The sequence below is a fragment of the Pseudomonas sp. lyk4-TYG-107 genome (assembly GCF_030209055.1).
GTDB lineage: Bacteria > Pseudomonadota > Gammaproteobacteria > Pseudomonadales > Pseudomonadaceae > Aquipseudomonas > Aquipseudomonas putida_A.
On the sequence record NZ_JARVST010000019.1, the window covers coordinates 229,994 to 286,383 of the forward strand.

Here is a 56,390-nt window from a genome sequence, read left to right on the forward strand (position 1 = left end):
CTGCCGCGAAAAAGCCTCCATTGCGGAAAAGACGCAAGGCCACTAAAGCGAAGGCAATTGTGCTTGATCAGGTCGTGTGGATGGTCGGGCATGCCATGCTTTTCTATGTAAGCGGGCGAAGCGCCGAGGATCCGGCGGTGGTCACTTAACCGTTTGGCGATCAGTCGGTTGTCTTCCAGTTCTCCGATTCGGATCGCAGCGTCGAATCCTTCGTCGATGATGTCCACCAGGCGTTCGCTATAGTCTGCGAGGATCGAAACGTGCGGATGTTCCTTGAGAAACTCCGGCAACATCGGACCAAGCCAGCGCCGTCCCATGGCTGCCGGCAGTGCAAGCCGCAACGTTCCTCGAACTTCGCTGGCACCTTGCGTCGCCTGCTGTTGCGCTTCATTCATCAGGTTGATGGCCGAGCGCAGATGCTGCTCAAGCTTGGCACCTACTGGCGTAATTCGAACCTGACGGGTTGAACGCTCGACGAGACGCACACCGAGGCGCTTTTCCATGGCGGCCAGTCGTTTCGATACGACGGTTGGGTGTCGCTGCAGGAGCCGACCTGCAGCGACAAACGAGCCTTGGGAGGCAACGGCCAGAAACGCAGCGATTTCGTCACTGTGCTGACTATTCAGAACATCAAGATTCATGGTTTTAGAATGATCGCCCCCGATGACTGCCCCGACTCCAATGCCGTATGCGCCTGCGATGCATCTTTCAGAGCGTAGCTGGCCCAAATCCTGGGCTTGATAATACCTGCGCCTATGGCGGCCAGCACATCCTGCGCCCGTACCTGGTACTCACAGGCACTGGCGGTGTGTGCTGCCAGTGAAGGACGTGTGAGGAACAGCGAGCCTTTAGCATTGAGCGTCGACAGTTCTACAGCCGAGGGCGCACCTGACGAGGCCCCGAACGAAACCATCAGCCCGCGTGGCCGGAGACTATCCAAAGACGCCTGGAAAGACGCACGGCCAATAGGGTCGTAGACCACGTCAACCTTTCTGCCCTGGGTCAGACGGCTGACCTCAGACGCCAGGTTGTCGGCATTGAATACCAACACCTCATCACAACCGGATCTCAGCGCTTTTTCGACGCTGGCCAGTTTTGAAACCACACCAATCACTGTCGCCCCCAAGTGCTTGGCCCATGGCACCATGATTTCCCCCAATCCTCCAGCCACGCCATAGATGAGAACTGTGGTGCCCTGTGCCACTGGATAGGTGGTTTTTAACAGGTACTGCGCAGTGATGCCTTTGAACATGACAGCTGCGGCATCATCGAACGACAAGGCGTCGGGTATCTTCACCAGTCGCTCGGCTGGATAAAGTCGGGCCGAAGCATATGAGCCAATGGGCCCAGTAGCATAAGCGACCCTATCACCAACGTGCACATTGCTGACGCCCTCACCCACGGTGACGACTCGCCCGGCCCCCTCCAATCCGAGTCCGGATGGCAGCGCAACAGGCACCGCACCCTTGCGTTGAGTCACATCGAGGAAGTTGACCCCGATGGCGTCCTGTTCAATCCAGACCTCACCTGGCCCGGGCAATTGTTCGCTCAACGTTTCCAGACTCAACACATCAGGCGCGCCGAACTGATTAAAGCGGATAGCGGATACCATGGTCGTTTCCTCTAAGGTCAGAAGTCTTCCAAACAGATGCCGCTAGTGTGAGAACTGACTTGCCGACGAACAAGACGGGCTGACTGCACGACATTAATGCATGATTTGCAGCAATAACATCATGGAATGGAGCGCTGCATCAGTTGCGGCGCTGTAAATACCAACGGTTCAAAACTGTCAATAGCACAGTTGTGCGACTGTTCCGCAGATAGCGCAGTGATAGGCTTTTCTGGCGTGACATTACGCGAATGCCCGATCTGTTCAGAAGGCAGGTCGGGGCCAATGTTTAAGCCCGCTGTCAGCTAACTGAAAGGATTCGAACATGAAAAAGTCCATGACTACCCTGGCCATCGCCGCGACACTCGCTCTCGCCGCAACGGTCACAAACGCTGCCGTTCATCCAACGACCATCAGTGCTCCACAGACGGTCAAGCAGGCGACCGCCTCGATTGACACGCCTTTCGCAACCCAGCGAAAAGCCGGAGAAATCCAGACGGCCAGCCTGGCCAGAAGCTGCTCTGATGAGCGCTATTCCTGGTGGGAATTCAGTGGCTGGGAAATAATCGCCTGCCTCGGAAGCGGTCAGTGGTAATTATTCAAACGAGTCTGGTGCGTGACTTATGTGCTGAGCACGCACCAGCGCCTGTTGTAGCCAAACGACAGTCCTTACTCTCGGCGATTGAGCCAATGCCGCAACCGCGACTCCGCCCTGCCCCACGCTCCCTCCGCTCTGATACCCCCGCATGCACCCCCGGCTTGGGGTAATCTTCAAAACATAAAGGTAGGTATGACCGGAATGAACGACAGCCGGAAATTCCAGCGGCTGCTGATCAGGTCATCCGGATGAATCGCCGAGTACTGAATCTCCCCGGAAACCCTCACCGGCAACTTGCCGAAATTGAAGATTCGCCCAGCGCCGATCCCGATGGGAAACGTGACTTTGTTGCCGCCCTCGGCCTTCCAGTTGACCGTGACGTTGGGGGTCATGCCGATGCGCCACTGTTCCGGCCCTGGAATCGCCCGCTGAATGAAATACTGCACATTGGTCAGGCTGACGTCCTTGCGCTTGCTATCACCGCCAACCGACCACCAGTGCTGCGGGAACACGCCAAGGGTCCAGTCCGGGCCGAGGTACGCGGCGACGAACGCCGGGCCCAGCGAATATTTGCCCGTACCGAGCACGTCTTCTTCAGCAGTCGGAAACATCGCGGTCGGGCCGAACCCCCAGACCATCTTGCCACCCCCGTCAAAGCGGATCGGCTCCTTGGGCGAAAACACACCGACGTAGGCCAGGTCGCCGAAACCGCTGGTGCGGTCGAACGGGTCCTGCACGACCGAGGTGAAGTCACCGCGATCGTGCAGAATCTCGTTGGGACCCATGCCAATCAGGTTACCGGCCTTGCGGTTGACCGGGGCGCTGACGTAGCTGATCGGCAGGCGGTTGATCAGGTTCCAGTCTTCGCCAAGAGAGATCGGAAAGGTCGGCATGAAACTGTATTTACCGAGCATCCGTGTGCCGTTGCTGTGCGGACCTTTGAGCGCGGTGTAATCGTACTGGTTGAAAAGCAGAACAAGGTTGCCCACCGGGTTGTCCATCAGTCTGGATATCTGTTCGGTGGACGGTTCGCAGCCGGCCTTGACCACTTCTTTCAGGTCAATGTCGAAGTCCTGTTGTAGCTGTTGGCATTTTTCCGGATCGACCCTGGCCCCTGCAACTGACGGGGAACCCAGTTTCGGCAGAGGGCTGGCGGCACAGGCCAAGCCACTGAGCACCGCCCCGCAGAGTGTCAGACTTGATCGAATCCTTATCGATTGCATCGATTTGCCCTCCATTTCACCAGGCGTACTGAAGGCGCAGGGTCCAATTGTTCACGTCTGGGGAGCTTCTATTGTTTGATCAGATCACTTGGCTTCCAGCTCTGGTCAAAAAACGCCTGCTTCGGCCCATACAACCGCACGATCACCAGGAAGCCTTTCTCCGGTACGGTCTTGATCCAGTTCTTGCCCTCGCCCGGCGATGTCGGCCCGAAGTAAATGTCGGTGGAGCCGTCGCTGTTTTGCGCCGGTTTATCCATTTGATTGAGGGACGGGAACGGCTGGCCGTTGTCCAGGCCCGATGCCGTGAGGTTGTCGTAGGCGGTGACCGACCAGAACAACGCCGCCGGGACATTGGCCGGGAGGTTGAGCTTGTAGGTCTGGGCGCCGTCGAGGAACTTGCCCTCGGCGTCGCGGGTGGTGGCGGGATACTTGGCGCCGGCGCCGACCATGTTCATGACCATGCCCGGGCTGTCGGAATAGGCCGAGGTGAAGAACGCCACGCGCTGCTCAAGATTGGTGAAACTGCCGCTGGATTGAAACTCGGTGTTCTCCCCGGCAAAGGTGTTCACGTATTGGCGATCCTTGTAGTACAGCCCCCCCGGCTCTTTGTACAGCAGGTGACTGGTCACCACCTTGCTCATCTTGAACGCGGTACGCGCGGCGTCATCCAGCAGCTTGCGTCGTTCGGCATCCGGGGCAAAGGGCTTGCCCTTCTCGATGCCTAGGGTGTGCAGGAAGCCGCGCATGTCCATGTCCGCCGGATCGACGGCTTCGGCGTCGATGAAACGCGAGAGCATGTCGAAGTAGCGACCGTCTTCGGGGAACAGCATGTTGATCGGTGCGCCGGTGGCGTCGGGGAATTGCATCGGCAGGGCCGAGTCCTTCTTGCCCAGCGGATAAATCTTCGTACGCTCGACTTCGGCTACCGGCACGCTGAGGTCTTTCGGATCCTTGAAAAAGGTCCGCCAGAACAGGAACACGTTGTTGGTGCGCGAGCGATAGACGAATCCCTCGGTCGGCTCCGGCCCTGTGTAATCAGGTGGGAGCAGCACATAGGTGCCGCCCTTGCCTTTGTCGGGACCCGCCAGGCCAACGTCACCGCGCCAGGTTCTGCCGTCGATGGTCGGCCCGACAATCGGGCGCTGGAAGAAGTCATCGAACATGCCCTGCACACCGGGCGGTGCTTCAACCACCAACGGGCCGTACTTCGCCAGATCCAGATAGCTCATGGCGTAGACCAGGTCGGAATTTGGTGTGGTTACCAGAGTCTTGGCGTTGATGCGTTTTTTCCAGGTCGGCAGGATGTTGTAGCCCGCGCCGAACTGCTTCTCCGACGCTTCCTTCATCGACCAGATATTGATCGCCGGCAGAGCCCACAGATACGACTGCACGGCGCGCTGGAACACCAGTTCGTCAATGAGGCTGCGTGCGGTCGCTTCGGTCGGGAAGCCTTTTTCAAAAGGCTGATTGGCCAGTTCTTCATAGCGCGTCGCGGCATCGGCGAGGCCGCTTAGGGAGAGGCTTACGGCCAGGGCCGTCAGTGAGGTGCGCAAACGGTTCATGGGCTGTCCTTATGAACGCAGTTGGAAATCGGTTCAGTTGACCTTGACCACCGCCGGTGGCGTCCACTGGCCATTCATCGCGGCCGCTTCCGGCCAGTAGGCGCGAACATAGAGCGAGAAGTCCGCGCCCTTCGGCGCCGGGAGCCAGTTACTTTCCTTGTTCGCCCCTGGTGAGTCACTCTGCACGTAGAGTGTCAGCGAGCCATCGGCGTTGGTCTTGAGCGACTTGTTCTTGGTGCCGAGGGAATAACGCCCCAACGAGTTTTCGGCGAAGAAATGCTGCTGGTTGTACAGCGTCAGCGACCAGAAACCCTTGACCGGTGGCAGCGCGCCTTTGGGGAAGGTCACGCTGTAGCGCTGCGCGCCGTTGAGTCGGACGCCGGACTCGTCCAGATCCTGATAGAAGTACTTGGTCTCGATCTGTTTGTTGACGAAGATGTTTGACCGGGCAACCGCCGTGCGCAGGAAGTAGTCGGTGCCAAACGCTGCGCCGTTATCGATGGTGCTCCAGTGATTGGGCAATTGCTTCCCGTAGTTGCGGAACTGCAACAACGGCTTGACCACGTCTGCATCAGACTTTTGCGCCTCGTCGATCATGGCTTTTTTCAGCTCGGGATCGCGCTGGGCGATTTGTGCCAGCACCGCCAATTGCGCATAGCGCGCCTCTTCTCCCGGCAGCGGTTTGGCGTCCTTGAGAATCGCCGGCAGCTCATCGAAGAACTTTTCCGGGAGCACCCAACGCGTTTCCTCGTCACCCGCCGCCTCGGCGGGGAATTTCGGCGACTGGCTCCAGTCACGCTGCTTGAGTTTGCCGTCGTATTTGGACAGCGGGTACATGTCGATGCCCGACAGATAGTGCTGAATAGCCTTGCGATCTTCGGCCGTATCGTCCTGGAAGACCCGCGGAATCACGAAACCGGTGTTGGTCTTTGCACGAAAGACCTGGGTGATGCCCTCAGGCACCTTGCCGTTCCAGTCCGGCCCCACCAACAGATAGAAGCCCGGTTTGGTGGCGTACATCTTTCCTAGCTCGGCGAAGCTGTCGGAGCGCAGGTCCACCACCTGATAAACCCAAAACCGGTCGCCAAAGTTCGGGACCTGAATCACCACCGGTTCGATATCCAGCGCAATGCTGCCCGCACCGTAGACCACATCCTGGTTCGGACAAGCCACCAGGCGTTCCCCCGGTGAAATGTAGTCGGTGAGCATCGACAGATGGTTGATCGGCGCCACGGGCACGATGCCCCCCATCAACCCGGCCTGCGGCAGATCCTTGAACTTCAGGCGGCGATTATAAATATTGGCCATCGGCCAACCCCAGAAATAAGCCTCCCGCGCCATCATCCGTACGTAGGTTTCGGTCACCTTCACATCGGCTTCGGGGCCGGATACCGGTACTACTGGCGAGGTCTGTGCCTGCACGGCAACCGCGCCGAGCAATACCGCGGTAGCGAACAGACCGCTGGCGAATAAAGGTGTTTTGTTCATACGGAAGGCATCCTTGCTTGGGACGGTTTCTCGGTGAATCAATCTTCCAGCGACAGATTGAACATTAGAAAAACCTAGCAGAGGAAATGAGATCGGCCAGAAAAGGTATGAAAAATTAAGATCCTATTTCCATTTCTGATAACTGCTCCTCAGCTCTTGGCCGACATTCCAGGCTGAGGGCAAGAACTCTGATAAGGATCGCGACGGAAGAAAGGCATCACAGTGCTCGTGCAGCTGTAATGGCCCAGAGCAAGCGTTTTTTGACCAGCGCTGGAGGACGCATGATTTGATTCGATCAATAGAGATGAAGTGTGCTGCCCCCTTATCCAAGGGGCAACGTACAAGCGTTGGTGAGTATTGTTAAGCCACCATCTTGCTTCTTTACCCGAGTGCGCTGGCAAACGCCTGGGGCGTCGGGCTCTCCTCCCATTGTGCAACGCCTTGCGGCAGAACCAGCCAGGGTTGCTTGCGTCGCGTCCAGATATGCGCCACCGGCGTGAAGTGTTCCGTACCTTCCAATACTCCCGCCCGCACCACACGCATGCCGGGCGCGGCGGTTGTCTCGTTGAACAGTCGGGTATGGCACTCGCCGCAGACATGTTGCGTGGAGGTCTGCCCTTGGTATTCGCGTACAAAGGTCGCCGTTTCGCCCTTCACCTGCACTGCCGAAGCCGGGCATAGCACGTGCAGACCGAACGCGCTGCCGCTCCAACGCTGACAGTTCAGACAATGACAGGCATACAGCGGTGGCAGTTGCTGCGCCTCGATTTCGATGCTGACGCGCCCACACAGACATTGACCGGTGAATCTCATGCGTTGACTCCTTACAATGACGCCCGGATAAGTTCGGCGCGCATGATCCCTTTTCACACGCTCGAGCAGAAGAGCAAAAAAGGAGCAGCTGTTGGTCAAGAATGTATGAGCGGTCTTGAATGGGAAAGCCAGCAGGTGTTCCTTGCGGTGCTGCGCTCGGGCAGCCTGAGCGGTGCCTCGAAGTTGTTGGGGATTGCGCAGGCCACGGCCCGCCGACGCCTCGATCATCTTGAGCAGACACTCGGCTTGAGCCTGTTCACCCGCACGCCCTCAGGCCTGACGCCTACGAGTGGGGCGCAGCGCCTCATCGATCATGTCGAAGCCATGGACCTCGCCGCGCAAGCCTTCAGCCGGGCGGCCAGCGCTGAAACGTCGGTGGACCACGGCACGGTGCGGCTGACCTGTGGCGAATTGCTGGGAGTGGAGGTATTGCCCGCTTTACTGCGGAACTTCCATTACGACCATCCTGGACTGAAGCTCGAATTGAGCATCGGCGACGCACTGGAAGACATCGCCAGGCTGCAATCGGATATAGCCGTACGCCTGATGCGTCCGATGGAGGCCGATATCGTGGTGCGGCGGGTCGGCAGCTTGCGGATCGGCGTCCATTCCAGTGCCGAGTGCCTGGAGCGTTATGGTGAGCCCGTCAGCCTGACGTCGCTGCGCCAGCGGCCGCTGATCGGGCCAGACCGTCGCTCAGCTGACTTGCGTCGCTTGGTCGACGCCGGGCTGTGTGAAGCCGATCAGCATTTCGCGATTGCCACGGATCACCACCTTGCGCAACTGGCTGCATTGAAAGCGGGATTGGGCTTCGGTCTTTGCCCGATACCTATCGCCAGAAATCATGGGCTGATTCACGTATTGCCAGACAGCTTCGGCTTCGAGGTCGAAGTGTGGATCGCGATGCACAGTGACTTGCGCAAAATCAAACGGATCGCCAAGGCGTTCGAAGTGGTAGGTGAGGAACTGCATCATTATCTGCGCTCGAACGCCCACTGAGGGAAGTGATCCATGCCAGCACCAGTCCCTGCCCGCCATACCGGGATAATCGCGATTTATTGGTCTCGCTCTGAATCAACCGGCGCGAACGCTTTGGCAGCGGCCACGGTATCCAGAGATTCGCGCAGCAGCTGAATCTTGCCGTCTTTGGCCACCAGGCGGCCGGCGTACATTTGCCGGTAGATGCGCCCAGTGGCAGGCACCAAGGCCTCTACGCTGTATTCGGCAAACGCCTGGTCGGGTGTGTCGATCAGAAAGTGAACGTTGCGAAATTTGAAGTCCGGCACTTTACCGAGCAATGAGCCGATGAAACTCTCAATGGCGGCGGGGCCTTGCACACGGTGGGGAATGCCCAGCGACTCCAGGTAGGGCAACTCCAGCACACCATCCTCCGCGAAAAGTACTGCCGCCAGGTGCGGCGTCTGGATGGCATCCAGGTAGTTTTGAAGTAATTCCACGGCATTTTTCATGACGACTTTCTCCGAAACGCATAAGGGATGGGCACGCTGCAGGTGCTGACCTGATCACGTTAGGAGATCCCTTTGATTTCAAAAATAGACGTTAATGAAAATCATCGTTTCATAATTGAAAGCCAACGCCTCATGACGGCCATCGCCATTCAGGCTGGCTTAGATGCTCGGCAAAGAAGTCCGACAGCGCTTTGATTTTTACCGGCCGGGTACGTGCCGAAGGGGTGACGAAATACAAACCGCCACGGGCCATGCTCCATTGCGGTAACACCACCACCAAGCGCCCGTCTTTCAAGTACTCGCTGGCGATAAATTCCGGGAGTTCGGCGATAGCCAAGCCCTCAAGCAACACCGGCAATAGCGCATCCGAGTTGGTCACTCTTAACGGGCCGCTGGGCACCACGTCTTCTTCGCTGCCGTCTTTATGGGTGAACCGCCACACTTGGCTGCGGGCCCGGTAGGCATAACTCAGGCACGTGCGGGACGCGAGTTCGCGGGGGTGGCCAGGATGGCCATAAGCGTCCAGATAAGCCGGCGAGGCGACCAGGTATTGAGTGACGGCACACAGGCGCCGTGCAACCAGCGAGGAATCCGGTAATACGGCAATGCGTAACGCCGCATCAAAGCCATCGGCGATCAGGTCAACCGAGGCATCCGAAAGGTGCAGGTCAATCGACAGCTCGGGATACTGGCGCAGCAACTGCGGCATCAGTGGTGCCACCCAACGCAAGCCAAACGACATAGGTATCGCCAAGCGTACTTGGCCGCGGGGCTGGACCGATAAATCCTGAGCCTCGCTTTCCACCTCTTCAGCCTGCCGATAAATCTCACCCGCCTTGGCCGCCATGCTCGCGCCGAATTCGGTGAGTGCCAGTTGCCGCGAGGTGCGGTTGAACAAGCGCCCGCCCAGACGCTCCTCCAACCGTGCGACAGCTCGCGATACCGTCGGCACCGACACGCTCATGACCCGTGCCGCGCCGGCGAACGAGCCCTCTTCGGCTACCTTGGCAAACATCGCCAACCCTTCAAAATCCGGAAGTCTGCTCATTTCATTTCTGCAACGATAGGTTTCAGACAATTCTATTTTGAAAGTTTTTTCCCGTCGATAAGCTTCCCCCACACCGCAACTCACTCAATCGAAATACGGGAGAAACACCATGACTGACAAACTCGAAGGCAAAATTGCATTGGTTACCGGCGGCACCTCAGGCATCGGTCTGGCCACTGCCAAACGCTTCGCTCAGGAAGGCGCTCACGTCTATATCACGGGCCGTCGTCAAGCCGAACTGGACGCTGCTGTCGCCGCGGTTGGCAACGCCACCGGCGTTCAGGTGGATTCCGCCAACCTTGATCAGTTGGACGCGTTGTATCGCCAGATTGGCGCAACCCACGGCCGAATCGATGTGCTGTTCGCCAATGCGGGTGGCGGATCGATGCTGCCACTGGGTGACATCACTGAACAGCAGTACGACGACACCTTCAATCGCAACGTAAAAGGCGTGCTGTTCACTGTGCAAAAGGCACTGCCACTGCTGGCCCAAAAAGCCTCGGTGATTCTCACCGGCTCTACGGCGGGCAGCTCGGGCACCGCCGCATTCAGTGTGTACGCCGCGTCCAAAGCCGCCGTGCGTTCATTTGCCCGCAACTGGATTCTGGACTTGAAAGACCGCCAGGTGCGCATCAACACCATCAGCCCCGGCGCCACCCGCACGCCTGGCCTGGTTGAATTGGCCGGCCCCGATGCCGCTCAGCAGCAGGGCTTGCTCGACTACATGGCCTCGCTGATCCCCATGGGGCGTGTCGGTGAAGCTGACGAAATTGCCAGCGCCGCGTTGTTCCTGGCCTCCGATGACGCCAGTTTCGTCAACGGTATCGAGCTGTTTGTTGACGGTGGCCAGGCGCAAATCTGAGCAGCCAGCGGGCGACTGTCGCGGTCGCCCGCCACCCCACGCCTGAGTGTGTGCATTACCAACCCGGACTGCGTTCGCTGGTGCTATTGTCAGGCGCAGATTGAGCGGGTGTCACTGCCGCACAATCTTTTTACAGGGTTCTGCCAAGGGCTTGCTCATAGCTCGAAAGGAAATGCCGCCACTGCGACTCATCCCAGAAAGAATGCCGTCTGAGTTGAGGAATGTCGTGACGCGCCGCGCCCATTGCCGTAGCACGACCGCGAGATTTCTCCAGGTCAAGCAGCGCCAGTTCGAAATCGAAGTCTGTGTCGGTAATCGACGCCTTGATAAAGATGTGTTTGGAACGCATGCAACCGTGCTGCCATTTGCCCGAATGCATCCGCGCCAGCATTTGCGCCAAACGTTCAAGAAGTCGCAGATGTTGCTCTGTGGTCAACAGGCTTGCAGCGCCCTGGCTATACCAGGTATCCAGATCGATGAAGCCGCCCAGGTCTTTGGTAACCAAGACACCCTGCCATACGCCGTCGACTTTTCTCGCGCCATAAAATACCGGTCTTGGCGCATTCACGCCCAGCTCTTCGAGTCTTGAAAGGGCAACGCCTTCACGCAATGCGGTGGGTCGGCCAGTGGGGTAACGGAGACTGCGGAACAAATGGCCGGTCTGGCGCTTTACGAAAAACGTCTTGTCACCTTGAACAATCAGTTGGACACCACTGGTGCCGCTGCGGCGCACATTCGGCGGTTCCACCCACGACCCGGACGTACCCCACCAGAAATCAAATTCATCGCCTGCCCTGCCCATTGTGCGCTCCATTTATTGTAGAAATTGTTTCGTGCGACGTTTGCATGAGGGTCGCAACAGCAGCTCAGTCTGTTGGTGGACGTTAATAGTTCCCTCGGTTTTCGAGGATTTTAGGGCCAGCTTGGGGCTTTTACGCAACCACGTGACGAAAATTGGCTATTGAGGGGTGTTTATCCCTTCAGGCGTGTCCTTTTCGCCGATAGCCGATGACATCAAACACAGATGCCAACCGCGTCGCGAGGGTCCGCCCGACTGTTTTTTTCGATTAACTTGAAAGCCGTTAAATTGACCCAGGTCATGATTCAATTCGATTGAGGGAAATAACGAACAACCTTCTTGATCGGCGTTTTCTTTGTGCTAAAAGTATTGCCGCCAGTGGCTCCTTACAGGGATGAGTAAGGGTTTGCTCATCCGCAGCCATTGCCCACGGATGCATACTTTCAACAAGGAAGTCATATGAAAATAGTTGGGCTGTCCGGGATTCTCCCGTCACGCATTATCAGCAATCAAGACGTTATAAACCTGGTCGAGGAACACTCTAAAGATACGTTCCAGGAAGACTTGCCAAAAACCTTGAAGACCATCAGCAAGTTGCTTGAAAAAAGCGGCAGCGGCACGCGTCACTGGCTGGGCGCCGACGAAACGCCGATGGAACTGATGGAGACTGCATTCAACTCGGCGCTCGCTCAGGCCAATATCGACAAGACCGACCTGGATCTGTTGATCTATCCGAACGTCACGCGAGGCTTCATCGAGCCGGCCAACAGTACGTTCATCGCCAAGGCGCTGGGGCTGAGTTGCAGAAACTTCGATGTGGTGGACGCCTGTAACGGCTGGGTGACCGCCATGGATGTCATCAACAGTAAAATGCAGGCCGGCGAGATCCGCTACGCGGCAATCGTCAACATGGAATTTGGCATGTCTGCTGGCGGGCCGGTGATGCCCAAGAACTTCTCTTTGCAGTCGTCGGCGGAACTGGCTTACAAGTTTCCGAGTTTTACCATTGGCGAAGCAGTCACCGTCACCATCCTCAGTCAAGAGGCCCCGGGCAACTTCAAGTTCTCGTACATCAACCGGCCGGACTTGAGTGACTTGTCGACCATCTCCCTACCGGACTGGAAACTGTTCTGCAATGAGGAGGATATTCCCCGTATTGCACCGACCGGCGGGCAATATCAATTCAACTCCTACGCGGCAGCCTTGCATGAAGATGGTCGCAATGAAGCGATCAAAGTCTTCAATCTGCAAAACATCTCTGCAGCAGATGTTCATAAAGTGTTTATTCATACCGGTTCGCCAAAGATGTGGGAGCACATTGGGCAACTGATCGGTATTGATCACAAGCTGCACCACGTCGGGCATAAGACCGGCAACATCATTACCGCGTCCATCCCCTACGGGATCTTCGATGCGATCAGTCGGGGCGAAGCCGAGAACGGGCAGTTTTGCATGGGCTGGGCGGGCAGTGGCGGGATGGTCTTCTCTGCGTTGTCATTTACTCTGTAAGGCCTGAAGCAACTTGCCGTCCTGAGGCGGCAAGTTGCTCGTCCATGATCAAACTGTTGGTCGGTACCAAAACGAAAATCGCGCTTCGATCTCTAGGCCAGCGGCGGGTAGTCGGTGTAGCCCTCTTCCGAACCACTGTAAAAAGTGGAGGCATCCGCAGTAGCCAGCGGCGCATCAAGGAAGAAGCGTTCCGGCAGATCAGGGTTGCTGATGAACAGTGTGCCAAATGTGACTGCATCGGCCAGGCCGGTTTGCAGGGCCTGTTCCGCGGACTTCCGATCATAACCAACATTCAACACGAAAATTCCTGAGAACCGCTGGCGAGCCCCGGGCGCCAAGGGTTTCGCGCCTTCCGGTAGAGTCCCGGGTTCCATGAAATGCAGAATTCCAACGTTTCTACTTTCCAGCGCTTCTACCGCGTACATGTAGGTCTGCTCGAGATTGGAGTCGCCCATGTCATTGTACGGAATGCGCGGCGACAGCCTGACCGAGATACGGGCCGGTCCGAAGACTCTGATCGCGGCGTCCGTGGCTTCAAGCAAGAACCTCGCCCGCTTCTCAATGGTACCGCCATATTCGTCGGTGCGTTTGTTTGAGCCGTCCTCCAGAAACTGCGCGGGCAGATAACCATTGGCACCGTGTATCTCTACACCATCAAAGCCCGCATCTTTCGCGGCCTGTGCAGCTTTTTCGTAGTCCGCAATGGTGGACTTGATTTCATCAATGGTCAGTTCGCGTGGGGTCACCGAGGGTTTGATGCCTTCTGGCGTGAACGCCTGGCTATTGAAGGGGACTGACGATGGCGCGACCGGGAGTTCTCCACCATGAAAATCAGGATGAGATGCTCTACCGGTGTGCCAAAGCTGGGCGAAAATGAGGCCGCCGGCTTCATGAACTGCCTGAGTTACCTTCTTCCAGCCCGCAATCTGTTCAGGCGTATAGATCCCTGGGGTATTCGTCCAGCCGACGGCCTGGGCGCTGATCTGGCTGCCTTCGGTAAAAATAAGGCCCGCCGAGGCACGCTGTGCGTAATAGGTCGCAGTCAATTCGTTGGCCACCTGATCCTTGGATCGACCTCTTGTCATCGGCGCCATGAACACCCGATTTCTGAAAGTGAGCTCTTCGTTGTTCAAGGGGGTTAGAAGCTTAAAATTTCCCATACTTTCCTCAGAATAAATTTATTGAATGTCTGCCCGTGCCTAACGATTTCTCAAGTGCGGCTCGACCAAAGAAATGCTTCTGTCGGATGCTCGATTGGCTGGCTGCAAGCCGCCGGCAAGAGTGGCGAACGAAGGGTCCGGTTCGGACCGCTTCCCTCAAATGAGGACAGTCGACAAGGTATCAATAATAAACCTGGCGTCAATTAGGCACCGTTCGTACACCTGGTAGGTCTGAGGATACCTACCGTCAGGAAATGGTCGGCGGCGTATGGGCTGGCGAGCCGTATACAGTGGCCTCGGGCGCAAGAGCAGGACGCTCTGCGTTCATGATCGAACGGCCTGAGCAATCGATGTGAAGGTTCGGTTGAAGCAGGTATCGAGATTGATTGCCCGCGGTTGAAAGGCAAAAACCAGCGCACTGCCAACAACAAAAAGTGTTAGCAGAGTTTCATGCTTACCAGATCGCGCTGGTTCGATTGAGATCTTCGATGTTTTTCAAGCCATCGGATGACAAGTCCCGAAGCGCAGCATGGGCGGCCGACAACGCGTTCACGTAATCCAGTGAAGCAACCTTCCCTACGTACTGGTTGGTCCGATTGCAGCGGCGTCGAACTTCTGCCGGGCAGCATCAACCTCCGGCAACTTGGCGAGCGTCCATTCATGCAGTGCTCGAAAAGGTTGTTGCAGCGTGCGGCCCAGCGGCGTGATTTGGTACTGCACCGCGACTGGCGAAAGCGAAATCACCTCGCGCGATACCAGGCCGTTGCGCTCCAGCCGGCGCAGACATTGCGTGAGCGCTTTTTGGGTGACGCCTTGCAGGCGACGACGGATCGCGTTGAAACGTTGCGGACCGTCATCAAGCACGGCTAATACCATCATCGACCATTTATCAGCGATCTGCTCGAATAAAGCCCGGCTAGGGCAGTCGGACGAGAAGCACAGCGGTTCGAGTTCAAGCATGGCGGTTTCCTTCTGTATACCCTGGCGCTCTAAGGCGCGAGATTGACGCCAAGTTTACTGGATATACCGAGCCTGAGAACGCTTTCTACCATTGTTTCGCCGGAACACTCTGACGCACATAATAATTGTCGAATTCACTGCTTTCCGTGAATTGGAAGCCATGGCGGGTATAAAAGCGATTCGAAGCACTTTCTTTGAGAGCGCCAACTTTAACAGGGAGCGCAGCCGCATCCGCCTCTTTGAAAATCTGAGTGAGAACAGCAGCCCCTACACCTGATCCTTGCGCGCTCGGTCTCACATACAAGTGGTCGAGCAAGAGTTCATTGAGGTGATGCTTGACCACTACAAAACCAACCCTCTCTCCAGATACCTCGATATAGCGTGTGTTGCGAGCGTCAAAACCGCCAAGAAACCGCTCTCGCGCACGCACCGGATCAAATCGCCCGACACGCTCCAGACTTTCGCGCATGGCCTCAATTCGAATGGCTACAAGATTTTCCAGGTCGCTTGTTTGAGCCGGGACCAAAATGACTGGGAAATTTTGATTGGGTGCGACGGGCATAGGTTGTGCTCTATTTACCATCCTGGAAGGCCAGTATAGAGAGCCTGACTTGTGGGGCCCAGTTTGGCTTCACCGTCGAATTCAGGCACCCATCTCAAAAACGAACATGACTTGGTCAATCTGGATTTTGATTGCCAGAGCCATGCGTGACCGAAAGGTCTCCAATACGACCTCATGGTATTCACATGTCGATATCAGACACGATCATGGCGCAATCAGGCTATTGAATCGGCTGCAAGGCCGGCTAAGGTGCCGTGTCTTCCTATCAAAACAATCCCGGTCAGATCATGGGGTTGATAAGAACTGCGGCGGTTGGACGGGCTTCTCTCGGGAGTTCAGCAGGCAACGATGGTGACCGATCGTGTGCCCGTTCAATGGCTTAAATGTCGATCAGCAGAGAATAAAAATACCGATGATCAGCCCGAACTCCATGGATTCGAGTAGCCAATTGGCGCAGGGCTTCAAGCCTCGTCACGTCACAATGCTGTCCATCGCCGGGATTATCGGCGCCGGTTTGTTCGTCGGTTCAGGACACGCGATTGCCGCAGCAGGGCCGGCGGTGCTTCTTGCCTATCTGTTTTCAGGTCTGCTTGTCGTGCTGGTCATGCGCATGCTCGGCGAGATGGCGGTGGCCAATCCGGACACCGGTTCGTTCTCCACCTACGCCGACCAGGCCATCGGCCGCTGGGCCGGTTTTACCATTGGTTGGCTGTACTGGTGGTTCTGGGTGTTGGTGATTCCCATCGAAGCACTGGCGGCCGGGCATGTGCTGCACCAATGGTTTCCGCAGGTCGATGCCTGGCTGTTCGCGTTGGGATCGATCGTTGCGCTGGTGGTGACCAACTTGTTCAGCGTGTCCAAGTATGGTGAGTTCGAATTCTGGTTCGCCATGGCCAAGGTTGTGGCGATCATCGGCTTCATCGGGGTCGGTTTTGCCGTGTTGATGGGCTGGGTGCCCGACCGCGAAGTCAGCGGGTTGAGCGGCCTGATGGCCGAGCACGGCGGATTTGCGCCCAACGGCTTGTCGGCGGTGGTCGGCGCTTTCATCACGATCATGTTCAGCTTCATCGGTACGGAAGCGGTGACCATCGCAGCCGCCGAATCGAATAACCCGGCGCAGAACATTGCCAAGGCTACCCGCTCGGTGATCTGGCGCATCGGCGTGTTCTACCTGCTGTCGATCTTCGTGGTCATCTCCGTAGTGCCCTGGAATGATCCGCTGCTGGCCTCGGTGGGCTCGTATCAGCGCGCCCTGGAAATCATGAACATTCCAAACGCCAAGTTCATGGTCGACGTTGTCGTGCTGATCGCCGTGGCCAGTTGCATGAACTCCTCGATCTACATTGCCTCGCGCATGCTGTACTCGCTGGGCCGTCGCGGCGATGCACCGAAAACGCTGAAGACCACTTCCGCGGCCGGTGTGCCACGCGCCGCCGTGATCGCCAGCACCGTGCTGGGTGCGTCGATCACTGTGTGGAGCTACTTCATGCCCGCCGGGCTGTTCGAGTTCCTGCTGGCCAGTTCCGGGGCGATTGCCTTGCTGGTGTACCTGGCGATTGCGGTGTCGCAGCTGCGCATGCGGCGGATATTGCAACAGCGCAAGGTCGAGCTGACCTTCCGCATGTGGCTGTTTCCATGGCTGACGTGGCTGGTGATCGGCTTCATCTGCGCGGCGCTGGCGGTCATGATGATTACTCCGCAGCACCGCACCGAAGTCACCACCACCATTGGCCTGGCGCTGGCAATCTCCTTTATCGGCCTGATGACGTCGCGTCACCCTGCCCCGGCGGCACGCGCGACGTCGGTGGGCTAGGCGTTCACGCCGAAGCCGATATTCCCTTGGCGAAGACCAAGGGAATGACCGACGCCTGCATCTCAGACCGGTTCCTGTGAGGCCATGATGTCATCGACCCCCTCCGTGGCCGACGGTACGACCCAATCCGTCGGGTTTCTGCTGTTGGATAAATTCACCCTCATGTCGCTGGCATCCGCCGTCGAACCGCTGCGCATGGCCAATCAATTGTCGGGGCGAACGCTGTATCGCTGGCATACCTTCAGCGCCAATGGTGCGGCTGTTTGGGCCAGCGACGGGGTCCCGATCACGCCGGATGGCTCGTGGAGCAACCCCGGCGTGGCGGACACGGTGATTGTTTGCGGCGGGGTCGGCATCCAGAGCGTGATCACCCGCGAGCACACATCCTGGCTGCAATCCCTGGCCCGGCAATCCAGACGCTTGGGCGGTGTGTGCACCGGTAGCTGGGCACTCGCCAAAGCCGGGTTGCTCGACGGCTATGAGTGCAGCGTGCATTGGGAGTTTCTGGCGGCCATGCAGGAAGCTTTCCCACGCGTCAACGTCAGCACCAGCCTCTTCACCCTCGACCGCAACCGCTTTACCAGTTCCGGAGGAACAGCGCCGCTGGACATGATGCTGCACCTGATCGCCCGCGATCATGGTCGTGAATTGTCCGCCGCCATCTCCGAGATGTTTGTTTACGAGCGCATCCGCAACGAGCAGGACCATCAACGCGTACCGCTCAAGCATGTGGTCGGAACGCATCAGCCCAAGCTGCAAGAAGTCGTTGCGTTGATGGAGGCCAATCTTGAGGAGCCGATCGAGCTGGACAACCTTGCCGAATACGTCGTTCTGTCACGCCGACAGCTGGAGCGGTTGTTTCAGAAATACCTGCAATGCACGCCGTCACGCTACTACTTGAGGTTGCGGCTGATTCGCGCGCGACAACTGCTCAAGCAAACCTCGCTGTCGATCGTGGAACTGGCGTATGTCTGCGGATTTGCCTCCACACCGCATTTCTCAAAATGCTATCGCGAGCACTTTGGGGTGCCGCCGAGCGACGAGCGCTCAGGTTCTGCAATGAGTCGTAAACGGGCAACGCCGCCGTCATCGATCAACACGCTGACAACGCTCGATCAGGCGAGAAACGAATCGACGTTTGCCAGTGTTCGAATGATGGCGAGTGCCGATCTGGCTTGAATAAACCAAAGCAAATTGGCCGGGGACACCCAAGATGCCCCGGCCATGCGCCCTGCCCGTTTACGCCTGATCCAAGGCCTCCACCACGCCTTTGTCTTCCCCAAGAAACCCGCCACTCTGATGCGCCCACAGGCGCGCATACACACCGTTCTTCTCCAGCAACTCCGAATGAGTGCCCTGCTCGATGATGCGCCCGTCGTCCATGACAATCAGCCGATCCATCGCTGCAATCGTCGACAGTCGATGTGCGATCGCGATCACGGTCTTGCCCTGCATCATGTCATCGAGGCTTTCCTGAATCGCCACTTCGACTTCCGAGTCCAGCGCGCTGGTGGCTTCGTCCAGCAGCAGGATCGGCGCGTTCTTCAGCATCACCCGGGCGATCGCCACCCGTTGCCGCTGGCCGCCGGACAGCTTGATCCCGCGCTCGCCCACCAGGGTGTCATAGCCGGTATGGCCCTGACGGTCGCTGAGTTGGCTGATGAACTCGTCAGCCTGCGCATTGGCGGCGGCGCGGCGGATCTGTGCGTCGGTGGCATCGGGCCGGCCGTAGGCGATGTTGTCGCGAATCGAGCGGTGCAGCAGCGAAGTATCCTGCGTAACCATGCCAATGGCACTGCGCAGGCTGTCTTGAGTCACGTGCGCAATGTTCTGGCCGTCGATACGAATCTCGCCGCTGTCGACGTCATAGAAACGCAGCAGCAGGTTGATCAGCGTCGATTTGCCGGCACCGGAGCGGCCCACCAGACCGATTTTTTCACCGGGACGAATGCTCAGGCTCAGGCCATCGAGCACCTGACGCTCGCCACCGTAGTTGAACTTCACCTTGTCGAAAGTCACCGCGCCGCCGGAAGTCACCAGCACGCCGGCATCCGGTGCGTCTTGCACTTTGGTGCCTTGGGTCAGCGTTGCCATGCCGTCCTGGACGGTGCCGATGCTTTCGAACAGCGAAGTCATCTGCCACATGATCCAGTTCGACATGCCATTGATCCGCAACGCCATGGCGGTGATCGCTGCTACCGCACCGGCGCCGACATCGCCCTGGTGCCAAAGCCACAGGGCGTAACCACCGGCGGACATGATCAACGCCACCACCAAGGCCTGATTGACGATCTCGAACAGGCTGACCAGACGCATCTGGCGAAAGCCAGTCTGCTTGAAATCTTCCATCGCCGCCCGCGCAAAATGTGCTTCGCGGTTGGAGTGGGAGAACAACTTCACCGTGGTGATGTTGGTGTACGCGTCGGCGATACGCCCGGTCATCATCGACCGCGCGTTGGCCTGTTCTTGGCCGACCTTGCCCAGGCGCGGCACGAAGTACCACATGGCCAGACCGAACAGCACGACCCAAGCAAGAAACGGCAGCATCAGCTTCAGCGCAAAACCGCCAGCCAGGGCAATGATCGCGATGAAGTACACGCCAATCCCCGGCAAGATCTCGATCATGGTGAACAGCACGTCGCGCACCGCCAGCGCCGTCTGCATGACCTTGGTCGTGACCCGGCCGGAGAACTCGTCGGAGAAAAACGAAAGGCTCTGCCGCAGCATCAGCCGATGGAAATCCCAGCGCAGGCGCAGCGGCAGGTTAATCGCCAGAATCTGGTGCTGGACCATGGTGCGCAACGCCACCAGCCCGACACTCAAGACCATGACGATACCCATACCCCACAACACGCGGCTCTCCTGCACCGCCGCTTCGCCGCCGGCCTGCCACGTCGAGAGCAGATCGACGACCTGGCCGAGGAAGGAAAACAGCCACGCTTCATAGACCGATACGGCGGCGCTGAGCAACGCCAGTGCCAGAATGTAGCCGCGAGCGCCGCGAGTGCAGGCCCAGAGAAATTTAGCCAGACCGTTGGGTGGCGGTGGCACCTCGTCAGGCGGGAAAGGGTCGAGTCTTCGTTCAAACACACGAAGCATGATGTTCTCCTGAACGTTCAAGTCAGGGAGATTCTGCCACCGATTGGATCCCGGGAGGTCTTTGTGAAAAAGTGTGTGCCCTTCTGACACGCGCACATCGATGGCCGTCCACATGAAAATTCAGGGATCGCGTGCATTATCTTGCTCGAAATAAACCATCAATGATTTGAGCTTGTGTTAATCGGGCACGTAAGTCCGTATCGAGCCGTTGATCGTCAATGTGGTATTCACGTGTGTTTCTGTAGGCATCCAGATGACAGACCTCTTTCCCAAGCCAATGCCATACGACTTGTGAACACACAGGTGTTCGGCGATCACAACATGTCACACCAATTTTCATCCCATTGAGTCGTACGTTTTGCTTTTTGAAACTCGGGATGAGAATCGTTTGGTTAATCTCGCTTGAGCTTAAAAACTCGTACTCAATCAAAAATATACGATCTCCCAAATAATAAGCGATGCCTTCATATCTGTACTGTTGTGTGAGGTCGATTGCTTGCCCGCTCGGCATCGAGAGTTCTTTTCGGATAAAGACGAAATGACCATCGGTTTCGTTGATGTGAACCAACGAACAAAGTATTTGGCCTGGCTCCGACGTTGAGTAACTGTACTCATGGTAATAACCCACCATGCTTTTAAGCCTTGACGAAGAGCTACGACGCAAGTGCTCAACAGCTCTTTGTGGGGCAGTGAGTAATGATAGCGAGATTTTACGCTCTCTATCACTTACCAGTAGCACGAATTGCTCGGTTGGCAATGCAATTTCGTACCCCTCCACACCAAAAAAATCGCAGATACGCTTGAGGTTGAACGGTGACGGAAAGCTGTTGCCATTCAGATATTTATTGAATTGACCCCGATGTATATTCAGCCGTCGGCATACATCTGAAATCGATCGGTAAAAGCTGCAAAGATGTTTCAGATTTGGGGTGAAATACTCACGCATTCGATGGGTACTGAGTCGCTTGATTGTCAGATGGCGCCAAAGTAGCAGCAAGCCGCGACGTTTTCGAACAATTCGCGCAATTGCATCGAATAAGACAATATCTAAATATTACCTCCCGAAAGAATGAGTAAACATCCAGTCATGAGGAGTCATCCAAGTACTACACCGAATGCAGAAAAGGACTACGCACTCTGGAGCATTATTCGTTATCCCCACCTCTGGCCCGTGGCCATTTGAGCAAGTCGTTATAGCCTATTCCCGGTAAATCAGGAGTTGTTTGAACATGGATCGTTTTTTTCCCTTAAAAACCAACGCTACCGCCTCACCGGTATTGCTGATCGACGGCAGTGCCGAGACATCACAATTGTTGGAAAACGCACTACTGCGCATACGCGCAGGGACATCCGTGCTGCAGGCTCTAACCACGACGACGCTTCAATACACGAACGAAGCAGACCTTTTTCGTTTGATTTTGTCCGCATACCTCCCTTTGCAGGACGGGTTGGACTTGCTTGAACAGCTGCAATCGAAATCCTAGCCCTCACACGCCTTATCAGTACAAATAGCAAAAAATGATCCCTGATCACCTGTTCTGGCACCGATGAACGGTGCGGCTAAGGAGCACTATTGGAACTTCGGCACCTACGCGGCTTCATGGCTGTTGCAGAGGAGCTTCATTTCGCACGAGCAGCGCAGCGACTGCATATTGAGCAATCACCGCTATCTAGGACCATCAAGGAGCTCGAGTTGGAGTTTGGAACTCAATTGTTTGACAGAACGTCACGAGGAACACGACTGACTTGGCCTGGGGAGGTACTCGTCAAGGACACGGTCAGAATATTTGAGGCCATTGAGCAAGCACGCAGTAATGTTCAGGCCGCGGTGGCGGGTTATCACGGAACTCTTCGTATCGCATTGTCTGATGGAGTGTTGCCTCAGCGCCTCTCGGCGCTCCTGGCGCGCAGCCGAGAAGAGGAGCCCGAGGTGGAAATACGTCTTTACGAAGTATCACTTTCTCAGCAATTAAAAGGGTTGCGTGAGAAGGTCTTCGATGTCGGTTTTGCACGCTCAAATGACGTCGATCGGGGGGTGATAGCAACACCGGTATGGCAGACGCCTTTGACGGTCGCTCTCCCGGTTCGGCACCCCCTTTTGGCGCTCAAACTCATCCCTTTGATAGAGCTCTCTAGATATCCAGTCGTGCTATTTGACCCAAAAACCCACGCTGGTTTGTCCGGGCAGATAGAGCGTTTGTTCCGTAAAGCGCAGGTAGATGTTTCGGTCGCAGAACACGTATCCAGTCAAGAACTCATGCTTTCTCTCGTCGCTGCAGGTTACGGCGTCGGATTAGCATGCAAGGCTCAAATGGCTCTTTTCCAAAGCAGTGAAGTTCTAACTCGGCCATTGGCTGGCGACCCTCCCTTGTTAACGAGTTACCTGCTGTATCGAGAGAGCGTACCGGATGGACAACTCAAAAGGTTCATCGCCAGGGTGAGTGAAAGAGACACCCATCAGGATGGACCGTAATCCGGGAACGAGTGACTGTTTGAGTCTCAAGCCAGACCGAAAGGGACACAGGCTTGCACGTTGAAGACCCTGGGATCAGTCGTTTTACTGATAACAAGCCCTGAATGTCTTCAGACTTGGCGAGTCTGAAAACATTCACGATCAATGCGGGTATGCGCCATGACGTATTAAGTCTTTCTCATCGGGCAGTCTGAGGGTTCCATAGACAGGCATAACACGCCATGGAAAGTCTCGTGAACAAAAAACCTACGCGACATGAAATCATGCTTGTCTTCCATCCCACAGAGGCGGCCATACGGTGGGTCGACTTTCTTGAGCAAGAAGCCGACATCCTGAATTGGATGGCAGTTGGGAGCCACCCGCACCTCAAATACGTCGCGCGCAGCGCATACCATCAACTGCACATCGGGCAACTGTTACATGCGATGAGCCATGGAGAACCGGCATGCGAAAAAAACCGTCAACAACAGAGTGAGTCCCGCTTTGAAAAAGCAGCGCAGCGCTCGAGTATTAACTCTGAAACGGCCTCTCTAAACATCATTGGTGCGTTGTTGACATTGCTGCTTGGGCAATCGCCAAGGGGGGGCCGCTACTCGTCGTTCAAAACACTTGAGTCTGTCATCTTGGCCTTGATAGCCAATCATAACGGTCGCCCTGGCATAACCGAACGTGCGTTGTGGGCCAAGTTTGCTGAAGCCAGACGCCACCTTAGCTCGCCCCTAGAAAACGAGTAACGGACTCAGATCCTGCAACAGCAGCGATTACCTGAGCTCAATCCACTGAATGCCAAATGCCCCCTGCCAGAGCAATCAACGCTCAAGGAGAACTCATCGTGCCTACGCAACAGCAACCGACATTTCTTTTGCAAGAACGCCGTATTTTACGGCGCTCTGATGTTGAGCAAAAAACAGGGCTCAAACGCGCCTTTCTCTACAGTTTGATGAGCCAAGGTAAATTCCCCAAGTCTGTTCGGATCGGAGCTCGAGCCGTCGGATGGGATGCAATGGAAGTGGACCAGTGGATCACTGATCGCTTGAAAGATCGTGACTAAGGAGAGTCATGACCGTGGCAATAAACATCATCTCTGAAACCGTGCCCCCTCTACAGGCAGCCAAGCCTACGCAAATAACTGCAGCGGCCTATACCGAGGATCCCGTAACCGATACGCCGATGGTTGTGACACTCGATCAACTGAAGCCCTACGATCTGAATCCAAGAGTCACGCGTAACCCCAAGTATGATGAGATCAAGGCGTCCATTCTCGAACGTGGGCTAGACGCCCCTCCCCCCATTACTCGACGACCGGGTGAGGCATGCTACCGAGTTCGCAATGGTGGCAATACGCGGCTATCGATCTTGAAAGAGCTTTGGACGGAAACTAAAAATGACCAATTTTTTCGTCTGGCTTGTGTATTTCGTCCTTGGCCAAATCGCGGCGAAATAGTCGCGCTTACCGGACATTTGGCAGAAAACGAATTGCGCGGTGGACTGACGTTTATCGAGCGGGCACTTGGTGTGGAAAAGGCCCGGGAACTCTACGAACTGGAGTCCGGCGACACGTTATCTCAGTCTGAGCTTTCAAGGCGTCTGACCGCCGACGGATACCCGGTGCAGCAATCTCACATCAGTCGAATGCGCGATGCTGTTGAGCATCTGCTGCCAGCGATTCCGAAAATGCTCTACGGTGGGCTCGGGCGTCATCAAGTCGAACGGCTTGCAGTAATGCGCCGCTCCTTTGCCAAAATTTGGGAGGAATATGCGCGAGGCAAGCCTCTCCCTATCGATTTTGCGTCTTTGTTTCATGACGCACTGCTGATGTTTGATGGTCCAGCCTCCGAACTAAGCATTGCTAGAGTACAAGACGAAATCGTTGGTCAGATGGCTTGTTATCTCAAGGTCGACTACGACACCTTAGTCCTCGCTTCAGAATCAGGCGTAAAGCGTGAGCAGGTGTTGGCAACGACTTCAGTACATCGCTCAATGCTGAATTCACCGCCAAGCGATTCACTTGCTATCAAGGCGAATGCTTTGAAAACGATGCCGCCCTCCTCCACAAATTCTCCAAGCCAGATTAATACCTCAAAGGATCCTGATCGACTGCAGTCTATCCAGGCATTAGTAGCCAAACACGCCGGAGACGAGCCTGTGCTTGCCCGAGATGTATTGCCCTTCACTCAAGGAAGTCTTTTTCCTATCTCAGATATCTGGAGCATCGACCCTGGCTTGGATGAGCCGCAACGTCTGCGCATTCACATTAGTCAGTTTGCGCGGGAGATTTGCCAGGACGCCGCAAAGGCTGACCTCATCACGCAGGTGGATGAAGGGATCGGCTTCCGTTGCAGATTTGATGCAATGACTGAAGACCTGTCTCCGTCGAGCTTGCTTGGGCTGTTGGAGATGTTGACCAAGAACTCGCCTTCTATATCAACACCGATAGATATAGGCCCTCTTCTGCTCGGTTCCGATGCTTCTCAAGGCGAACGTTTGAGTGATGCCAACCTGGTCAAACTATTTCGTTTGATCAGATTGGCTCGACGCCTGATTGACCATAAATCACATAGCGGTCCAGACACGCCGATTAATCTTAAGGAGGACGCGTGACTACACCTCACCCGATTAATCAAGCCGTTATTGCTCAAGCTCTGCATGATCTGCGCAACGGTCAACTACGCCGATGCAAAACCATGGGTTTTGCTGATGAGGATCTGGCAGCGCTGAAAGAGCCAGCAATGCTCAGCGTGCTACTCAATGCTCGAGTGCCATGGTGCACAGTGCAGATAAATCGCAGCGTGCTGCAAAGAGTACTTAGCCAAATGAACGATCTGGAGCAGGAGATTGCCAATGTAGATCGAATGCTTAGGCTAGGTGCCAGTACAGAGATGGTGAGCACGTTCTATGGGTTGACCCATCAAGAAGTCGCACTACGCCGTGGCGTTCTTGGATTACCTAAACGCAAAGGTCGCCACCCGGTGCTAACCGAAGCACAGGACACTTTGCTCTGGCAGCGATGGCATCCACAATTGCAAATTCGCAATATCGATCCTAAAGACGAAATGGCGATGCTGGAACTGACACTGGATCTTGCGCAGGAGCTTTCGTTTCCTGCTTCTGTCATCTGGTTAACCCTACAAGCCTGGATTGCTCAGGGATTGGTCTAGCACAGTGAAAAGCTCAGGCCCTATTCCGTTGTCCACGGTTCTCGATACCGCTTTGAAAGACTTGCGGATCGAGCATGCACAGGGAAACGGTGATGGCTTTCTGTTCAGTGGGAATCGGCATGAAACCGTGCCTCGCTCGCTGCTGCTCGACACGCGCCTGACGCCACTCGAGCGAAACGCCTGGCAAGTGTTTCGCCTACTACTCAACGAGGATGGTGTCACGGCCTTCCCTACGTATGAGCAACTGCGAAGCTACTTGGCGTGTGTGCCCTGTGGCGCACAAGCGTCCCACGAAAGCGTGGCCAAGACTCTGACGGTATTGCGCCTGACTCGATGGTTGAGCCTGGCGCGAAGGCGCAGAGATTCACGTACAGGGCGAGTACAGGGCAACTTGTATGTACTGCATGATCGTCCTCTCACCCCCTTTGAAGCGATGCAAATCGATCCCGAGTACATGGTGCTTGTCAGTAATACTCTCAAGCACCCCAATAAGGGGGTTCAACGAGTCGGATTGGCTGTACTTGAAGAAATCGGGGAGGATCCTGGTGTTCAAACGCGTCTATTGCCCAGCCATTTACAGGTTTTAACCGCAAGCCTGTATCAGCAGCCGTTCCAAAAACAGCAATCAGAAACCGTTTCCGAAGTGCATGATTTATCTCCTTTGACGAGAAAAAATGCTCAGCCTTCGGAAACCGAATTGGGCCGGGAATGCCCTGAATCCGGCTCGCTACGGCATCCGAAGACTGCGAGTACTTTAAGTAAAAAAGCGTTAAAAAAACTACGTACAGCTGAAGGCTCCCACCAGATCTGCGAATTGCAATTCCCTGCACGCTTCAAACAGCTGACGCCAACGCAACAGGCAGGTGCCAAAGTCGCACTCTTGCAGCTCACCGGCGATGTTCGTCAGCAGGTTTTGGATGAATGGGCCATGAGGTGTCGAGATAGCCAAGTACGCAATCCGGCAGGTTATCTGTTTGGAATCATTCAGAAGGCGCTGCAAGGACATTTCACGGCTTGGGCCGCAAAGGATCAGAGGACTGAGCCACCAGTCCCGCCTCCCCGATCAAATCGCGAGCCAAAGGCCGAGCGCGATCCAAGCGTGGCCCATGCCCATCTGAATGTGCTCAAGGGTCTACTGCATCTACGTTGAACACGATCAGAACAACGTTATCCCCTAGGGATAGGAAACGAAAATCGGGCTTGAGTCGCGTGCCCTTTGTTCGCTGACAGCTACCTGCCATCGCCTTAAATCTGAGCACTCTTCAAAAACACTGAGTGCTTCTGCAATGACAAGCGATCTGCAACTGAACCTGGGGGCGTTGCGCAGCAGCATGCAACTGACCCTTCATACCCATCATGCTTCACGCATATGGCATGGACGAGATGCATCACAAGGTCGGGCGACGATTATCGGTCTTAATGGCTTCATTGCCATCATGAACAAGATGAAACGTAGTGCCGAGCAGGACGATCCCTACGCCGATGCCTGGATGCTACGCATCGAAGAGAAGTTGAACGACACAAAGTTATGTCTCAAATCTCTTAGCGAGGAAATTGATCTGGCGCTCGCTGAGGTTCCCGACGCATTGAACATGGGGGAAAACCTTAACGTTCAGCCTGTTCGATTGCCGCTTTTTATCAATGCTCAACTCGGTTTCATGGCCGTCTATTTGTTGGCGGACTATGACGATCTGGCAAGGCGCCTGATTTTGGCTCATCACACCGCCCTGATTGATCGCCGCACTCTTGAACGCCTGCTCAACGAAGGCGCTCATGCGCTCCGCAGTCTTTTCAGCTTTGCACAGCAATTCAAACCCTCAGGATTAAAGCGCATTGACTATGAATCTGAATCCCAAGCTGCCATCAGGGCCAGGGAGCGATTTGGCGAAGTACCACAGGATGTGATGGATGGAAGCAGACGTTCACGCTTCGCTCCCCCCTTATCGCACCGTGCCCCTCCAAGACGACAGTGTGATGAGGAACAAGGCACTGATGCTCAATTAACGGCACCCGAGGATGTCATCAGTGATGACTCGCCTGCTTTGGTCCAGCCAGAGGAGGAGCGCTAATGGAACTGCACTACTTTCATCCATTGGATCAAAGCGATTTTGAACAGCTGGAATATGCCGCGTACCTAAAAGGCCTTTTCAGACCTTTTAAAGGTAAGGGGGATCTCGAGGACTGGGCCGGACAATGCATAGCGATACGTAATGGGCTGATTAGTCTGGCGACGCAAAGCGTTCTGGTTCAGGCACGTCACTACCCGTTCAACCTGTTGCAGGCCCAGCTCACGTCTCACATCACAGGCGCAGGAACAACCTTTATGCGCTGGCGCAACCCTGAGCGCACAACTATGGGCGTGGAGTTGTGGGCAAAGTGTATTGAGAACGATGCAACTCCCAACCTGGTCATCGCCGACCTGCTTGCAATGGAGCAACAGCGGATTGTGCTGAACATGCAAATCAGTCTGGCCCATACCTTGGCCCGCCAGGCCCAAGAGTGCGCCAGAAAGATGGCAGAGGCTGAAGCGATCTATCAACGCTGCGTTACTAATCGCACGATCACCCCGGAGCAAAACCGATGAGTACCCATTTTGTTGGCGAAGGCAATATTGGTTCCACTCCCGAATTCAGGACGTTCAATAACCATAACAATGAGCCTAGGCGCTTGCTACGGCTGAACATCTATTTTGACAACCCTGTACCTGTCAAAGACGGGTATGAGGATCGAGGTGGATTCTGGGCCCCTGTTGAAATCTGGCACCGAGATGCCGAGCGTTGGAGCACTGTGTACCAAAAAGGAATGCGTGTGATTGTTGAAGGCAGAACAATCAAGGAGGAATGGCAAGACGCCGATGAAAATACCCGCGTCACGTTCAAGATCGAGGCAAGGCGAGTCGGTATCCTCCCTTATCGATTGGAAAGCGTCACATTGGGTGGTAGATCAGCTGCCGCCGATTCCAGCGATCAATCCCATTAGATTGCAGTACGGGGGGGGCTGGGCCAATGATCCATCGCCCCCCTGCTCCAACGTCTGTTCAGACTGCTCCAGCTCAACTGTCCACTGACATCCATGCTGGAGCCGCGCGCTTCATAACGAATCTTTTACAGAAACGTCTTCTGACTTGTTCTCTTACTCTCCCGACTTTCTTGCCCTCATAAATCGGATATGAGCAAGACCCGTTTGATCCTCGCTATGGTTTCAATCTGAGGGCCAACTTCGCCTGTCATTCAGCGAAGAACACAGGTCATGACATGCGACTTTTTTTGTGTGAAAAACCCTCTCAGGGTAAAGACATCGCTCGAGTGCTTGGTGCCCGTCAACGCGGCAACGGCTGTTACAAGGGGGCCGAAGTTGCAGTGACCTGGTGCATCGGACATCTGGTGCAAGCGGCAGAGCCTGAAGCTTATAACGAGCGTTTCAAGCACTGGTCGCTTGAGGACTTGCCGATCATTCCCGCTCAGTGGCGCGTCGAGATCAAAGAACACACCAAGGCCCAATTCAAGATCGTTAAGCAACTGTTGGCTCAGTCATCTGAACTTGTCATCGCGACCGACGCTGATCGTGAGGGGGAAATGATCGCCAGAGAGGTGCTTGAGCTGTGTCGGTATAGAGGTTCAATTCAACGTCTTTGGTTATCAGCCCTCAATGAAGCTTCTATTCGCAAGGCGCTTGATAGCTTGCGCCCCGCCGCCGATACGCTTGCGCTTTACCATTCTGCTTTGGCCCGAGCGAGAGCCGACTGGCTTATCGGCATGAACATGAGCCGACTTTTCACACTGCTCGGCCGTCAAAGCGGTCACCAGGGCGTACTGTCGGTCGGGAGAGTACAAACACCAACGTTACGACTGGTGGTTGACCGCGATCGAGAGATTGAGCGCTTTGTACCTGCTCCGTTCTGGAGCATAGAGGTTCAATTAAGCATCTTGGGGCAATCTTTCTCTGCACAATGGATAGCGCCGGGCACGGCCATCGACAGCAAGGGGCGTTGCATTCGCCAAACAGAGGCACTGCATGCGCTTCAAAGCATTCGAGAGGCTCAATACGCGACTGTCGAAGCGTTAGAGACCGATCGGATAAGGGAGGTGCCGCCGTTACCCTTTGATCTGAGTACGCTTCAGGAAGTCTGCTCATCTCGATTTGGGTTCGGGGTTCAGCAGACGCTGGATATCGCCCAAACACTGTATGAAACCCACAAAGCAATCACATACCCTCGAACTGACTCAGGCTACCTACCCGAAAGTATGTTCATTGAGGCAGATGCACTGTTCAGTGCGCTGGCCATCAGCGATCCATCGATCCAACCACTGGTGCAATCACTGAACCGTAAACAGCGCTCGCGGGTTTGGGATGACGACAAGATCGGTGCGCACCACGGCATCATTCCTACGCTGGAGCCTTTTGGAATCGAGAACCTGAGCGCAAACGAGCGTTCGGTGTATGAGCTGATTCGTGCTCATTATCTGGTTCAGTTCCTACCCCACCATGAATATGACCGAACCAGTGCACAACTGATATGCGGGGAAAATAGACTGCAGGCCAATGGCAAGCGAATCGTCAGCTCCGGCTGGCGGCAAATGTTAGGGAAGCATGAGTCAGATGGGGATGCAGTTCCACTGCGTAGTCAGGTACTGCCGCCCTTAGTCATCGATGATCAATGTGATGTGCTGCAAGTGGAAATCCTCGCACTCAAAACGCAGGCACCCAAAGCCTACACACAGGGCGAGCTGATCAAGTCCATGAAAAATGTGGCCAGGATGGTTACGGATCCTCGGTTGAAACAAACACTAAAAGACACCGCGGGTATAGGTACGGAGGCAACTCGCGCCAATATCATTGGCGGTCTCTTGAGTAGAGGCTACCTCTATAAAAAAGGTCGCTCGATACGGGCCTCTGATGCTGCATTCACGGTGATCGATGCCGTACCCGCTGCGATCGCAGATCCCGCCACCACCGCCCTATGGGAACAGGCTTTCGACAAAATAGAAGCCGGGCAGATGACGTTGGACTGCTTCATTGCCAAACAGACGATATGGGTGACGCAACTGGTTGAACATCACCGAACGGCAACTTTGGCGTTACATTCGCACGGTGGCCCCAACTGTCCACTGTGTGGAGCATCTATGCGTCAACGTAAAGGCAAGCACGGAGTGTTCTGGTCCTGCTCCCGTTACCCCGAATGCCGAGGTGTTTTGCCCGTCGCATCTAAGTCCCCGACCAGTCATAGAGCGCGTCGTCGCTCACCACCCAAAGGTGGGTGAGCGGTCTGCCCAAGCACGCCAAATCCCTCTGAAACTGCGTGTGCGTCCAACTCCAATAGAGTTGTTATGTTAGGGATAAATTAATCACTGTCGCAGACGTAGTGCTGCTCATTTAGTTGAGGTACTCCACCCTGATGGGATTCCTCATCGCCCTGATCTGGGTGATGAGGAATCCTATCAGGGTAGACGTAATCAGTGCCGGCACCCACTGGCCAAATAACGGGTTCCTTTTGTACGCGGATGTGTGCTTCACGATACCGACCCACGCCACGATTCGGGTCGGGTGTGACGGCTGTAGCAGCGTATGGAAATGACGACCGCCATACGCCTCACAGTCCATAAGTGGCTTCTTTTTCAAGCCGAGGGGGTCATCCTTCGGCATCTCTGTCCCTTCTAACCACCTATGCGCAGCAAGGCCTTTTTAAAGGCCACATGACTGACCGCTAAAGCGAAGGACACCCCCCATGCAACAAGAATCACCTCCCCTCCAGTACGCCAGCGTCTGCAGCGGTATTGAAGCTGTCAGCGTCGCCTGGCAACCATTGGGAATGCAACCGGCCTGGTTTTCGGAAATTGACGCATTCCCTTGCTCGGTGCTGGCCCACCATTACCCTGAAGTGCCCAACCTGGGTGACATGACCTTACTTAAAGAAAAAATCCTTGAAGAGGAAGTTTCATCCCCGCCCTTTCTCGTTGGAGGTACTCCCTGCCAAGATTTCAGCGTTGCTGGTTTTCGTGCAGGTATCGCAGCGCCCCGAGGCGCACTGACTCTGAAATTTGTGGAACTGGCCAATGCCATCGATGAAGTCCGAACTCGTCGCGACGACCTTGAATCCATCATCGTCTGGGAAAACGTTCCCGGCGTACTCAGTGACAAGCGAAATGCCTTCGGTTGTCTTCTCGCAGCATTGGCTGGCGAAGAAAGCGAACTTCACCCACCAGGGAAGGCGTGGTCGCACGCGGGTGTTGTGTTTGGCCCCCAAAGAACAGTCGCTTGGAGAGTCTTGGATGCCCAATATTTCGGCCTGGCCCAACGACGTCGTCGTGTGTTTCTTGTCGCAAGTGCTAGAGAGAACTTCGATCCCGCCGCGGTACTTTTTGAGTCCGAGAGCCCGCGCCGGGATATTGCGCCGCACCGCACGCCGCAATCGTGTACTTCCCCCACTACTGGAGCAGGCACTCAAGCGAAAGGGAGCCTAGAGGTTCGAGCTTTTACCAACACATATGGGATGTCGAGTGGGCAAGGCGGCGCTGAGGCAAGCCTTGAGTGCTGCCCTACCCTGACCTGCAATCACGATGTCGCCATCGTGGTTTGTACGAGCACTGAAACAACAACCACGTTCGCCGACAACGGAAACGGGGATCATTGTTCAACTCACCAACAACCGATCTTGAGCAGAGTCTGTCATAAGGCAAGACGACTGACGCCTCAAGAATGCGAGCGGCTTCAGGGTTTACCCGGTGGCTATACGAGGATTCCGCGCCGCCACTATGCGACAAGACGCGTGAGCCGCAGCAGACCTGCTGACCTGTGGGACGCCACGGCTACTGGCTGGATGCTGATGGCGGCAGACAGTCCCCGCTACACAGCCATCGGCAATACCATGGCCGTGCCCTGTCTCGTATGGATTGGCAAACGGCTGATCAAAGAGCTATCAAAAGAATACGGAGTTGAACCTGGAGGGATTGATCACTGACACGACAGCGCATGCCAACGATTCTTGGGGCTCGCATCACTGATCAAGCGTCAGTGCCTGCCCAGGCAGCCAAGGTCCTCAAGGCTGCATCGTGAACGTTTCACGCCGACCAAGCCCAGTCCTGCTCAGCATCACTTGGCGGACACATGCCGAAATCGGCGTTGATGCATGTCACTCATTGTGCAAGTCCCTTTGGGGCATTGCGCCAAATCTGATCTTCAGGAGTCACCCATGAAAAACACTTCCGTTTCTCAGCTTTCACGACAGACGTTACAAAAGCCTGTGACCAAACCTTCATCTGAAATCTGCAACCCTGCCGTCGCCTTCTTTTTCGCTTGGAAAAAAGGTGTAGAACTCGCCGGCTATCGTTACTTCGGTGACAGCAGTCAGGAGGGTTTCATAAAGGCTAATTGCAGGTGGGATCTGCGTCCCGACCTTAGAGTAATCAATAGCAAATTTGAGGTTCTGACTGAACAAGAGCGGGTATTTATGGCCGCTCTTGTCAGTTTTTTCAATCCTGATGAGGGCAGCAACTTGCTCAAACAGGCTGGCGTCAAAGGTCTCTGTGAGCTGGGGCTTCTCAACGTCGAGCAACGAGATGTCATAGCCGGGCTGATCATGCACAACCACGCTTGGTAGTTCAGCGCTTCATTTGATCCATCAAACCACTGGGGGCTATCGCCCCTATTGGGAGCGAAGCCACCAACTGCTATCTCTAGCCTGGAGGCATTCCATGAGCAACGCGTTATCCAGCGAGACTTATTTCGATCTACATATTACTGGTCTTGGCTATCTCAATCGCATACGCGAGGTGAAACCCAAGAAAGGCGAGGCGTTCCTTGCCTGCGATATTGCTGCATTGAACGGCCCAACTAACTGCCCGGAATATCGCCGTTTCGATCTACGTGTTACTGGCGAACAAGCACAGGTTCTGGTGCGAGGTTGTGCCAAAGCAGTTGCTGCAGACCGAAAGGTTCTTGTCAGCTTTCGTCTCGGCGATCCCTGGGTCGACACATTCACCTACTCCAAGGGCATCAACGAAGGACAGATGGGTATCAGCTTCAAAGCCCGTTTGCTCTTGCTGCACTGGATCAAGGTTGATGGTGTTTTTGTCTATAGGCGCAAGCCGGTAAATGCACAAGCAAGCAACCCAGACGCGTCGAAACAAGCTGAAGACCCTTCACATGACGCATCTGATGTAGTGGAGCCTGACATCTGATTGCAGATCCGTTAACGGATCTTGGTTCCTCTCATCGTCGTCGATGAATGACGTTTAACTCCCTACCCCTTATGGGCCATGTCGCCCAAGGGGTGATGTCATGGCCCAAGTAAATAAAGGCAGCAGACCATGATTGTTATCAACTTTGATGAATCAACCAAACCCATGTCCGAACTTGGCGCACTGGTTATAACCAAAGGCGCCGATGCGCTGATGAGAGGGCTGAAGATAAATCCTTTCTTTTATTTCTATCGGCATCTGCAAGGCGATTGGGGTGACATCTGCGACGAAGATCGTCAGACCAATGAGGATGCCCTGATTTCTGGCAATCGACTGATGTCCGTTTACAACGTCATTGCTGAAGAAAGGATATGGATCATTACGGAGGCTGATCGTAGCGTGACAACCATTCTCCTTCCTGAAGAGTACTAAGGCCTGCGGTCAGGCCGCAGTACACCTTCAAATACCTGTCATAGCGGTCTCCTCGGAGGCCGTTTTTTTTTAGCCAATTAATCGGGGCATACCTGGTACCCCATTGATCACTGCGACGGTACTGCCTGCTTGAGATCTTGTGGGGATCACATACAGGAAGATTGTCGATGCCATCGAATAACAGATACCCCCTACCTTTCATACTCCTAAGCGTGTCCATCAGTGGATGCCATACCCCTGAGCAATCTCCCCCTGCAGCGATTACTCAGCCGTCTGTTGAGACTGCGTCAGAAGAGTACATTCCCGTTCAGCGGTATGGTCGATACACCCTGATTGAGCTCAAGCCGCAGTCTGCTAAGCAGAATCTTTTGCTGCAAGTCATCGACGTTGACCTGCCCAGTGTTTGGACCATTTCGGTAGGCGACGCCCTGCAGTACGTTCTGAAGCGTTCTGGTTATCGCCTCTGTGAAAGCACAAGTGCCAACGCCGCTCTCTTCGCACTCCCCCTTCCAGCTGCTCATTTGAAACTGGGTCCTGTTGCACTGCGCGATGCATTACAAATGCTTGCTGGTCCAGCGTGGCAGCTTCAAGTCAATGACCGACAGCGAAACGTCTGTTTCTTCCCTGCCGCCGGCACTGATACCGACACGTTCGCACCCATCCAAACAACACCGGAGGCCAGTCAATGATCTATTCCCTTCCGACGAAGGCAAACCTGCGTAATCGCCTAGCTCGCTGGACGACTCCCGTGTTGATTTCAATGGCATTTGGCTCGCTTGTACTGCAGCAAGCGTGTCTTTCCAAACTGAGCCAACGCTTGGATGAACTGGCCGACTCGACGCACTTGCAACACTTGGACGATCGAATTGTAGAAGTGGAGCAATCTCTATCCAGGTTGTCGTTACCTCAAGGCGGCGTTAGCTATTCAGACCTAAATCTGATCAACGAAAGCTTCAATGAGCGAATCGCTGAGCTGGCAGACGTGATCACGGGAACGGCAAGCCAAAGCGACCTAAAAGACTTGCGGCAACGCGTACAGCAACTCGAGTCAAATCAACCTCAACATCCAGTAATGCCCATTGCACCTCGACCTAAATTTCTTTCTCGCAAACCGACAAAGCCGGCCGAACCGCCTATTCAGATTTTGGGACAAGAGATTCGCGGAGGTGAGCGCTTTCTTTCGCTCGGACCAAAGGATGCGGAATCACTTGAGCAATGCCAACTGATACGGGTAGGCGAGACCTACTACGGATGGAGGCTTGACGGTATCGATGAGCAAATCGCTGTGTTCACAGCCAACGGCCTGACCCACCGACTCAGCATTCGCTAGGAGGCCACCATGTCTTACTTAAGGATATTACCCTCCCTGTTAATGCCGATATGTTTTGTGGCTATCGCACAGGAGCCCTCGACTCGGACTTCCGTCCAGACCTACTCAAAGCTGCAACCTGAGATGACATCGCCTGCCAGTTCCACCGTGCTGGCCCAGCAATGGGGTCTAAAGGAAGAGGAACTGTTCCGATTCAAGGAGCTAATGAGTGGGCCTCTGGGTACTTACTCGCCTAATCTCGATCCCTTGAGTGCACTGGGGATCGAAGCTCGAACTGACGCGGAGCGTCTTCGCTATGCACAACTTCAGGTTGAAGCTGAGGCTACCCGTGTCGAAAAGCTGCTCGTGTATCAGCGTGCGTACGACACAGCCTGGAAGGAACGATATCCAGGCTTAGCACTCATGAACTCACCGCCAATCAACAGCCCCATGTTGAGTAAGTCCAGCATAAGGCCCGCGGTATTCGTTCAGTACAATTGTCTGCAATGCGAAATCACAGTCAAACAACTGCTGGCCTCCGGTGCGACATTCGATATCTACGTAGTGAACAGCGAGCAAGACGACAGGCGCATCCGTCAGTGGGCTCTTAAGGTGGGAATCCAATCCAGCCAGGTGCGCGACGGAACCATCACTATCAGCCACGACAATGGTCGATGGCTATCAATCTCTGCAAATGGCGAATTACCCGCTGTCATGCATAAGGTGAATGGCAAATGGCTGCGCCAGTGAGCTTGTGCGGCATCTTGCTGCGCTTGGCAACGTACTCTTCGATTTTTCATATGGCACCGGCTGCTTGCGCCGCATCTATTTCGACGCCTCCACCTGCCTACAACTTGGAGGCTCGAAAAGCAGGTGTGCCTTCAAATTTATTGTTCGCAGTGGCTCTGCAGGAAAGTGGTATCACATTGCGAGGACTGCGCATTCCATGGCCCTGGACACTGAACATTGCTGGTCAGGGTCGATATTTCATCAAGCAGACAGACGCTTGCAGTGCTCTTCAATCAGCTTTGTCCCAATGGCCAGCGTCACGTATTGACGTGGGCCTCACTCAAATCAATCTAGGCCATCAACGGCGCTTTTATCGCCACCCATGCGAGGTGCTTTGGCCGCACAGAAATCTTGAGATTGCAGCGATCATCTTGCGTGAGCAGTACCGTACGGGCGAAAGCTGGCTGCTTGCTGCTGGTCGCTACCATCGTCCATCGGGAGGTCCTTTGGCCGCCCGTTACCGCCGTCGTATCGAGCGGCATCTGGAGCAATTGGCTCTTGCAATGGAGAGTCAACCATGAAAATACGATATCCATGGATTTTGCTGATTTGCGCTGTGTTCTGTTGTGGAAGCTCTGCTCAGACTGTAGAGCCCAGGCATGCAGATGCACGTTACAGCGAAGAGGATTTCTTGCCCGTGCACTCGAGCGCCTTATCGCCCGGATTAGTCAAAAGTCGAACATTAGATGCAGCAGGTTTGCCGTCATTTTTTTTGATTGGCGACGATCCGCATTCGCGATCATGGCTCAAGAAACGTCACTTACGCCTGACCACGCTCAACGCTGTAGGTTTGGTCGTCAATATTGAGTCTAAAGCTGCGCTGGAGAGCCTGCGTCACATTGCACCGGGACTGACGCTTTCACCCGTGTCGGCAGATGATCTGGCCCAGCGACTGAACCTTCAGCACTACCCCGTATTGATCACCGCTAGCAAAATTGAGCAGTAACCATGTCTGAAAATCATGCGGTCGAGACATTACTGCGGCCAGCGGTGGAGCTGTACAGTGTTGCGGCATGCGGTTCAGCCGCCGCACTATGTTTACTTGCGCCTTGGTCACTAGCATTGACACCATCTATTGGCGTAGGTGGAGCTTGTTGCTGTGCGGCTTTGGGCGCAATACGACTCAAGCAAGCGTCTGTCGTGCTGCGCTATCGTCGGCAAATGCGGCGACTACCGCGGTACATAATGACAAGCCGGGAAATTCCGGTCAGTCATCACCGGTTGTTTGTTGGCAAAGGGTTCCGCTGGGACCAACGCCATACCCACAGGTTGCTGCAGACCTATCGGCCTGAGTTCCGAGGCTATGTCGAACCGTCGGCGCTGTACCAAATGGCGCGCCGACTTGAAGCACGATTGGAGTTTGCACCGCGTCCAATCAACCAGCTACTCCGGCTCACTGGCTGGGACCATCCAATAAACCCCGTCAGGCCATTGCCCCCAGTTGGCGGATTACCTAGGTTGCACGCAGTTGAGCCGAATGAAGTCGATGTCACCCTGCCCTTGGCTGAACGTGTTGGGCACACGCTCGTGCTGGGTACTACTCGAGTCGGAAAAACACGATTGGCTGAGTTATTCATCACTCAGGACATTCGCCGCGGAGAGGTCTGCATTGTATTTGATCCCAAGGGTGATGCGGATCTTCTAAAACGCATGTATCTAGAAGCCAAACGAGCTGGCCGAGAAGGTGAATTCTATGTTTTTCATCTGGGGCAACCTTCGATATCGGCCCGCTACAACGCTATTGGTCGTTTCGGACGGATTACAGAGGTGGCATCTCGTATCGCCGGGCAGCTATCAGGGGAAGGAAATTCTGCAGCATTCCGAGAGTTTGCGTGGCGTTTCGTCAATATCATAGCCCGGGCTCTGGTTGAGCTTGGGCAGCGTCCGGACTATCTGCTGATTCAGCGTCATGTGATCAACATCGACGCCTTGTTCATAGAATACGCGGCCTACTTTTTTGCTCAACACGATCGAAAGGCATGGGATGTCATCGTTCAGTTGGAGGCGAAGATCAATGAGAAAAACACCCCTCGGCACATGATGGGTCGAGAGAAACGAGTGGTGGCGATCGAGCAATACCTGCAGCATGCACGATTGTACGATCCAGTCTTGGACGGTTTACGCTCAGCCGTACGCTACGATCGGACCTACTTCGACAAGATCGTTGCTTCCCTCCTGCCCTTACTGGAGAAACTCACCACCGGTGATATTGCGCAGTTGTTGGCGCCTGATTACATGGATCTGGGGGACCCACGCCCCATCTTCGACTGGATGCAGGTCATCCGAAAGCGCGCAATTGTCTACGTTGGCCTTGATGCGCTGTCGGACTCAGAGGTTGCGTCAGCGGTGGGTAACTCCATGTTTGCAGACCTTGTCTCCGTTGCAGGCCACATCTACAAATTCGGCGTTGACGATGGACTGCCAAATGCAGTGTCCGACAAAAAAATCCCCATCAATGTCCATGCCGATGAGTTCAACGAGCTGATGGGGGACGAGTTCATCCCTATGATCAACAAGGGAGGTGGCGCCGGCATTCAGGTCACAGCTTACACCCAGACCATGAGCGACATCGAAGCACGAATTGGCAACCGCGCAAAAGCAGGCCAGGTGATCGGTAACTTCAATAACCTGTTCATGCTGCGGGTTCGCGAGACTGCGACAGCCGAGCTTCTCACCAAGCAGTTACCCAACGTCGACGTTTACGCAACTTCCGTGATGAGTGCTGCCACAGACAGTTCGGATCCTCACGGCAACACCGCCTTCACCTCCAATACTCAGGACAGGGTCACAACGACCAGCGTTCCCATGATAGAGCCAGCCCATGTCGTCGCCCTGCCCAAGGGGCAGGCGTTTGGGTTGATCGAAGGTGGTCAGCTTTGGAAGATTCGGATGCCCCTTCCTGCTCCTGATCCTGATGAAGCAATGCCGAAGGATCTGCAGGCCATGGCTGAATATATGCGTCAACGTTATGTACCGGCAAATGACTGGTGGAGTCCAGTGGATATGCAGGATCAGGATTCGCCACTCCCAAGCGACATGTTTGATGACGGCACCTATAAAAAGTCGTCATCCCTATGAGCGATCCAGCATCTACAGCTCAGCGTCAGCAGCAGCGACAAGAAGGTCTGTTTATTGGCTTGCTGACACTCCCTCTCCGATTTGTATCCGTCCTATGCGGATCATTAATTCTGAGCATCTTGATAGAGTGCATCGGCATGTATGCATTCTGGCCAGAAGAAGGCTGGCGGCATGCGCAACAAATGTATGAGTTCGAGCTGGGGCAGCTGTCCAGCGATTTCAAACACAGCGCACTCGTACGCGAACCTGGTCGAACCGCCAGTGACTTGGTGCAGGTTGCCTATCAAGCCGTGATGATCAAGACGGGCATCGCAAGATCAATACATGCCACCTCTCAGAAAGCGCGTGACGCACACTTCGATAGTGCGCACGATGCACGCTATTTTGTGGGATCGTTTTACACCCATCTGGAACGCAATCTGATCGCGGCGGCTTACACCATCCTAGTGTTTATCATTCGACTGGCGGTGCTGTTTTTGTCGTTGCCCCTATTCATCATCGCCGCGTTCATAGGCATGGTTGATGGACTCGTTTGTCGAGATCTACGACGTTTCGGTGCTGGTCGGGAGTCAGGCTATCTCTACCATAGAGCGAAGGTATTCATAGCGCCCTTGGCGATACTGCCTTGGATTGTTTACCTCACAATTCCAATGAGCGTAAACGCAGGACTTATTCTCGTACCGAGTGCACTGAGTCTCGGTATCGCGATCGATTTAACAGTCCGAAACTTCAAGAAATACCTTTAGGCAGCACGATGATGGCTACCATCAATCATCTCGACCCATTTCGGGCCCACCAAAAGTAAGCCGCCATCTCTACATCGGCGGGCGTCCAATCCTTCTTTTGATTCGAAACAGGGCATAGAAACGAGTGTTTGGTATGGTTCAGGACGTTGGCGATCTGTGCAAGCAGCGGCAGATATACATCGATGTATTCAGCTAAGTTGCGACGATGCCTTGACGAGGTGTAAGTGGCCAAACGACTACTGGTTCTGGTACGGCTCGACCATTCACGAACAAACGCTGTTCCGCGGCCGCTCATGGATAGGGAATTGAAAAAGTAAGACGCGTGCCGGTCAATGGCTGCCCCCTCCCATGGTTTCAGAAATCGGTAGATCTTCGAAGCAATCACCAAGCGCAGACCCGGTAGGCGAGAAAGCGCGTCGATACCCTCTCTAGCACCTCCTGGAGCAAGGCATATCTGAATGGCGCGCAGCATTGCTCGTTTTTCAGCGGATGTCGCATTCCGAATCCTGACTTGCGAGCGAAGGTTGTTACCCGCCCAGGATGAAACTTTGCAAACGATTTTTTGAGCATTCGCTTCATTCAGGTGATGGAGCAGCTTAGCGACTTCCGACTCAAGCAGGATGACTCGCTGCTGACTAATCGCCTTGCCGGTACCGAAAGGCCAGTCGTAATCCTCTCGAGCCTGAGTGATTAATGACACCAAAACAGCGCTTGGCAGTATGAGGCCCGCGGCCTGATTCAGGCTTACGCCAGCGGGAAAGCAACTCGCGTCATGTGGCGCCGCCATTGATATCTCCTTTTTCATCCATGCCGCCAATGAAGGCATATTGCCACATTTGTTTGCTCAACAAGCAACATCACTTTCCGGGACCATTCCGCATCCGATTGTTCGCAGCGTTATTCCTTACTCACTATCACTATCGAGCCGTCTGAACGAATCAAACGAGCTCCCCAATGACCAAGCGCCTCTCCAAAAGATGTCTACCTCTATTCATATGCCATTTCGCCTTCGCAGGACATTGCACAGCCACAGCTCAGGAGTTGAGTAAGGAAACTATCCGCTTGGCGACCTTGATAAGAGAACTGAACGCCATTGACCGCATCGCTAGCCTAGGCGACACCGTCAAGGATCTCGAGTCGCAGAGATATCACTTCAACTACACACGCCTTCGGACAGACATCCAGCGCGTTAGAACGGGTATTGAGCAACACCTGTCCCCCCAACGAGCAGCCCCTCGCGACGTCATCTCTCTGCACGGTAATTACCACGATGAAGTGGTTGCTGACCAATGAACGCCGCCCAAATTACCGCTTTCCAGGCCAATGGCGGCATTACCCCTTTGATGACGGCTTCAGTGCTCACTTCTTGCGTCTTCGCAGCGTTGCTGCTCTGGGGAGTGTGGGCCATCCGCACAGCCTATTCCGGCTGGGCTGAGCAACGCTTGAATCAACGGCAGTTTCTAGGAGTGGTGATCCGATTCACTGCGATGTACCTAGCCCTGACTTTTGTCCTTCTCCCATGACCCAAGGAACACTATCCATGCGCTGGCACTCACTCCGGGCTACCCTCATTGCGACGTTACTTACATCCTACGGCGCAACCCTATCCCAGACCGCGCAGGCGAAGGGAAAGCTTCCGACAATGGAGGACCCCTCCCGCGGCGCAGGCAAAGGGATCATGGAAACGATGCAGAACTATGGCTACGACATCGTCATGTTGGTAGCCCTGCTAGTGGTTTCCTCCATGTTCATCGGCGTCTGCTACCACGCTTACACACGTTACTCCGAAATCCATACCGGACGCTCAACCTGGGGGCAATTCGGACTGAGTATTGCCGTCGGCGCGGTCATGCTGGTTGTGGGTATCTGGTTGCTCACCAAAGCCACCGGCATTTTGTAGGAGGAACGAATCATGGACTCGTTGAACGCAGCTTACGGCACAGTCGCTTTCCTTCCGCACAGGTTAAACAGGCAGCCGGTTGTTGTACGCGGTTTGACCGCGGACGAACTTTGGATCTGCACTGGTCTGTTTGCTACAGCAGGGTTGGCGCTGGGCATTCCTTGTGCCTGGCTTGCCAGCAGCATTGCACTAGTGCCCACCGCAATCGTGGTGGCGGTAGCAGCAGGCCTTTTCATTGGCGGTGGGCAACTGCGTCGACGCAAACGGGGCCGACCGGAAACGTGGCTTTACAGACAGTTGCAATGGTCAATCACACATCACTACCCCCGCTTATCCCCGCTTGTTGGGGGGCGCGACCTCATCACCCGATCTGGTTTCTGGGCGACCCGGCGAGGTGCTGTATGAGTCGATTCAAGAACGAAGTGCTGCACTTGCAAAGCCATGTGACAACGCTGCGCATGGGCACTGCAGGCCTATTCATCGTAGCCACGGGACTGGGCGCTGGATGGTGGAGCGCGCCGCATGATCTGACGATCCACGTACCGCCCGACTTGCGATCTGGCAGTACTCGCAAATGGTGGGAGGTACCACCGGAATCTGTCTACGCATTTACCTTCTACATCTTCCAGCAGCTTAATCGCTGGCCCAGTGATGGTGAGGAAGACTACACCCGTAACCTGCAGTCGCTGGCCGCTTACCTGACACCAGAGTGCAAAGCATTTTTTCAGCAAGACTATGAGCAGCGCCGCCAATCCGGCGAGCTCAGAAAACGTACTCGCGGTATTTACGAAATTCCTGGCCGAGGCTACGGAGATGATCCAGTTACCCGAGTCAAAACCGTCTCCGACAGCGATTGGCTGGTCACCCTTGACATCAACGCAGACGAATATCACGGCGCCGAGCAAATCAAGCGTGCACTGGTTCGATATCCCATCAGGGTCGTTCGTCTGGACATTGATCCTGAGCTGAATCCATTTGGGCTGGCTCTGGACTGCTATGAAGGCACGCCCCAGCGTATCGTCACACCTGCTACCCAAGGCACCGCTGCTCGAAAAACGGAGCGGTCATTGGGAGATTCACTATGAAATCACGCCTGACTTCGATCTTTATGGGACTGGCACTTTCGCTTTCAGCTTCCACATCCTTGGCTGTTGAAGTGGTGCGGTGGAAGCGCCTTCCCATTGCCGTCCCGTTACTTGTGGGCCAGGAGCGAGTGATCTTTATCGAACGCAACGTTCGAGTAGGACTACCCGCGTCGCTTGGCGATCGACTGCGGATTCAAAGTGCGGGAGGAACCGTATACCTGCGAGCCAATGAAGTGATAGAGCCAACCCGACTCCACCTTCAGGACGCGATCACGGGAGAACTGATACTCCTCGATGTCGTAGCTAGGGATGCGCAGAACGGTGAATTGAAACTGGAGGACATTCGAATCATCAAGGAGTCGCCCTTCAAGGCCAACTCCAGTATCAAAAGTCTTGAAGTTAGGAAGCTCGATACACAGTCAGTCTCGCGAACACCAATACCCATAGTGCTGACACGCTATGCGGCTCAAAACCTATACGCGCCGTTGAGAACTGTAGAGCCTTTACCTGGCGTACGAAGAATCAACGTAGCTGCAGACCTCCAACTGGATCTTCTGCTGCCAAGTCTCCCAATAGATGCCAAAGCGATCGCTGCATGGCGTCTCGATGACTTTTGGGTCACTGCGATTCGATTGAGAAATCAAACCAATACAACACTGAATCTGGATCCTCGGCTACTCCTTGGGAGCTTCGCAACCGCGACATTCCAGCATCAACACCTCGGTGCCAAAGGCACGTCCATGGATACGACCGTGGTTTACCTCACCACTCGCGGACATGCTCTGGCGAAGTCATTACTACCAAACATAAGTCCAGTAGATGCTGCACTCAACTTGCCGCTTGAAAAGCTCGTTTCCCTTGAGGAGGCGAACCATGAAAAGTAATGGATTACTCAAGTGGCTGATGATCCCGATGGTTTTGCTGCTGTTGCTTGTGTTCATAAAACTGCTGCCCAGTAAACACCCATCCCCTGCTGGCCCGGACACTAACGAAAACCATCTCACCCCTGAAGAGATGAGGGCACTCGGTCTTGAGGGTGATACACCGAGTGATACGGTAGCGACCCTGGTGGCTCAGGTCAGGCAGTTGCGAATGGAGCTAAAAAAATCGCAGGACGAACATCCTCGAATGGGTGATCCAGAGTCAGTCCGCCAGTTTGAGGAGAGGATTGAACACCGTATCCATTTCGCTCTGGAACAAGAGCGACAGCGCTCCCTGGCGGAGCGAGGTGAATCGGATAGCAGCGTGGAAAACCAAGGCCTGCTACAAGAGCTTCAACGTCGATTGGATGGGCTGTCCCAACAAGGATTTAACTCAGATTTACCGGTGGGTTTTGGACTTCAGGAGGGCGAAGACCAGAGCATGGATAATGGCATGCGATGGATTGAACCCGAAGACGGAAAAACCAAGGACCCATCAGTTTCTACCAAGCCTGCTATGAGTTTCCCCACTCGCTTTGGTCCTGCACAAAAGACTCTTGGCGAAATGGCAGAGTCCGTCGCCACAGCTGCGGCCAGTGACATAGCAAACCCAGTAGCCAACGCTACTTACACCGTGCCGCCCAATGCAACGCTAATGGGCTCCGTTGCCATGACTGCGCTCATCGGCCGTGTCCCTGTCGATGGAACAGTCAATGATCCCTACCCGTTTAAAGTTTTAATCGGAGCCGACAACCTCACGGCCAATGGCATCGACTTGCCAGAAATAGCCGGAGCGGTGGTCAGCGGTACTGCGTCAGGAGACTGGACACTCTCTTGCGTCAGAGGACAGATACGCTCAATCACTTTCGTATTTCAGGACGGAACAATCCGAACCCTGCCCGGCGACAACGAAAACGACTCCCGAGGCCACAAGCAGGACACGTCAAACAGCGGTGCTGCGCAGGAAGGTCTTGGCTGGATCAGCGACCGACACGGCATCCCCTGTGTCGCAGGTAAACGCCGCAGCAATGCTCAGCAGTATCTCGGCTCTCAGGCGCTGATCACCGCCGCTGGTGTAGGCGTTGCGTCACTGACCAAGTCCGATGGCGAAAACACGGTTTATACCGGCAATCAAGGAGGGGCATCAGGAACCTTTGGTATCTCAGGCAGTGAAGCCATGAACCGAATGCTCGCCAGTGGCGTTCAGGACATTTCGCAATGGGTCAGCAAACTCTATGGCCAGGCCTTTGCTGCAATTTACGTTGAGCCTGGAGCAAGGGTGGTCGTACACATTGAAGAACCCCTCACCCTCGATTACGACGCTCAAGGGCGCAAAGTCGATCACACACTCGGAGGTCGCCATGCCATCACGGATCTGGACTGAAGCTATCGCAGCAACACTGATCTTTATCACAACGACTGGTTGCACGACGAACACCGAGGATCTACTCACCCACGACGGCCATACCATGATGGATATCTGGAACCACCAAACCGGCGGATCCCAAAACGGTCAGGCGGCCCAGCAATTGCTGGATGCACGCCAAGCTTTGAGGCGTCCTCTGACAGAAGCGCTGGTGCCGTCCACCTCTGAACCGTATACCCGAACTGCTCAGAACGAAATTCAGCAGCAATTTCATCGTCTGCCTAATCCCGATCTGGTGATGTACGTATTCCCCCACCGGGCTGGAACAGAAGCCGTACCGGTGCCTGGTTACAGCACGGTTTTCCCACTGCATCAACGTGTGCAATACGCGATGCCAGGCGAACGATTGGAGGACTACTGATGTTCTGGTCTTCTGGACACAAACACGATGAAGCAGGCCGTGACTTGGATGAACCGAACGCATGGCAGCGGCACCTCACAAGGCTTTCGAAACACGCAATACCTGAACCAGGTGTGAAACAGATAAAGCCCGTAACTGCAGAAGACGATCAAGCGTTTTATAGCACCACGGAGTCCTTCGTTGATCGATTACCCTGGGTTGAGTATCTGCCACACAGTCAGTGCATGCTGCTCGAAGATGGCCAGTCAGTTGCGGCTTTTTTTGAGGTGACACCGTTAGGTACTGAGGGGCGTGAAAACGCTTGGCTGGCGCAGGCGCGGGATGCACTGGAAAACGCTTTGCAGGACAGCTTCGATGAGCTGGACAGCAATCCTTGGGTTGTACAGCTTTATGCCCAAGACGAGACCCACTGGGCTCGCTACATGCAAACGCTGCGACAGTATCTGCAGCCGCGCGCCAAGGACACTGCCTTCAGTGAGTTTTACCTGAGATTTTTTGCCCACCATCTCGATGCCATCGCCAAACCTGGCGGTTTGTTTGAAGACACTGCCCTCACCCGTTTGCCATGGCGGGGGCAGAATCGACGTGTGCGTATGGTCGTCTATCGTCGTGCGCCCGATGTTGCATCACTTAAACGTGGACAGTCTGCCGAGCAAGCACTGGAACGGGTGTGTGAAAGACTGGCCGCAGGATTGACCAGCGCGGGTATCAAAACACTGCGCCTTGATGCACCAGACATCCACAACTGGTTGATGCGCTGGTTCAACCCCAATCCGACGCTACTGGGTGAATCGGCCAATGATCGTGAGCGCTTCTATCATCTCACGGCTTACCCTGAAGAAACTGAAGCAGGCGAAGTTGAACTGGCAAGCGGCACTGACTTCGCACAGCGATTGTTTTTCAGTCAGCCACGTTCTGACTTAGACAAAGGTGTCTGGTACTTCGATGGTATGCCTCATCGAGTCATATTGATGGATCGATTACGCAATGTACCCCGCACCGGGCATTTGACCGGTGAAACGCGCAAGGGTGACGCAATCAATACCTACTTCGATCAGATGCCGGAAGACACCATGATGTGCCTGACGCTCGTCGCCACACCACAGGACGTCCTTGAGGCTCACCTCAACCACCTGAGCAAAAAGTCTGTGGGTGAAACGCTGGACTCGGAACAAACACGTCACGATGTACATCAAGCCCGATCAATCATCGGCAGCTCACACAAACTCTACCGTGGGTCACTGGCCTTCTTCCTGCGTGGTAAAGACATGCAGGAGCTTGATGCCCGAGGCATGCAACTGGCCAACGTGATGCTCAATGCAGGCTTGCAGCCCGTGCGCGAAGATGACGAAGTCGCCCCGCTCAATAGCTATCTGCGTTGGTTACCGTGCGTCTTCGATCCAGCCAAGGACAAGCGAAAGTGGTATAGCCAACTAATGTTTGCCCAGCATGCCGCCAATCTCGCCCCGGTCTGGGGGCGTAGTCAGGGAACAGGACATCCTGGGATTACATTTTTCAACCGTGGTGGCGGTCCCCTATCCTTCGACCCGCTGAATCGTTTGGACCGGCAGATGAATGCGCACCTGTTTCTATTCGGCCCAACCGGATCCGGCAAGTCGGCGACACTCAATAACATCCTCAACCAGATTACTGCCACCTATCGACCGCGACTGTTCATCGTCGAGGCCGGAAACTCCTTTGGCTTGTTTGCTCAATTCGCCAAACGTCTAGGCCTTACCGTGCATCATGTGAAGCTCGCGCCAGGTGCAGGTGTGAGCCTGGCACCGTTCGCGGATGCACGACGCTTGGTGGAGACACCCGATGAAATCGAAACTCTGGATGCTGATCGGCTGGATGAAGTGGCAACTCCCTACGAGGGGGACGAGCAACGCGATGTCTTGGGTGAACTGGAAATCACCGCCCGACTGATGATCACCGGCGGCGAGGACAAGGAGGAGGCCCGACTGACTCGGGCTGATCGCAGCTTAATTCGGCAGAGTATTCTGGATGCCGCGCACCACTGCGCAGATCAAGATCGAAAAGTACTGACCCAAGACGTGAGGGACGCACTGCGTGCACGAGCAGCGGTACCCGATTTACCTGAGGGCCGGCGAGGTCGCTTGCTGGAGATGGCTGAGGCAATGGACTTGTTTTGCCAAGGCCTGGATGGAGAGCTTTTCAATCGTCCTGGCACTCCATGGCCTGAGGCAGACGTCACCATCGTCGACCTGGCTACGTTCGCGCGCGAGGGTTACAACGCGCAGCTCTCGATCGCATATCTATCACTGCTCAATACGGTGAACAACATTGCTGAGCGTGACCAGTTCCTCGGCCGACCGATCATCAACGTTACCGACGAAGGCCACATCATCACCAAGAACCCCCTTCTTGCTCCCTACGTAGTCAAAATCACCAAGATGTGGCGAAAGCTTGGAGCCTGGTTCTGGCTCGCAACACAAAACCTGGATGACCTGCCCAAGGCGGCTGAGCCCATGCTGAATATGATCGAGTGGTGGATCTGTTTGAGCATGCCACCTGATGAAGTCGAGAAAATTGCCAGGTTCCGCGAGCTGAGCCCGGCGCAAAAAGCCATGATGATGTCGGCGCGCAAAGAGTCAGGGAAATACTGCGAAGGTGTTGTGCTTTCAAAATCCATGGAAGCCATATTTCGCGCAGTGCCACCGAGCCTCTACCTGGCCATGGCAATGACAGAACCTGAAGAGAAAGCAGTACGCTTCAAGCTCATGCAGGAGTTCGGCATCAACGAATTGGAAGCAGCAGTTCGTATGGCTGAAAATATTGATCGGGCTCGTGGTATCGAGCCGTTGAATTTCGCAAATACTATTGACTATTCGTAAACACGAAATAAGCGAAAAATCAAATTTCGGAGATTAAATACGCGTCCATGGGAAAAATCTGGAAGAGGTGTCTATAGAGCACTAAACATATGCCGGATAAGGATCCGGCATATGCTTAAAATTAACGACTAATTTTCCGGCCCAAACGTGAGACTCAGTATGTTCCCTCGAGTATTTGTAATTCCGCCACCGACATCAGCCGTGCCGACCGTATGAGTAAAATCCCAATGGAGACCAGCCTCTGCTGTATAAACTACTTTATAACTTATATTTACTGTAAAGCGCTTGGGTCTTAGCGGAGTGATAAGCTCATCGCCTGTAGATTCGTATTTTGCGAGCGTGGCATCAAGTACACTCTCGACATACTTTACAATTTCATCTGCTGAACGTTGGATGAGGGCATCATCTTTTTTGATCTTATCCAACGCCTCATAGGTTGACGGTCCGGATGGAAGGATAGTAGGCGGAAGGCTTTTTACTTTTTTATCAATAGCTTGCTGATTAACCTGCGCTTCCTTTCTCGGGCTCCACGTACTCAACGTCTCAGGTGCTGTGTATGCAGTTCGCAGAGGGCGCTGTACAAGTTCAAGATTAAGCGTCTGTCCCTCTTGAGATGTACGGCCTCCACCAACGTTCACAACTACCAGCTTTATTTCACCATTGCCAGTATACTCTTTGACGTAGTCAACCTGTAATTCAGCTTTCGTTAAAGAGATCCCCGAAATATTATCGGCGGCTGCGCAGGTAACACCTTCAATCTTGCTTTTTTTACTACATATCGAACTCTCATCAAATTCATTACACCAGTTTTCCAATGCGCGTGGGTCGAGCATTGCCCGGTCACGTGAATCTACCAATTTGAGTCCGCATAAGGTCTTGTCTGAAGCCATGATGCGCCTGCATATATCATCCCTGACAGCACTGTTGGCGTGGGAGGCAGACTGGCACAGAACGTACGATGCTTCAGTGCGAACCTTGCACGCATTGATTGTCGATTTTTTTGCATTTGTACAGCTGTTCTTAAAATGATCATTCTCTGCGCTAAATTTATCCCATTGTTTTAATGCCAAAATCTTGTTCACTGCCGCATTGGTGGTACTCACCACAGCGCTCAATGGAACGTTACTTTTAAGTGTGTCCTTTGAGCAGCAACCACTGAGCACAACCACGAAAAAAACAAAAATTAGCTTTTTCATATCACCCTCCCCGGGCTGGCATAAAAAAATGCCGACGCAATTTCATATAGCAGCGAGATAGAGGGCTTGCAAATTTATTTTTATAGACTAGGTTTACTTTTGGTATCAGAGCCCCAATCCGGCTGAAGTCGATAGAAGCTACCGAAACTTCGCCTTACGTGAGGGGTAAATCATGGAAACAAATCGCAGGCAGTTTATTCAAGCATCTACTGCGGTCTTAGCGATAGGCATTGCCGACACCACAATGCTGTTTAGTGGTATATCGACCGCAAAAGCCGCTGATCTTGGTAAAGTCAGGCGTGACATCAACGCTAACGTTCCAGGCTCCAATGATTTGATCTTATATAGTACCGCCGTGCAACGTATGAAGGCTCTGGATCAGAGCGATCCGAAGAATCCGATGAGTTGGAATAATCAAGCTCTCATACATCAGAACTATTGCCCGCATAGCAATTGGTGGTTTCTGCCTTGGCATCGTGCATATCTTTTTTATTTCGAATCGATCTGTCAGTCCATGCTTGGCGACCCAGATTTTCGTTTACCTTACTGGAACTGGACGCGAGATCGCTCAATACCGGCTGCTTTCTGGGATAAAAAAAGCCCTCTCTTCCATAGCAACAGGGATTTGAATCCTAATGATGAAGTGGATGGAGATGTTACTGGAAGCTCTGTAATTGACAAGATATTGAAAAATAACGTCGATGCTTTGCACTTCAGTGGTGCAACCACCAGTGACAATCAACGTGAAAGCTCGTTCGCTGGGACTCTCGAATCCACTCCGCACAATGGCATACATCAGTTCATAGGTGGTGACATGGGAACATACTTGTCACCACAAGACCCTATCTTCTGGTTACATCACGCCAATGTCGACAGACTATGGCGAAGCTGGAGCGCGCTCCATGAAAACCGCGCACTTACCGATAAATTATGGAAAGATCATAAGTTGAGCCAGTTCTACGACGCTACGGGCAAAGTCATGAATCCGCTCACTCAAAGCACATTGGTGCCTGAGGCATACAATGCTATTTATGATCAACTAGACGTCGTTGCCTCCAACAGAGCACGCCAGCCTATGCGCGCATTTGCTTTCAACAAGGAAGCAACGGTAGCACTAAGCGCTCGTATAAGCACTGTAGGTAATACGCTAAAAGTCGGCACTATCGATCTGGCATCAGATAGTAAGCTACGCAACTCAATTTCCAAAGCTACTGCGCCGCTGCTGGCACTTGAAGAAAAGCCTGTGGATTCGGTAGTCCTTATGAAAGTCGAAGGAATTCAGGTTAAAAGCAAGACCACACGGCTACGCATTTTCATTAACTGTGACAACCCATCCCCTAACACACCGATTGGTAGCCCCTCTTATGTCGCCACCATTAACTTTTTTGGGGGGGATCATAGTCATCATGATGATCGGGGGTTTAGCTTCATGTATGACTGTACAGCGACATTCGCGAACTTGAAGCGAACTGGTTTGTACAACGGTGCCGACAGTATTAAGGTCTCCTTCGTTCCGATTGACACGAAGAAGGGGGTTGAACCGGCTCCATTCATAGATGTCAAACCTGAACAGATCACATTTATTGGATTGTGACATGCTTTCGTTTTCGATAGCCCGGCTCTATTACTTATTACCGCTTGTGTTTTTTTGCGCACCCGCGGCGTATAGCGTTGAGCCTTCGAAACCTGCGGATACGTTACTCGTACCAAGTGGTGGAGTAAAAACTACAATCGTCGCAAACCAACCCGCGCTCAAGTGCCTAGACAGCACTGACTGCAGTGCGGTTCTGGTCATCGATGTGAAAAAGTTCCCCGAGTCAGTCAAAGGTCTGGAGATTGAGACTCGCTCCAAGGAGGATGGGGTCTCAGTCTCCGAAAAGCACTTTAAGGATCATGATGGTTCAGGTAGTTTTTTGGTGCCTCTGGACAAGTCGAATTTGAAGCGTGGTTATGATTTCAAGATAACGCCAATTCCTCGTTCAAAAGACAACACAGCAGTTGAAAATCTCACCATCGACAAGATCGGTCTTGAAATACTGCAATCACACCCCCTTGAGAAGTAAATTGCGTCAGCCACTCACGATCTAAACTCGAAAAAATCCAACCCTGTATTGCACGGCTTTCTGCCAATCTAGGATAACTCGAGAGCTCAAGAGCTTACGCTGCTGAAGATTTGGCCGAGACTGGTCGCAGTCCTCGCACATTAGGCTGTTTAGCGTCACTCTCTTCTCTCCTTCATTAAATCGACGCTAGCCCATTCGAAGCTGTTTATGAATGCGGAGAAACGTCGTGTCTTATAGTTCAATGAAAGTAAATAAATACTGGTCAAAAATGCTGCTTGATACGACTGATTGCTGATTCCAGCAGTCACCCCAGATGACCGAGATCTTTAAGGTCATGACGCATGAAAATCTGCGTTGATCAATTCAGTTCGCTTCGCATCCTTGTGCGAATGGCCCTCACTGAAATGAGGGTGGATGCCTCCCCTTCTGTCCTGGTCATACGTGACCATTTTCCAAACACATCTCTATGCAGCCGCTCCCATCAGGTTAGCGGCCTCATGTTCATCAAGGATAATTCAATGATTTCAAAGATACCCAACAATGACGACCTCATTGATGAGGAGTGCTCGCGTTACAAAGAAGATTTGATGGTTCAGAATGCCATCGCAGCTCTGGAGCGACGCATGTTCAAAGGAGGAGAAAAACTCAGTCATCCCAAGGATGTTGAAAACTACCTCAGACTACAACTGGCAGGTCAAACTCGCGAAGTGTTGTCATGTATCTACCTCGATTCTACCCATCAAGTGCTTGCATACGAACCTCTTTTCTACGGGACGATAGACACAACGAGCGTCCACCCTCGCGTCATCTTGCAAAGAGCTCTTGAACATCACTGCGCTGCTGTGATCATGGCGCACAATCATCCCTCTGGCGATATCAATCCAAGCGGTAGCGACCTAAAGCTAACGAAGCTAGTACGTGACCTTCTGCTCAAAATCGATGTGCGGCTTCTTGATCACTTCATCATTGGCAAAGGGGAGCCATACTCATTCGCGGCAGCGGGATGTATCTGAAGGGTGTGTTCCATTTTTTTGAAGCGCCCTTCTGGGCGCTTTTTTCTTACACTCGAACCACTTCAGACTTCTAGATGGCGAGGGAGAATTGTGAGCAGAGTGCTACTATGCCAGCCTTTTTAAAGGAGGCATGATGGAACGGTTTAGCTTGAAGGTTTTCCCTTTTCTGGCTTTGATTATTGTCGGAGGAATCCTCTATCCCTATCACCAGCATTTTGGTTTTCTTTCAGGGGATAAAGCAGATTGGGGGGCGTTTGGTGATTTCTTTGGCGGGGTATTAAACCCCCTCTTTGCGCTATTCGCATTCTTCGCACTTTTGCACTCGATTCGGATTCAAATGAAACAAATCGAGCAGCTTTCGGTAGACAAGCAAGCGGAAGAAATTCTCACTGTTATCAAGGATATTGATGAGCGGCTCAGTCAGTTGATGACCTCCTCTGTAGGGAAGGTATTTGGGGAACCGCCTTTTATTCACCACATGATTGCAGAAGCGGGTCGAGGTGGAGGAGCTCTAAACAGTTCAGACGCCTATGCGGAATTCGTTTTGATTGCTCGACAGGAAGGTTCTATGGTCGAGGCCACTGTGCGGGAGATTCGGTCGTGTGTGATTACGATGTACGCCTTTACCCTTCGGTATCCCCGCAATGACGGCGACCGATACGCGCCGATCATTCATTACTACATTCTCAAAACGAAACGTGTAGTAGCAATGCTGCGTGATGTAGGCAATTTGCCTGAATCAGTGAGCAGTTTTTACTCATCGTCTCGAGCGGCTTGATAGCATCAGCGCAAACGACAAAAAATTAAAATGGCAGCTGCATGAAGGTTCCGTACTGAATCACATCGGCTCACTGAATGTGGTTGCCTGCTACATCTTATTGGCAAATGCCAAGCTTGCACTCCGCTGGTTCACTGCGCACCTCGTCTCGCGCAGGTTCAAACCATGCCCCATCGCCATCCAAAGAATTTACGAGCCATAACTGTTGCGACAGTCATGGGCCTTCCGATCTCCGCCTCAGCACTTACCACCACCGATATCTCCAGTTCGAGCCTATCTCCTGACTGCATCGCTTACCGCGTCGTGGGCGTCTGCTATTGGCTCTTCTGCAGCAACTTGGGTTGCAAGGTCAAAAAATCGCCCAAGGTACGTCATTACGTACCCGATGCCGTGGTGTCGAGTTACAGCAATACCGGCGAAAACCCATGGGCTGAACTTCGCGCCCTGAGCCCTAAAAACTCCACAGCACGCAGTGGTGGTGATGGTAGCGCTGGCGTTGCTCTTGAGAATGACCTCGCCAAGTTCAAGAACGCTGACGTCATCGGTCATCCGGGTGGTGCTGTCTTTAGCCAATTCGCCAGTCAATCGGGTTACGCCTGCTCGGGCGCAGGACAAGTTTTGAGGCCCTACTTCCTTAGCACGCTGGACAGCTTGGCGTGGCGTCGCAACATCCCCGAGCTTGTTTTTCCTGAAGCGTTGACGCCTGGTGCGAGAGAAGTCGGTAGTCGCGCTCAAGCCAACCTCTGGGGCGCTATCTACCCACGAGGCGGATTTCTTCACGGAATTGACGACTACAAGTGCGCCGCCGTCGTTGCTCAACGTGCTGCGGACATCGTCACGCGTCGCGGACAGATTCATGTCTACCAACCGTTGCTTGCCAAAGCTAAACCGGGCTATTGGCCTGCTGGTGCAGTCAAAGAGAGCGATCCACAAACAGGGAAATGGCAAGAACTCACCCCTAACGCGTCCAAAACCTGCACGACGTTCCCTAACGATGCAGTTCATGGGCAATCACCTCGGGGTGACTACGCCTGGGCGTTGTGGCGCCCATACACCTGTTGCGAGCGAAAAGGTCAAACATTTCTCGGCAACACTGACTTTTCGGGAGCAGGCAGATGAATTCAACGCCTAAACACTCTGCAACTGCACATCGTTCAGTCTTATTTCATGCATTGCTCCTAGCGTTTTCCGTTTCCAGCATTTCAGCTCAGGAGATGCACACTCAAGTGAACAAAGACGGTGTCCATCACAGCGGCACAGTCATCGGCGATGACGTGCTGTACAGCATTGGAGGTGGTCGAGCTGTATCCATGGGCGGTGCTGCCAGCATGGACAGCATTAGCGTGGGCGCCGGCTGGGACACCAATCTAATCTGCGGCGACATGAGCCTCAACACAACGCTCCAGAATCAACTCAATGGAGCCACTCAAGGTTTCAAGTCGGTCATGAGCAATGTCATCCAGAACGCGACAAGTGCCGTTGCATCGCTACCGGCCCTGATCATCCAACGTGCCGATCCGGGTCTCTACAACCTCCTCACCAACGGTATCCTGCAGGCGCGTCTCGACTTCGATCGCTCCAAGTCCACCTGTAAGTCGATCGCAGATCGTATGGCCGATATTGCTGGGGGGCAGATAAGTTGGGGGCAGTTGGCTGAGGGTGTGGCGCTCTCGAAAACTGTGGGGAGTAGAGACGCCGTGGCTGCCATTGAGCAGGCAGAAACACGTCGCGGCAACCAAGGAGTTCCGTGGGTTGGTGGTCGCTCTGCGGGCGGCTCAGGACAGCCTCCAATAAAGGTTGTATCAGATGTCACTCGGTCAGGATACAACCTGCTCAATGGCCGAGACGTCGATGACCGCTCAGCCATCCCCAAAAGCAACTGCGGCAATCGCCTGACCTGCCAGACATGGTCTTCCCCTCAAGATGCAGAGGCATGGGCAACCAAAGTGCTGGGTGAAAGAGAACACCAAACATGTGACCGCTGTGCCAAGACTCAGAGCAAACCCGGCGTTGGTCTCACGCCTCTGATTCAAGAAGAATTCGATGAAAAGTTG

Annotated in this window: 59 protein-coding genes (2 of these 59 running past the window's edge); 43 read left to right on the forward strand and 16 right to left on the reverse strand. The window is 54.2% G+C overall.

The features are described 5' to 3' along the window. On the reverse strand, positions 1–641 hold the 5' portion of the coding sequence (locus QRN61_RS16325; protein ID WP_096796010.1) for a LysR family transcriptional regulator. It extends 298 nt beyond the left edge of the window; only the first 641 of its 939 coding nucleotides appear in the window; it begins with the start codon at positions 639–641; its stop codon lies off the left edge, out of view. Continuing rightward, the gene (locus QRN61_RS16330) at positions 638–1,612 is read right to left on the reverse strand and encodes a quinone oxidoreductase family protein (protein WP_285374188.1); all 975 of its coding nucleotides are present in this window, start codon (positions 1,610–1,612) and stop codon (positions 638–640) included. The genes QRN61_RS16325 and QRN61_RS16330 overlap by 4 nt, the downstream gene beginning before the upstream one ends. Positions 1,613–1,934: 322 nt before the next feature. Here QRN61_RS16330 and QRN61_RS16335 point away from each other — a divergent pair, with 322 nt between their 5' ends. Further along, complete coding sequence (locus tag QRN61_RS16335) at positions 1,935–2,204, forward strand: hypothetical protein (protein ID WP_096796008.1); 270 nt, start codon at positions 1,935–1,937, stop codon at positions 2,202–2,204. Between the two features lie 176 nt (positions 2,205–2,380). Here QRN61_RS16335 and QRN61_RS16340 read toward each other — a convergent pair whose 3' ends face one another. The 4 genes from QRN61_RS16340 to QRN61_RS16355 all read right to left on the reverse strand — a co-directional run bounded on the left by QRN61_RS16340 (position 2,381) and on the right by QRN61_RS16355 (position 7,293). Then, positions 2,381–3,430: a hypothetical protein gene (locus tag QRN61_RS16340; protein WP_285374189.1), complete on the reverse strand. Its 1,050-nt coding sequence runs from the start codon at positions 3,428–3,430 to the stop codon at positions 2,381–2,383. A 68-nt stretch (positions 3,431–3,498) separates the two neighbouring features. Continuing rightward, positions 3,499–4,992 (reverse strand): DUF1254 domain-containing protein, encoded by a 1,494-nt coding sequence (locus tag QRN61_RS16345; protein ID WP_183779744.1) that lies wholly within the window; start codon positions 4,990–4,992, stop codon positions 3,499–3,501. A 33-nt stretch (positions 4,993–5,025) separates the two neighbouring features. Then, positions 5,026–6,480 (reverse strand): DUF1254 domain-containing protein, encoded by a 1,455-nt coding sequence (locus tag QRN61_RS16350; protein WP_285374190.1) that lies wholly within the window; start codon positions 6,478–6,480, stop codon positions 5,026–5,028. Positions 6,481–6,861: 381 nt separating this feature from the next. Then, positions 6,862–7,293 (reverse strand): GFA family protein, encoded by a 432-nt coding sequence (locus QRN61_RS16355; RefSeq protein WP_285374191.1) that lies wholly within the window; start codon positions 7,291–7,293, stop codon positions 6,862–6,864. A gap of 42 nt (positions 7,294–7,335) precedes the next feature. Between QRN61_RS16355 and QRN61_RS16360 the strand changes: the two genes are divergently transcribed. Continuing rightward, a complete protein-coding gene (locus tag QRN61_RS16360; protein ID WP_285374192.1) occupies positions 7,336–8,292 on the forward strand; it encodes a LysR family transcriptional regulator in 957 nt (318 codons plus the stop codon). A gap of 56 nt (positions 8,293–8,348) precedes the next feature. Here QRN61_RS16360 and QRN61_RS16365 read toward each other — a convergent pair whose 3' ends face one another. Both QRN61_RS16365 and QRN61_RS16370 read right to left on the reverse strand, forming a co-directional pair. Further along, positions 8,349–8,762, reverse strand: a complete 414-nt coding sequence (locus QRN61_RS16365) for a nuclear transport factor 2 family protein (protein ID WP_285374193.1) — start codon at positions 8,760–8,762, stop codon at positions 8,349–8,351. A 130-nt stretch (positions 8,763–8,892) separates the two neighbouring features. Beyond that, entirely contained in the window at positions 8,893–9,810 is a 918-nt protein-coding gene (locus QRN61_RS16370; RefSeq protein WP_285374194.1) for a LysR family transcriptional regulator, read from the reverse strand. A 109-nt stretch (positions 9,811–9,919) separates the two neighbouring features. Between QRN61_RS16370 and QRN61_RS16375 the strand changes: the two genes are divergently transcribed. Then, positions 9,920–10,672 (forward strand): SDR family NAD(P)-dependent oxidoreductase, encoded by a 753-nt coding sequence (locus QRN61_RS16375; protein WP_285374195.1) that lies wholly within the window; start codon positions 9,920–9,922, stop codon positions 10,670–10,672. A 130-nt stretch (positions 10,673–10,802) separates the two neighbouring features. Here the strand turns inward: QRN61_RS16375 and QRN61_RS16380 are convergent, their stop codons facing one another. Continuing rightward, positions 10,803–11,474: a lipopolysaccharide kinase InaA family protein gene (locus QRN61_RS16380; protein ID WP_285374196.1), complete on the reverse strand. Its 672-nt coding sequence runs from the start codon at positions 11,472–11,474 to the stop codon at positions 10,803–10,805. A 456-nt stretch (positions 11,475–11,930) separates the two neighbouring features. On the opposite strand from QRN61_RS16380, the gene QRN61_RS16385 reads away from it, so the two are divergent. Next, on the forward strand, positions 11,931–12,980 hold the full coding sequence (locus tag QRN61_RS16385) for a 3-oxoacyl-[acyl-carrier-protein] synthase III C-terminal domain-containing protein (protein ID WP_285374197.1): 1,050 nt from the start codon (positions 11,931–11,933) through the stop codon (positions 12,978–12,980). A gap of 92 nt (positions 12,981–13,072) precedes the next feature. Here QRN61_RS16385 and QRN61_RS16390 read toward each other — a convergent pair whose 3' ends face one another. The 3 genes from QRN61_RS16390 to QRN61_RS16400 all read right to left on the reverse strand — a co-directional run bounded on the left by QRN61_RS16390 (position 13,073) and on the right by QRN61_RS16400 (position 15,662). Then, positions 13,073–14,140: an alkene reductase gene (locus QRN61_RS16390; protein ID WP_247267476.1), complete on the reverse strand. Its 1,068-nt coding sequence runs from the start codon at positions 14,138–14,140 to the stop codon at positions 13,073–13,075. A 576-nt stretch (positions 14,141–14,716) separates the two neighbouring features. After that, positions 14,717–15,100, reverse strand: a complete 384-nt coding sequence (locus QRN61_RS16395; protein WP_027611764.1) for a winged helix-turn-helix transcriptional regulator — start codon at positions 15,098–15,100, stop codon at positions 14,717–14,719. 85 nt (positions 15,101–15,185) lie between these two features. Further along, a complete protein-coding gene (locus QRN61_RS16400) occupies positions 15,186–15,662 on the reverse strand; it encodes a GNAT family N-acetyltransferase (RefSeq protein ID WP_285374198.1) in 477 nt (158 codons plus the stop codon). Positions 15,663–16,074: 412 nt separating this feature from the next. On the opposite strand from QRN61_RS16400, the gene gabP reads away from it, so the two are divergent. Next, complete coding sequence (gene gabP, locus QRN61_RS16405; protein WP_285374199.1) at positions 16,075–17,475, forward strand: GABA permease; 1,401 nt, start codon at positions 16,075–16,077, stop codon at positions 17,473–17,475. 87 nt (positions 17,476–17,562) lie between these two features. Then, complete coding sequence (gene gbdR, locus QRN61_RS16410) at positions 17,563–18,654, forward strand: choline metabolism transcriptional regulator GbdR (protein WP_285374368.1); 1,092 nt, start codon at positions 17,563–17,565, stop codon at positions 18,652–18,654. 60 nt (positions 18,655–18,714) lie between these two features. Here the strand turns inward: gbdR and QRN61_RS16415 are convergent, their stop codons facing one another. Continuing rightward, on the reverse strand, positions 18,715–20,574 hold the full coding sequence (locus QRN61_RS16415; RefSeq protein ID WP_096795994.1) for an ABC transporter ATP-binding protein: 1,860 nt from the start codon (positions 20,572–20,574) through the stop codon (positions 18,715–18,717). A gap of 136 nt (positions 20,575–20,710) precedes the next feature. Continuing rightward, a complete protein-coding gene (locus QRN61_RS16420; protein WP_285374200.1) occupies positions 20,711–21,520 on the reverse strand; it encodes a helix-turn-helix domain-containing protein in 810 nt (269 codons plus the stop codon). Between the two features lie 283 nt (positions 21,521–21,803). On the opposite strand from QRN61_RS16420, the gene QRN61_RS16425 reads away from it, so the two are divergent. From QRN61_RS16425 to QRN61_RS16530, 22 genes are all read left to right on the forward strand, one after another. Beyond that, a complete protein-coding gene (locus tag QRN61_RS16425; RefSeq protein ID WP_285374201.1) occupies positions 21,804–22,058 on the forward strand; it encodes a hypothetical protein in 255 nt (84 codons plus the stop codon). 89 nt (positions 22,059–22,147) lie between these two features. Next, complete coding sequence (locus QRN61_RS16430; protein ID WP_285374202.1) at positions 22,148–23,047, forward strand: LysR family transcriptional regulator; 900 nt, start codon at positions 22,148–22,150, stop codon at positions 23,045–23,047. A 233-nt stretch (positions 23,048–23,280) separates the two neighbouring features. Next, a complete protein-coding gene (locus QRN61_RS16435) occupies positions 23,281–23,781 on the forward strand; it encodes a hypothetical protein (protein WP_285374203.1) in 501 nt (166 codons plus the stop codon). Between the two features lie 98 nt (positions 23,782–23,879). Then, positions 23,880–24,098, forward strand: coding sequence for an AlpA family transcriptional regulator (locus QRN61_RS16440; protein ID WP_285374204.1), 219 nt, complete (start codon positions 23,880–23,882; stop codon positions 24,096–24,098). 8 nt (positions 24,099–24,106) lie between these two features. After that, on the forward strand, positions 24,107–25,648 hold the full coding sequence (locus tag QRN61_RS16445) for a ParB family protein (protein ID WP_285374205.1): 1,542 nt from the start codon (positions 24,107–24,109) through the stop codon (positions 25,646–25,648). Continuing rightward, the gene (locus tag QRN61_RS16450) at positions 25,645–26,205 is read left to right on the forward strand and encodes a DUF2857 domain-containing protein (protein WP_285374206.1); all 561 of its coding nucleotides are present in this window, start codon (positions 25,645–25,647) and stop codon (positions 26,203–26,205) included. The genes QRN61_RS16445 and QRN61_RS16450 overlap by 4 nt, the downstream gene beginning before the upstream one ends. A 28-nt stretch (positions 26,206–26,233) precedes the next feature. Next, on the forward strand, positions 26,234–27,355 hold the full coding sequence (locus tag QRN61_RS16455; RefSeq protein ID WP_285374207.1) for an STY4528 family pathogenicity island replication protein: 1,122 nt from the start codon (positions 26,234–26,236) through the stop codon (positions 27,353–27,355). 136 nt (positions 27,356–27,491) lie between these two features. Beyond that, on the forward strand, positions 27,492–28,274 hold the full coding sequence (locus QRN61_RS16460) for a PFL_4669 family integrating conjugative element protein (RefSeq protein WP_285374208.1): 783 nt from the start codon (positions 27,492–27,494) through the stop codon (positions 28,272–28,274). Continuing rightward, complete coding sequence (locus QRN61_RS16465) at positions 28,274–28,789, forward strand: DUF3158 family protein (RefSeq protein ID WP_285374209.1); 516 nt, start codon at positions 28,274–28,276, stop codon at positions 28,787–28,789. Before QRN61_RS16460 ends, QRN61_RS16465 begins: the two co-directional genes overlap by 1 nt. Next, positions 28,786–29,184, forward strand: coding sequence for a single-stranded DNA-binding protein (locus tag QRN61_RS16470; protein ID WP_285374210.1), 399 nt, complete (start codon positions 28,786–28,788; stop codon positions 29,182–29,184). Before QRN61_RS16465 ends, QRN61_RS16470 begins: the two co-directional genes overlap by 4 nt. A 275-nt stretch (positions 29,185–29,459) precedes the next feature. Then, positions 29,460–31,466 (forward strand): DNA topoisomerase III, encoded by a 2,007-nt coding sequence (locus QRN61_RS16475; RefSeq protein ID WP_285374211.1) that lies wholly within the window; start codon positions 29,460–29,462, stop codon positions 31,464–31,466. A 464-nt stretch (positions 31,467–31,930) separates the two neighbouring features. Beyond that, a complete protein-coding gene (locus tag QRN61_RS16480; RefSeq protein WP_285374212.1) occupies positions 31,931–33,163 on the forward strand; it encodes a DNA cytosine methyltransferase in 1,233 nt (410 codons plus the stop codon). A gap of 231 nt (positions 33,164–33,394) precedes the next feature. Then, the gene (locus tag QRN61_RS16485; RefSeq protein ID WP_285374213.1) at positions 33,395–33,802 is read left to right on the forward strand and encodes a hypothetical protein; all 408 of its coding nucleotides are present in this window, start codon (positions 33,395–33,397) and stop codon (positions 33,800–33,802) included. A gap of 94 nt (positions 33,803–33,896) precedes the next feature. After that, positions 33,897–34,382, forward strand: coding sequence for an STY4534 family ICE replication protein (locus QRN61_RS16490; RefSeq protein ID WP_285374214.1), 486 nt, complete (start codon positions 33,897–33,899; stop codon positions 34,380–34,382). Positions 34,383–34,511: 129 nt separating this feature from the next. Then, positions 34,512–34,814: a hypothetical protein gene (locus tag QRN61_RS16495; protein WP_285374215.1), complete on the forward strand. Its 303-nt coding sequence runs from the start codon at positions 34,512–34,514 to the stop codon at positions 34,812–34,814. A gap of 167 nt (positions 34,815–34,981) precedes the next feature. After that, positions 34,982–35,503: a PFGI-1 class ICE element type IV pilus protein PilL2 gene (pilL2, locus tag QRN61_RS16500; RefSeq protein ID WP_285374216.1), complete on the forward strand. Its 522-nt coding sequence runs from the start codon at positions 34,982–34,984 to the stop codon at positions 35,501–35,503. Beyond that, positions 35,500–36,144, forward strand: coding sequence for a hypothetical protein (locus QRN61_RS16505; RefSeq protein ID WP_285374217.1), 645 nt, complete (start codon positions 35,500–35,502; stop codon positions 36,142–36,144). The genes pilL2 and QRN61_RS16505 overlap by 4 nt, the downstream gene beginning before the upstream one ends. A 9-nt stretch (positions 36,145–36,153) precedes the next feature. Then, the gene (locus tag QRN61_RS16510; RefSeq protein WP_285374218.1) at positions 36,154–36,873 is read left to right on the forward strand and encodes a TIGR03759 family integrating conjugative element protein; all 720 of its coding nucleotides are present in this window, start codon (positions 36,154–36,156) and stop codon (positions 36,871–36,873) included. Further along, a complete protein-coding gene (locus QRN61_RS16515) occupies positions 36,858–37,433 on the forward strand; it encodes a transglycosylase SLT domain-containing protein (protein WP_285374219.1) in 576 nt (191 codons plus the stop codon). The genes QRN61_RS16510 and QRN61_RS16515 overlap by 16 nt, the downstream gene beginning before the upstream one ends. Beyond that, on the forward strand, positions 37,430–37,858 hold the full coding sequence (locus QRN61_RS16520; RefSeq protein WP_285374220.1) for an integrating conjugative element protein: 429 nt from the start codon (positions 37,430–37,432) through the stop codon (positions 37,856–37,858). The genes QRN61_RS16515 and QRN61_RS16520 overlap by 4 nt, the downstream gene beginning before the upstream one ends. Before the next feature lie 2 nt (positions 37,859–37,860). Next, positions 37,861–39,990 (forward strand): type IV conjugative transfer system coupling protein TraD, encoded by a 2,130-nt coding sequence (traD, locus tag QRN61_RS16525; protein WP_285374221.1) that lies wholly within the window; start codon positions 37,861–37,863, stop codon positions 39,988–39,990. Then, positions 39,987–40,736: a TIGR03747 family integrating conjugative element membrane protein gene (locus tag QRN61_RS16530; RefSeq protein ID WP_285374222.1), complete on the forward strand. Its 750-nt coding sequence runs from the start codon at positions 39,987–39,989 to the stop codon at positions 40,734–40,736. The genes traD and QRN61_RS16530 overlap by 4 nt, the downstream gene beginning before the upstream one ends. 25 nt (positions 40,737–40,761) lie before the next feature. Here the strand turns inward: QRN61_RS16530 and QRN61_RS16535 are convergent, their stop codons facing one another. After that, the gene (locus tag QRN61_RS16535; protein WP_285374223.1) at positions 40,762–41,523 is read right to left on the reverse strand and encodes a hypothetical protein; all 762 of its coding nucleotides are present in this window, start codon (positions 41,521–41,523) and stop codon (positions 40,762–40,764) included. A gap of 167 nt (positions 41,524–41,690) precedes the next feature. On the opposite strand from QRN61_RS16535, the gene QRN61_RS27630 reads away from it, so the two are divergent. The 9 genes from QRN61_RS27630 to QRN61_RS16575 are packed head-to-tail and all read left to right on the forward strand — an operon-like array spanning position 41,691 to position 49,286. Next, a complete protein-coding gene (locus QRN61_RS27630) occupies positions 41,691–42,029 on the forward strand; it encodes an integrative conjugative element protein, RAQPRD family (RefSeq protein WP_350310354.1) in 339 nt (112 codons plus the stop codon). Then, positions 42,026–42,259 carry a TIGR03758 family integrating conjugative element protein gene (locus tag QRN61_RS16540; protein WP_285374224.1) on the forward strand — a complete coding sequence of 78 codons (234 nt, stop codon included), beginning with the start codon at positions 42,026–42,028 and terminating at the stop codon, positions 42,257–42,259. The genes QRN61_RS27630 and QRN61_RS16540 overlap by 4 nt, the downstream gene beginning before the upstream one ends. 17 nt (positions 42,260–42,276) lie before the next feature. Continuing rightward, positions 42,277–42,636: a TIGR03745 family integrating conjugative element membrane protein gene (locus QRN61_RS16545; RefSeq protein WP_285374225.1), complete on the forward strand. Its 360-nt coding sequence runs from the start codon at positions 42,277–42,279 to the stop codon at positions 42,634–42,636. A gap of 12 nt (positions 42,637–42,648) precedes the next feature. Continuing rightward, complete coding sequence (locus tag QRN61_RS16550) at positions 42,649–43,041, forward strand: TIGR03750 family conjugal transfer protein (protein WP_285374226.1); 393 nt, start codon at positions 42,649–42,651, stop codon at positions 43,039–43,041. Then, entirely contained in the window at positions 43,038–43,721 is a 684-nt protein-coding gene (locus QRN61_RS16555; protein WP_285374227.1) for a PFL_4703 family integrating conjugative element protein, read from the forward strand. The genes QRN61_RS16550 and QRN61_RS16555 overlap by 4 nt, the downstream gene beginning before the upstream one ends. Beyond that, entirely contained in the window at positions 43,718–44,605 is an 888-nt protein-coding gene (locus QRN61_RS16560) for a TIGR03749 family integrating conjugative element protein (RefSeq protein ID WP_285374228.1), read from the forward strand. The genes QRN61_RS16555 and QRN61_RS16560 overlap by 4 nt, the downstream gene beginning before the upstream one ends. Further along, positions 44,595–46,025 carry a TIGR03752 family integrating conjugative element protein gene (locus tag QRN61_RS16565; protein WP_285374229.1) on the forward strand — a complete coding sequence of 477 codons (1,431 nt, stop codon included), beginning with the start codon at positions 44,595–44,597 and terminating at the stop codon, positions 46,023–46,025. Before QRN61_RS16560 ends, QRN61_RS16565 begins: the two co-directional genes overlap by 11 nt. Beyond that, entirely contained in the window at positions 46,003–46,428 is a 426-nt protein-coding gene (locus tag QRN61_RS16570; RefSeq protein WP_285374230.1) for a TIGR03751 family conjugal transfer lipoprotein, read from the forward strand. The genes QRN61_RS16565 and QRN61_RS16570 overlap by 23 nt, the downstream gene beginning before the upstream one ends. Then, complete coding sequence (locus QRN61_RS16575; RefSeq protein ID WP_285374231.1) at positions 46,428–49,286, forward strand: conjugative transfer ATPase; 2,859 nt, start codon at positions 46,428–46,430, stop codon at positions 49,284–49,286. Before QRN61_RS16570 ends, QRN61_RS16575 begins: the two co-directional genes overlap by 1 nt. Positions 49,287–49,414: 128 nt before the next feature. On the opposite strand, the gene QRN61_RS16580 is transcribed toward QRN61_RS16575, so the two are convergent. Continuing rightward, the gene (locus tag QRN61_RS16580) at positions 49,415–50,482 is read right to left on the reverse strand and encodes a hypothetical protein (RefSeq protein ID WP_285374232.1); all 1,068 of its coding nucleotides are present in this window, start codon (positions 50,480–50,482) and stop codon (positions 49,415–49,417) included. A 172-nt stretch (positions 50,483–50,654) separates the two neighbouring features. On the opposite strand from QRN61_RS16580, the gene QRN61_RS16585 reads away from it, so the two are divergent. The 6 genes from QRN61_RS16585 to QRN61_RS16610 form a co-directional block, all read left to right on the forward strand. Then, positions 50,655–52,076, forward strand: a complete 1,422-nt coding sequence (locus QRN61_RS16585) for a tyrosinase family protein (RefSeq protein WP_285374233.1) — start codon at positions 50,655–50,657, stop codon at positions 52,074–52,076. A 1-nt stretch (position 52,077) separates the two neighbouring features. Next, positions 52,078–52,545, forward strand: coding sequence for a hypothetical protein (locus QRN61_RS16590; RefSeq protein WP_285374234.1), 468 nt, complete (start codon positions 52,078–52,080; stop codon positions 52,543–52,545). A 497-nt stretch (positions 52,546–53,042) separates the two neighbouring features. Continuing rightward, the gene (locus tag QRN61_RS16595) at positions 53,043–53,558 is read left to right on the forward strand and encodes a JAB domain-containing protein (protein ID WP_502942626.1); all 516 of its coding nucleotides are present in this window, start codon (positions 53,043–53,045) and stop codon (positions 53,556–53,558) included. Between the two features lie 133 nt (positions 53,559–53,691). Next, positions 53,692–54,336 carry a hypothetical protein gene (locus tag QRN61_RS16600; RefSeq protein ID WP_285374235.1) on the forward strand — a complete coding sequence of 215 codons (645 nt, stop codon included), beginning with the start codon at positions 53,692–53,694 and terminating at the stop codon, positions 54,334–54,336. Positions 54,337–54,501: 165 nt separating this feature from the next. Continuing rightward, entirely contained in the window at positions 54,502–55,455 is a 954-nt protein-coding gene (locus QRN61_RS16605; RefSeq protein ID WP_285374236.1) for a TIGR03756 family integrating conjugative element protein, read from the forward strand. Between the two features lie 95 nt (positions 55,456–55,550). After that, positions 55,551–56,390, forward strand: the 5' portion of a protein-coding gene (locus QRN61_RS16610; RefSeq protein WP_285374372.1) for an integrating conjugative element protein. 474 nt of this gene lie beyond the right edge of the window; the window shows 840 of its 1,314 coding nt (coding positions 1–840); its start codon is at positions 55,551–55,553; its stop codon lies off the right edge, out of view.

Excerpts from the sequence above, each read along its gene's own strand:
- QRN61_RS16330 (WP_285374188.1), bottom strand. The coding sequence starts at position 1,612 with ATGGTATCCGCTATCCGCTTTAATCAGTTCGGCGCGCCTGATGTGTTG.
- QRN61_RS16335 (WP_096796008.1), top strand. The coding sequence starts at position 1,935 with ATGAAAAAGTCCATGACTACCCTGGCCATCGCCGCGACACTCGCTCTC.
- QRN61_RS16340 (WP_285374189.1), bottom strand. The coding sequence starts at position 3,430 with ATGCAATCGATAAGGATTCGATCAAGTCTGACACTCTGCGGGGCGGTG.
- QRN61_RS16345 (WP_183779744.1), bottom strand. The coding sequence starts at position 4,992 with ATGAACCGTTTGCGCACCTCACTGACGGCCCTGGCCGTAAGCCTCTCC.
- QRN61_RS16350 (WP_285374190.1), bottom strand. The coding sequence starts at position 6,480 with ATGAACAAAACACCTTTATTCGCCAGCGGTCTGTTCGCTACCGCGGTA.
- QRN61_RS16355 (WP_285374191.1), bottom strand. The coding sequence starts at position 7,293 with ATGAGATTCACCGGTCAATGTCTGTGTGGGCGCGTCAGCATCGAAATC.
- QRN61_RS16360 (WP_285374192.1), top strand. The coding sequence starts at position 7,336 with ATGATCCCTTTTCACACGCTCGAGCAGAAGAGCAAAAAAGGAGCAGCT.
- QRN61_RS16365 (WP_285374193.1), bottom strand. The coding sequence starts at position 8,762 with ATGAAAAATGCCGTGGAATTACTTCAAAACTACCTGGATGCCATCCAG.
- QRN61_RS16370 (WP_285374194.1), bottom strand. The coding sequence starts at position 9,810 with ATGAGCAGACTTCCGGATTTTGAAGGGTTGGCGATGTTTGCCAAGGTA.
- QRN61_RS16375 (WP_285374195.1), top strand. The coding sequence starts at position 9,920 with ATGACTGACAAACTCGAAGGCAAAATTGCATTGGTTACCGGCGGCACC.
- QRN61_RS16380 (WP_285374196.1), bottom strand. The coding sequence starts at position 11,474 with ATGGGCAGGGCAGGCGATGAATTTGATTTCTGGTGGGGTACGTCCGGG.
- QRN61_RS16385 (WP_285374197.1), top strand. The coding sequence starts at position 11,931 with ATGAAAATAGTTGGGCTGTCCGGGATTCTCCCGTCACGCATTATCAGC.
- QRN61_RS16390 (WP_247267476.1), bottom strand. The coding sequence starts at position 14,140 with ATGGGAAATTTTAAGCTTCTAACCCCCTTGAACAACGAAGAGCTCACT.
- QRN61_RS16395 (WP_027611764.1), bottom strand. The coding sequence starts at position 15,100 with ATGCTTGAACTCGAACCGCTGTGCTTCTCGTCCGACTGCCCTAGCCGG.
- QRN61_RS16400 (WP_285374198.1), bottom strand. The coding sequence starts at position 15,662 with ATGCCCGTCGCACCCAATCAAAATTTCCCAGTCATTTTGGTCCCGGCT.
- gabP (WP_285374199.1), top strand. The coding sequence starts at position 16,075 with ATGATCAGCCCGAACTCCATGGATTCGAGTAGCCAATTGGCGCAGGGC.
- gbdR (WP_285374368.1), top strand. The coding sequence starts at position 17,563 with ATGTCATCGACCCCCTCCGTGGCCGACGGTACGACCCAATCCGTCGGG.
- QRN61_RS16415 (WP_096795994.1), bottom strand. The coding sequence starts at position 20,574 with ATGCTTCGTGTGTTTGAACGAAGACTCGACCCTTTCCCGCCTGACGAG.
- QRN61_RS16420 (WP_285374200.1), bottom strand. The coding sequence starts at position 21,520 with ATGCGTGAGTATTTCACCCCAAATCTGAAACATCTTTGCAGCTTTTAC.
- QRN61_RS16425 (WP_285374201.1), top strand. The coding sequence starts at position 21,804 with ATGGATCGTTTTTTTCCCTTAAAAACCAACGCTACCGCCTCACCGGTA.
- QRN61_RS16445 (WP_285374205.1), top strand. The coding sequence starts at position 24,107 with ATGACCGTGGCAATAAACATCATCTCTGAAACCGTGCCCCCTCTACAG.
- QRN61_RS16460 (WP_285374208.1), top strand. The coding sequence starts at position 27,492 with ATGACAAGCGATCTGCAACTGAACCTGGGGGCGTTGCGCAGCAGCATG.
- QRN61_RS16465 (WP_285374209.1), top strand. The coding sequence starts at position 28,274 with ATGGAACTGCACTACTTTCATCCATTGGATCAAAGCGATTTTGAACAG.
- QRN61_RS16470 (WP_285374210.1), top strand. The coding sequence starts at position 28,786 with ATGAGTACCCATTTTGTTGGCGAAGGCAATATTGGTTCCACTCCCGAA.
- QRN61_RS16475 (WP_285374211.1), top strand. The coding sequence starts at position 29,460 with ATGCGACTTTTTTTGTGTGAAAAACCCTCTCAGGGTAAAGACATCGCT.
- QRN61_RS16480 (WP_285374212.1), top strand. The coding sequence starts at position 31,931 with ATGCAACAAGAATCACCTCCCCTCCAGTACGCCAGCGTCTGCAGCGGT.
- QRN61_RS16485 (WP_285374213.1), top strand. The coding sequence starts at position 33,395 with ATGAAAAACACTTCCGTTTCTCAGCTTTCACGACAGACGTTACAAAAG.
- QRN61_RS16490 (WP_285374214.1), top strand. The coding sequence starts at position 33,897 with ATGAGCAACGCGTTATCCAGCGAGACTTATTTCGATCTACATATTACT.
- QRN61_RS16495 (WP_285374215.1), top strand. The coding sequence starts at position 34,512 with ATGATTGTTATCAACTTTGATGAATCAACCAAACCCATGTCCGAACTT.
- pilL2 (WP_285374216.1), top strand. The coding sequence starts at position 34,982 with ATGCCATCGAATAACAGATACCCCCTACCTTTCATACTCCTAAGCGTG.
- QRN61_RS16505 (WP_285374217.1), top strand. The coding sequence starts at position 35,500 with ATGATCTATTCCCTTCCGACGAAGGCAAACCTGCGTAATCGCCTAGCT.
- QRN61_RS16510 (WP_285374218.1), top strand. The coding sequence starts at position 36,154 with ATGTCTTACTTAAGGATATTACCCTCCCTGTTAATGCCGATATGTTTT.
- QRN61_RS16515 (WP_285374219.1), top strand. The coding sequence starts at position 36,858 with ATGGCTGCGCCAGTGAGCTTGTGCGGCATCTTGCTGCGCTTGGCAACG.
- QRN61_RS16520 (WP_285374220.1), top strand. The coding sequence starts at position 37,430 with ATGAAAATACGATATCCATGGATTTTGCTGATTTGCGCTGTGTTCTGT.
- traD (WP_285374221.1), top strand. The coding sequence starts at position 37,861 with ATGTCTGAAAATCATGCGGTCGAGACATTACTGCGGCCAGCGGTGGAG.
- QRN61_RS16530 (WP_285374222.1), top strand. The coding sequence starts at position 39,987 with ATGAGCGATCCAGCATCTACAGCTCAGCGTCAGCAGCAGCGACAAGAA.
- QRN61_RS16535 (WP_285374223.1), bottom strand. The coding sequence starts at position 41,523 with ATGGCGGCGCCACATGACGCGAGTTGCTTTCCCGCTGGCGTAAGCCTG.
- QRN61_RS27630 (WP_350310354.1), top strand. The coding sequence starts at position 41,691 with ATGACCAAGCGCCTCTCCAAAAGATGTCTACCTCTATTCATATGCCAT.
- QRN61_RS16540 (WP_285374224.1), top strand. The coding sequence starts at position 42,026 with ATGAACGCCGCCCAAATTACCGCTTTCCAGGCCAATGGCGGCATTACC.
- QRN61_RS16545 (WP_285374225.1), top strand. The coding sequence starts at position 42,277 with ATGCGCTGGCACTCACTCCGGGCTACCCTCATTGCGACGTTACTTACA.
- QRN61_RS16550 (WP_285374226.1), top strand. The coding sequence starts at position 42,649 with ATGGACTCGTTGAACGCAGCTTACGGCACAGTCGCTTTCCTTCCGCAC.
- QRN61_RS16555 (WP_285374227.1), top strand. The coding sequence starts at position 43,038 with ATGAGTCGATTCAAGAACGAAGTGCTGCACTTGCAAAGCCATGTGACA.
- QRN61_RS16560 (WP_285374228.1), top strand. The coding sequence starts at position 43,718 with ATGAAATCACGCCTGACTTCGATCTTTATGGGACTGGCACTTTCGCTT.
- QRN61_RS16565 (WP_285374229.1), top strand. The coding sequence starts at position 44,595 with ATGAAAAGTAATGGATTACTCAAGTGGCTGATGATCCCGATGGTTTTG.
- QRN61_RS16570 (WP_285374230.1), top strand. The coding sequence starts at position 46,003 with ATGCCATCACGGATCTGGACTGAAGCTATCGCAGCAACACTGATCTTT.
- QRN61_RS16575 (WP_285374231.1), top strand. The coding sequence starts at position 46,428 with ATGTTCTGGTCTTCTGGACACAAACACGATGAAGCAGGCCGTGACTTG.
- QRN61_RS16580 (WP_285374232.1), bottom strand. The coding sequence starts at position 50,482 with ATGAAAAAGCTAATTTTTGTTTTTTTCGTGGTTGTGCTCAGTGGTTGC.
- QRN61_RS16585 (WP_285374233.1), top strand. The coding sequence starts at position 50,655 with ATGGAAACAAATCGCAGGCAGTTTATTCAAGCATCTACTGCGGTCTTA.
- QRN61_RS16590 (WP_285374234.1), top strand. The coding sequence starts at position 52,078 with ATGCTTTCGTTTTCGATAGCCCGGCTCTATTACTTATTACCGCTTGTG.
- QRN61_RS16595 (WP_502942626.1), top strand. The coding sequence starts at position 53,043 with ATGTTCATCAAGGATAATTCAATGATTTCAAAGATACCCAACAATGAC.
- QRN61_RS16600 (WP_285374235.1), top strand. The coding sequence starts at position 53,692 with ATGGAACGGTTTAGCTTGAAGGTTTTCCCTTTTCTGGCTTTGATTATT.
- QRN61_RS16605 (WP_285374236.1), top strand. The coding sequence starts at position 54,502 with ATGCCCCATCGCCATCCAAAGAATTTACGAGCCATAACTGTTGCGACA.